Origin of the sequence: Rhodococcus sp. Ni2 (assembly GCF_021352185.1) — a bacterium.
Classification (GTDB): domain Bacteria; phylum Actinomycetota; class Actinomycetes; order Mycobacteriales; family Mycobacteriaceae; genus Rhodococcus_F; species Rhodococcus_F qingshengii.
On sequence record NZ_WOXZ01000003.1, the window covers coordinates 402,143 to 458,935 of the forward strand.

At 62.9% G+C, this 56,793-nt stretch carries 55 protein-coding genes and 1 pseudogene (1 of these 56 running past the window's edge); 25 read left to right on the forward strand and 31 right to left on the reverse strand.

Annotated elements, in window-relative coordinates:
• Window positions 1-398: 398 nt before the first annotated feature.
• From GN300_RS28390 to GN300_RS28405, 4 genes are read right to left on the reverse strand one after another with little or no spacing between them, the layout of a single operon-like run.
• Window positions 399-731, reverse strand: a complete 333-nt coding sequence (locus tag GN300_RS28390) for a DUF202 domain-containing protein (protein WP_218694883.1) — start codon at window positions 729-731, stop codon at window positions 399-401.
• Window positions 728-1,090: a YidH family protein gene (locus GN300_RS28395; protein WP_054781930.1), complete on the reverse strand. Its 363-nt coding sequence runs from the start codon at window positions 1,088-1,090 to the stop codon at window positions 728-730. The genes GN300_RS28390 and GN300_RS28395 overlap by 4 nt, the downstream gene beginning before the upstream one ends.
• Window positions 1,087-1,920: an SDR family NAD(P)-dependent oxidoreductase gene (locus tag GN300_RS28400; RefSeq protein WP_063316146.1), complete on the reverse strand. Its 834-nt coding sequence runs from the start codon at window positions 1,918-1,920 to the stop codon at window positions 1,087-1,089. Before GN300_RS28400 ends, GN300_RS28395 begins: the two co-directional genes overlap by 4 nt.
• On the reverse strand, window positions 1,904-3,382 hold the full coding sequence (locus GN300_RS28405; protein WP_063316145.1) for an MFS transporter: 1,479 nt from the start codon (window positions 3,380-3,382) through the stop codon (window positions 1,904-1,906). Before GN300_RS28405 ends, GN300_RS28400 begins: the two co-directional genes overlap by 17 nt.
• A gap of 275 nt (window positions 3,383-3,657) precedes the next feature.
• Between GN300_RS28405 and GN300_RS28410 the strand changes: the two genes are divergently transcribed.
• From GN300_RS28410 to GN300_RS28420, 3 genes are all read left to right on the forward strand, one after another.
• On the forward strand, window positions 3,658-4,599 hold the full coding sequence (locus tag GN300_RS28410; RefSeq protein WP_063316144.1) for a helix-turn-helix domain-containing protein: 942 nt from the start codon (window positions 3,658-3,660) through the stop codon (window positions 4,597-4,599).
• A 285-nt stretch (window positions 4,600-4,884) separates the two neighbouring features.
• Window positions 4,885-6,300 carry a DUF1254 domain-containing protein gene (locus GN300_RS28415; RefSeq protein WP_063316143.1) on the forward strand — a complete coding sequence of 472 codons (1,416 nt, stop codon included), beginning with the start codon at window positions 4,885-4,887 and terminating at the stop codon, window positions 6,298-6,300.
• Between the two features lie 228 nt (window positions 6,301-6,528).
• Window positions 6,529-7,179 carry an NAD(P)-binding protein gene (locus GN300_RS28420; protein ID WP_087503813.1) on the forward strand — a complete coding sequence of 217 codons (651 nt, stop codon included), beginning with the start codon at window positions 6,529-6,531 and terminating at the stop codon, window positions 7,177-7,179.
• A gap of 364 nt (window positions 7,180-7,543) precedes the next feature.
• Here the strand turns inward: GN300_RS28420 and GN300_RS28425 are convergent, their stop codons facing one another.
• Both GN300_RS28425 and GN300_RS28430 read right to left on the reverse strand, forming a co-directional pair.
• Complete coding sequence (locus GN300_RS28425) at window positions 7,544-8,311, reverse strand: sensor domain-containing protein (RefSeq protein WP_223304503.1); 768 nt, start codon at window positions 8,309-8,311, stop codon at window positions 7,544-7,546.
• Window positions 8,308-9,234, reverse strand: a complete 927-nt coding sequence (locus GN300_RS28430; RefSeq protein ID WP_063316140.1) for a hypothetical protein — start codon at window positions 9,232-9,234, stop codon at window positions 8,308-8,310. The genes GN300_RS28425 and GN300_RS28430 overlap by 4 nt, the downstream gene beginning before the upstream one ends.
• Window positions 9,235-9,302: 68 nt before the next feature.
• Between GN300_RS28430 and lspA the strand changes: the two genes are divergently transcribed.
• The 5 genes from lspA (at window position 9,303) to dnaE (ending at window position 16,178) form a co-directional block, all read left to right on the forward strand.
• Entirely contained in the window at window positions 9,303-9,989 is a 687-nt protein-coding gene (gene lspA, locus GN300_RS28435; RefSeq protein ID WP_003941684.1) for a signal peptidase II, read from the forward strand.
• Entirely contained in the window at window positions 9,986-10,912 is a 927-nt protein-coding gene (locus tag GN300_RS28440; protein WP_007733161.1) for an RluA family pseudouridine synthase, read from the forward strand. Before lspA ends, GN300_RS28440 begins: the two co-directional genes overlap by 4 nt.
• Window positions 10,909-11,592, forward strand: a complete 684-nt coding sequence (locus GN300_RS28445; protein ID WP_007733159.1) for a hypothetical protein — start codon at window positions 10,909-10,911, stop codon at window positions 11,590-11,592. Before GN300_RS28440 ends, GN300_RS28445 begins: the two co-directional genes overlap by 4 nt.
• The gene (gene rarD, locus GN300_RS28450; protein WP_063316139.1) at window positions 11,589-12,542 is read left to right on the forward strand and encodes an EamA family transporter RarD; all 954 of its coding nucleotides are present in this window, start codon (window positions 11,589-11,591) and stop codon (window positions 12,540-12,542) included. Before GN300_RS28445 ends, rarD begins: the two co-directional genes overlap by 4 nt.
• 99 nt (window positions 12,543-12,641) lie before the next feature.
• Complete coding sequence (gene dnaE / locus GN300_RS28455) at window positions 12,642-16,178, forward strand: DNA polymerase III subunit alpha (protein WP_003941755.1); 3,537 nt, start codon at window positions 12,642-12,644, stop codon at window positions 16,176-16,178.
• A 94-nt stretch (window positions 16,179-16,272) separates the two neighbouring features.
• Here dnaE and GN300_RS28460 read toward each other — a convergent pair whose 3' ends face one another.
• Entirely contained in the window at window positions 16,273-16,506 is a 234-nt protein-coding gene (locus GN300_RS28460) for a hypothetical protein (protein ID WP_003941759.1), read from the reverse strand.
• A 186-nt stretch (window positions 16,507-16,692) separates the two neighbouring features.
• Here GN300_RS28460 and GN300_RS28465 point away from each other — a divergent pair, with 186 nt between their 5' ends.
• From GN300_RS28465 to ilvA, 3 genes are all read left to right on the forward strand, one after another.
• Window positions 16,693-17,127 carry a nitroreductase family deazaflavin-dependent oxidoreductase gene (locus GN300_RS28465; RefSeq protein WP_003941666.1) on the forward strand — a complete coding sequence of 145 codons (435 nt, stop codon included), beginning with the start codon at window positions 16,693-16,695 and terminating at the stop codon, window positions 17,125-17,127.
• Window positions 17,128-17,224: 97 nt separating this feature from the next.
• A complete protein-coding gene (locus GN300_RS28470) occupies window positions 17,225-19,000 on the forward strand; it encodes a pyruvate dehydrogenase (RefSeq protein WP_063316138.1) in 1,776 nt (591 codons plus the stop codon).
• Window positions 19,001-19,078: 78 nt separating this feature from the next.
• Window positions 19,079-20,434, forward strand: a complete 1,356-nt coding sequence (gene ilvA, locus GN300_RS28475) for a threonine ammonia-lyase IlvA (RefSeq protein WP_063316137.1) — start codon at window positions 19,079-19,081, stop codon at window positions 20,432-20,434.
• Window positions 20,435-20,447: 13 nt separating this feature from the next.
• Here the strand turns inward: ilvA and GN300_RS28480 are convergent, their stop codons facing one another.
• The gene (locus GN300_RS28480; RefSeq protein ID WP_007733148.1) at window positions 20,448-20,969 is read right to left on the reverse strand and encodes a TetR/AcrR family transcriptional regulator; all 522 of its coding nucleotides are present in this window, start codon (window positions 20,967-20,969) and stop codon (window positions 20,448-20,450) included.
• A gap of 128 nt (window positions 20,970-21,097) precedes the next feature.
• On the opposite strand from GN300_RS28480, the gene GN300_RS28485 reads away from it, so the two are divergent.
• Window positions 21,098-22,639, forward strand: a complete 1,542-nt coding sequence (locus GN300_RS28485; RefSeq protein ID WP_042452853.1) for an MFS transporter — start codon at window positions 21,098-21,100, stop codon at window positions 22,637-22,639.
• A 21-nt stretch (window positions 22,640-22,660) separates the two neighbouring features.
• On the opposite strand, the gene treZ is transcribed toward GN300_RS28485, so the two are convergent.
• Together treZ and GN300_RS28495 are read right to left on the reverse strand one after the other, a co-directional pair.
• Window positions 22,661-24,382, reverse strand: coding sequence for a malto-oligosyltrehalose trehalohydrolase (treZ, locus tag GN300_RS28490; RefSeq protein WP_063316136.1), 1,722 nt, complete (start codon window positions 24,380-24,382; stop codon window positions 22,661-22,663).
• A 69-nt stretch (window positions 24,383-24,451) separates the two neighbouring features.
• The gene (locus GN300_RS28495) at window positions 24,452-25,813 is read right to left on the reverse strand and encodes an NAD(P)-binding domain-containing protein (protein WP_050655316.1); all 1,362 of its coding nucleotides are present in this window, start codon (window positions 25,811-25,813) and stop codon (window positions 24,452-24,454) included.
• Between the two features lie 96 nt (window positions 25,814-25,909).
• Here GN300_RS28495 and GN300_RS28500 point away from each other — a divergent pair, with 96 nt between their 5' ends.
• The 4 genes and pseudogenes from GN300_RS28500 to GN300_RS28515 form a co-directional block, all read left to right on the forward strand.
• Window positions 25,910-26,794 (forward strand): metalloregulator ArsR/SmtB family transcription factor, encoded by an 885-nt coding sequence (locus GN300_RS28500; RefSeq protein WP_063316135.1) that lies wholly within the window; start codon window positions 25,910-25,912, stop codon window positions 26,792-26,794.
• Window positions 26,795-26,858: 64 nt separating this feature from the next.
• A complete protein-coding gene (locus GN300_RS28505; protein WP_003941739.1) occupies window positions 26,859-27,245 on the forward strand; it encodes a helix-turn-helix transcriptional regulator in 387 nt (128 codons plus the stop codon).
• Entirely contained in the window at window positions 27,242-28,345 is a 1,104-nt protein-coding gene (arsB, locus tag GN300_RS28510) for an ACR3 family arsenite efflux transporter (protein ID WP_063316134.1), read from the forward strand. The genes GN300_RS28505 and arsB overlap by 4 nt, the downstream gene beginning before the upstream one ends.
• Window positions 28,342-28,731: pseudogene (locus tag GN300_RS28515) on the forward strand (arsenate reductase ArsC); the annotation flags it as partial. The gene arsB and the pseudogene GN300_RS28515, both read left to right, overlap by 4 nt.
• On the opposite strand, the gene GN300_RS28520 reads toward GN300_RS28515, so the two are convergent.
• From GN300_RS28520 to GN300_RS28530, 4 genes are read right to left on the reverse strand one after another with little or no spacing between them, the layout of a single operon-like run.
• The gene (locus GN300_RS28520) at window positions 28,730-29,131 is read right to left on the reverse strand and encodes a VOC family protein (RefSeq protein ID WP_080961141.1); all 402 of its coding nucleotides are present in this window, start codon (window positions 29,129-29,131) and stop codon (window positions 28,730-28,732) included. The pseudogene GN300_RS28515 and the gene GN300_RS28520 overlap by 2 nt on opposite strands.
• Window positions 29,132-29,179: 48 nt before the next feature.
• A complete protein-coding gene (locus GN300_RS29840; RefSeq protein WP_007733137.1) occupies window positions 29,180-29,311 on the reverse strand; it encodes a hypothetical protein in 132 nt (43 codons plus the stop codon).
• On the reverse strand, window positions 29,308-29,898 hold the full coding sequence (locus GN300_RS28525) for a TetR/AcrR family transcriptional regulator (protein ID WP_003941800.1): 591 nt from the start codon (window positions 29,896-29,898) through the stop codon (window positions 29,308-29,310). Before GN300_RS28525 ends, GN300_RS29840 begins: the two co-directional genes overlap by 4 nt.
• 52 nt (window positions 29,899-29,950) lie before the next feature.
• Window positions 29,951-31,963, reverse strand: a complete 2,013-nt coding sequence (locus GN300_RS28530; RefSeq protein WP_030537115.1) for an MFS transporter — start codon at window positions 31,961-31,963, stop codon at window positions 29,951-29,953.
• A 179-nt stretch (window positions 31,964-32,142) separates the two neighbouring features.
• Here GN300_RS28530 and GN300_RS28535 point away from each other — a divergent pair, with 179 nt between their 5' ends.
• The 3 genes from GN300_RS28535 to GN300_RS28545 are packed head-to-tail and all read left to right on the forward strand — an operon-like array spanning window position 32,143 to window position 33,432.
• Entirely contained in the window at window positions 32,143-32,337 is a 195-nt protein-coding gene (locus GN300_RS28535) for a DUF1918 domain-containing protein (RefSeq protein ID WP_003941743.1), read from the forward strand.
• A gap of 57 nt (window positions 32,338-32,394) precedes the next feature.
• Window positions 32,395-33,018: a TetR/AcrR family transcriptional regulator gene (locus GN300_RS28540; protein WP_037129760.1), complete on the forward strand. Its 624-nt coding sequence runs from the start codon at window positions 32,395-32,397 to the stop codon at window positions 33,016-33,018.
• 57 nt (window positions 33,019-33,075) lie between these two features.
• Window positions 33,076-33,432 carry a PLD nuclease N-terminal domain-containing protein gene (locus tag GN300_RS28545; protein WP_003941757.1) on the forward strand — a complete coding sequence of 119 codons (357 nt, stop codon included), beginning with the start codon at window positions 33,076-33,078 and terminating at the stop codon, window positions 33,430-33,432.
• A gap of 1 nt (window position 33,433) precedes the next feature.
• On the opposite strand, the gene GN300_RS28550 is transcribed toward GN300_RS28545, so the two are convergent.
• A complete protein-coding gene (locus GN300_RS28550; protein ID WP_063316133.1) occupies window positions 33,434-34,324 on the reverse strand; it encodes a LysR family transcriptional regulator in 891 nt (296 codons plus the stop codon).
• 83 nt (window positions 34,325-34,407) lie between these two features.
• On the opposite strand from GN300_RS28550, the gene GN300_RS28555 reads away from it, so the two are divergent.
• The gene (locus tag GN300_RS28555; RefSeq protein ID WP_042921816.1) at window positions 34,408-35,304 is read left to right on the forward strand and encodes a DMT family transporter; all 897 of its coding nucleotides are present in this window, start codon (window positions 34,408-34,410) and stop codon (window positions 35,302-35,304) included.
• A 34-nt stretch (window positions 35,305-35,338) separates the two neighbouring features.
• On the opposite strand, the gene GN300_RS28560 is transcribed toward GN300_RS28555, so the two are convergent.
• Complete coding sequence (locus GN300_RS28560; protein WP_063316132.1) at window positions 35,339-35,932, reverse strand: TetR/AcrR family transcriptional regulator; 594 nt, start codon at window positions 35,930-35,932, stop codon at window positions 35,339-35,341.
• A gap of 55 nt (window positions 35,933-35,987) precedes the next feature.
• Here GN300_RS28560 and GN300_RS28565 point away from each other — a divergent pair, with 55 nt between their 5' ends.
• Window positions 35,988-36,434, forward strand: a complete 447-nt coding sequence (locus tag GN300_RS28565) for a PaaI family thioesterase (protein WP_223304504.1) — start codon at window positions 35,988-35,990, stop codon at window positions 36,432-36,434.
• Here GN300_RS28565 and GN300_RS28570 read toward each other — a convergent pair.
• The 5 genes from GN300_RS28570 to GN300_RS28590 form a co-directional block, all read right to left on the reverse strand.
• Window positions 36,424-37,353 carry an NADP-dependent oxidoreductase gene (locus GN300_RS28570; protein WP_054781568.1) on the reverse strand — a complete coding sequence of 310 codons (930 nt, stop codon included), beginning with the start codon at window positions 37,351-37,353 and terminating at the stop codon, window positions 36,424-36,426. The genes GN300_RS28565 and GN300_RS28570 overlap by 11 nt on opposite strands.
• A gap of 66 nt (window positions 37,354-37,419) precedes the next feature.
• The gene (locus GN300_RS28575) at window positions 37,420-38,232 is read right to left on the reverse strand and encodes a mycofactocin-coupled SDR family oxidoreductase (protein WP_063316131.1); all 813 of its coding nucleotides are present in this window, start codon (window positions 38,230-38,232) and stop codon (window positions 37,420-37,422) included.
• Window positions 38,233-38,326: 94 nt separating this feature from the next.
• Window positions 38,327-40,693, reverse strand: coding sequence for a malto-oligosyltrehalose synthase (gene treY / locus GN300_RS28580; RefSeq protein ID WP_063316130.1), 2,367 nt, complete (start codon window positions 40,691-40,693; stop codon window positions 38,327-38,329).
• A gap of 13 nt (window positions 40,694-40,706) precedes the next feature.
• A complete protein-coding gene (gene glgX, locus GN300_RS28585) occupies window positions 40,707-43,046 on the reverse strand; it encodes a glycogen debranching protein GlgX (protein ID WP_003941662.1) in 2,340 nt (779 codons plus the stop codon).
• A 57-nt stretch (window positions 43,047-43,103) separates the two neighbouring features.
• On the reverse strand, window positions 43,104-44,396 hold the full coding sequence (locus tag GN300_RS28590; RefSeq protein WP_063316129.1) for an adenosylmethionine--8-amino-7-oxononanoate transaminase: 1,293 nt from the start codon (window positions 44,394-44,396) through the stop codon (window positions 43,104-43,106).
• Between the two features lie 38 nt (window positions 44,397-44,434).
• Here GN300_RS28590 and GN300_RS28595 point away from each other — a divergent pair, with 38 nt between their 5' ends.
• The 3 genes from GN300_RS28595 to GN300_RS28605 all read left to right on the forward strand — a co-directional run bounded on the left by GN300_RS28595 (window position 44,435) and on the right by GN300_RS28605 (window position 47,860).
• Window positions 44,435-45,580 (forward strand): 8-amino-7-oxononanoate synthase, encoded by a 1,146-nt coding sequence (locus tag GN300_RS28595; RefSeq protein ID WP_047270122.1) that lies wholly within the window; start codon window positions 44,435-44,437, stop codon window positions 45,578-45,580.
• Complete coding sequence (gene bioD, locus GN300_RS28600) at window positions 45,577-46,260, forward strand: dethiobiotin synthase (protein ID WP_007733117.1); 684 nt, start codon at window positions 45,577-45,579, stop codon at window positions 46,258-46,260. Before GN300_RS28595 ends, bioD begins: the two co-directional genes overlap by 4 nt.
• 187 nt (window positions 46,261-46,447) lie before the next feature.
• The gene (locus GN300_RS28605) at window positions 46,448-47,860 is read left to right on the forward strand and encodes a sensor domain-containing diguanylate cyclase (RefSeq protein WP_233405716.1); all 1,413 of its coding nucleotides are present in this window, start codon (window positions 46,448-46,450) and stop codon (window positions 47,858-47,860) included.
• A gap of 61 nt (window positions 47,861-47,921) precedes the next feature.
• Here the strand turns inward: GN300_RS28605 and GN300_RS28610 are convergent, their stop codons facing one another.
• The 7 genes from GN300_RS28610 to GN300_RS29845 all read right to left on the reverse strand — a co-directional run bounded on the left by GN300_RS28610 (window position 47,922) and on the right by GN300_RS29845 (window position 54,850).
• Window positions 47,922-49,304: a tripartite tricarboxylate transporter permease gene (locus GN300_RS28610; RefSeq protein ID WP_047270124.1), complete on the reverse strand. Its 1,383-nt coding sequence runs from the start codon at window positions 49,302-49,304 to the stop codon at window positions 47,922-47,924.
• The gene (locus GN300_RS28615) at window positions 49,301-49,792 is read right to left on the reverse strand and encodes a hypothetical protein (protein ID WP_063316127.1); all 492 of its coding nucleotides are present in this window, start codon (window positions 49,790-49,792) and stop codon (window positions 49,301-49,303) included. The genes GN300_RS28610 and GN300_RS28615 overlap by 4 nt, the downstream gene beginning before the upstream one ends.
• A 76-nt stretch (window positions 49,793-49,868) precedes the next feature.
• Window positions 49,869-50,837 (reverse strand): hydroxymethylglutaryl-CoA lyase, encoded by a 969-nt coding sequence (locus tag GN300_RS28620; protein WP_082845755.1) that lies wholly within the window; start codon window positions 50,835-50,837, stop codon window positions 49,869-49,871.
• Window positions 50,838-50,842: 5 nt separating this feature from the next.
• Window positions 50,843-52,126: a hydroxymethylglutaryl-CoA reductase, degradative gene (locus tag GN300_RS28625; RefSeq protein WP_063316126.1), complete on the reverse strand. Its 1,284-nt coding sequence runs from the start codon at window positions 52,124-52,126 to the stop codon at window positions 50,843-50,845.
• 112 nt (window positions 52,127-52,238) lie between these two features.
• The gene (locus GN300_RS28630; RefSeq protein WP_233405717.1) at window positions 52,239-54,212 is read right to left on the reverse strand and encodes a GAF domain-containing protein; all 1,974 of its coding nucleotides are present in this window, start codon (window positions 54,210-54,212) and stop codon (window positions 52,239-52,241) included.
• 10 nt (window positions 54,213-54,222) lie between these two features.
• Window positions 54,223-54,738 (reverse strand): tail fiber domain-containing protein, encoded by a 516-nt coding sequence (locus GN300_RS28635; RefSeq protein ID WP_233405718.1) that lies wholly within the window; start codon window positions 54,736-54,738, stop codon window positions 54,223-54,225.
• Window positions 54,722-54,850: a hypothetical protein gene (locus GN300_RS29845; protein ID WP_003941742.1), complete on the reverse strand. Its 129-nt coding sequence runs from the start codon at window positions 54,848-54,850 to the stop codon at window positions 54,722-54,724. Before GN300_RS29845 ends, GN300_RS28635 begins: the two co-directional genes overlap by 17 nt.
• A 288-nt stretch (window positions 54,851-55,138) precedes the next feature.
• Between GN300_RS29845 and GN300_RS28640 the strand changes: the two genes are divergently transcribed.
• On the forward strand, window positions 55,139-55,303 hold the full coding sequence (locus GN300_RS28640; RefSeq protein WP_003941708.1) for a hypothetical protein: 165 nt from the start codon (window positions 55,139-55,141) through the stop codon (window positions 55,301-55,303).
• Between the two features lie 5 nt (window positions 55,304-55,308).
• On the opposite strand, the gene GN300_RS28645 is transcribed toward GN300_RS28640, so the two are convergent.
• The 3 genes from GN300_RS28645 to GN300_RS28655 form a co-directional block, all read right to left on the reverse strand.
• Window positions 55,309-55,683, reverse strand: coding sequence for a VOC family protein (locus GN300_RS28645; RefSeq protein WP_030537100.1), 375 nt, complete (start codon window positions 55,681-55,683; stop codon window positions 55,309-55,311).
• A gap of 29 nt (window positions 55,684-55,712) precedes the next feature.
• Window positions 55,713-56,126, reverse strand: a complete 414-nt coding sequence (locus GN300_RS28650; RefSeq protein ID WP_030537099.1) for a VOC family protein — start codon at window positions 56,124-56,126, stop codon at window positions 55,713-55,715.
• Window positions 56,127-56,227: 101 nt separating this feature from the next.
• A protein-coding gene (locus GN300_RS28655) for a helix-turn-helix domain-containing protein (protein ID WP_047270126.1) crosses the window boundary here: on the reverse strand, window positions 56,228-56,793 show its 3' portion. It continues 7 nt past the right edge of the window; 566 of the gene's 573 nt are visible here — the last part of the coding sequence; its start codon lies beyond the right edge, outside the window — the gene reads right to left on this strand; the stop codon is at window positions 56,228-56,230.

The window sequence follows — 56,793 nt, forward strand, 5'->3', positions numbered from 1 at the left end:
GAGCGATCCGCCGGTTGACATGAATTCGCAGAGTCACCGCGACTCCGACGGTCTTAGTAGCGTCACCCGGGAGATTTCGTGGCTGGAGGTACGCAGGCACGATCGAACGCGAGTTGCGACAGCGCGAGTGAAGCTTCGGGCCGGATCCTGTCGGCAAACACCCTTCGGCCGACAGGATCCTGCCCATCGCTCGTCAGTGCAGCGAGCGAGTTCGCATGTCTGTCCCGCGGCGACCTGATCGCCGGTGAGCCTGTCCGCCAGCGGATTCCACATCTTCGAAAACCGTCGAACTTTGGAGGTTTGGTGATTCGGGTGTCGGGGGCGCCTGGCCTCGGCGCTCGGCTCCTTTGGTGAAATTGCGTTCAGGGCGCCGTGCTTGGTCGTGGAGCATCATCGATTCACAGGCTGGCGAGCACCAAGATCCCGGCGCTGATGGCCAAGGTGGCGACCAGCAACACCAGCGCTGAATTTCGTGTTGGCCCCGGGAAGCTGCGGCCGATCCCGAAATCGTCGGATCTGCGGCGGTGCCCTCGGTGACTGATTGCAATAATGCCGACTGCACCGATCAGCGTGCTTCCCCCGAGAATACCGATTGCGACTGTTGGGCCGGGGACATAGCGCAGGTAGATCAGCGCCGCCGTAGCCAAGGAGGTACCAGTCCGAACCCATGCCATCGTGGTCCGTTCTGGCTGTAGCCCTCGGTCGGCATGTGTGGGTTGAAGGGGTGTCACCGCGTCACCTCGACCATCAACAACGTCAGCGCGGATCCCAGTACAAGCCCCGCGGCGATGCCTGCGAACGTAGGGACTGGGAGGCTTCGCCCCAACCGCAAAGCGCGTTCGACCGCGATCCATCGATGAAATGCACTGACAGACAGCATGGTTGACCCAGTCAACACGCCAACTACCAGGGTGGCGTGAACGGTGGGGCCAACCATCTCGGAGCCGAATGCCTCGAAGCCGACGGCGGCGGCAACCAAAGCCAGGGCGGTCCGGATCCAGGCGAGGAATGTGCGTTCGTTGGCCAGGGTGAATCGAGGGTCCGGGTCTTCGCCGACCCGGAACGCACCGGGGCACCAGAACGGTCTCATTTGGCGACGGCGACGAAGGGGGCCGGCGGGGTGAGCTTCGTGAGATGATCCGCGTGATATGCGGCGAAGGCCTCGAGGACCTCCGGCTGTGTGCCGATCCAGAATGCGCCTTTCGCGAGCTGAGCGAAGATGCTCTCTGCAGCCTGCTCGGGTGTCAGGCCCTGGCCGAGGTACCGGTCGAGTTGCTCGCGAAGCGCTTCACCGGCCAGGCCGCTGGCTGAAGCACCTGAATAGATCTGGGTCCGTACCGCGCCCGGGAGCACTGCCGATACCTGAATGGGAGCGCCGACGGTCTTCACGTCCAGGTAGAGCGTCTCGGTCAGGGCTAGCACCGCGTGCTTACTCGTGAGATATGGCGATTGCAGTGCGCCCGCGCTGAGGCCACCGATAGAGCTGAGATTGAGCACGTATGCCTCCTCGCCAGACGCGATCATTCGTGGGAGGAATGCGTGGACCCCGTTGAGCACACCGCCCACATTTATCGAAAGCAACCGCTGCCAGCGGTCTATCGGAACCTCCCAAAATAGGCCAGGGGCCTCGATCCCGGCGTTGTTGACGAGCAATCGGACAGAGCCGAACCGCTCGTACGCGGCCCGGGCCAGCCCCTCCACCGACGACGGGTCACTGACGTCCGTCTGGACCGCAGTGGCCTCGGTGGCTGCCGTTGACAGTTCGGCCGCGAGTTGTTCGGCCCGGGGCATGTCGATGTCCGCTAACACCACGTTCATTCCGATGGAGGCCGCGTGTCGTGCGAGCCCCTCGCCGATTCCGGATGCCGCGCCGGTGATGACGGCGGTGCCGCCGGAGAACTTGTCATGCGTGATAGTCACTTGTGGCCTCCGTGGGGGACTGTTGCTTGACCGGTATTGTCGCGGCGGCAGGACGTGCAGTATTCGCGCCAATCGTTGCTCCGCCGGAGGCGGGGGCGCGTCCGTGACTCATCGTGAACGCCACTATGAGACCGATGGCGCCGAGTGCACCGAGTAGTAGGAAGACGTAGGTGAATCCCGCATCCGTGTAAATGATCTGGCGTGTGCCTTGGTCGACGGACCAAATGTGCGCGGAGAGGATCGCGCTGAGGATGGTGACGCCGAATGCAGCGCCGAGGCTGTTGCTGGAGCCGAGTACGCCGGCGTTCGCCCCCGTCTGAGATGGCGGTACCGCTTCGACGACAAGGTTGGCGCTGGCTGCGTAGAAGAATCCCTGGCCGACGCCGAAGATGGCGACCAGTGTGATGATCTGCCACTGTTGGTCGTGCACAAAGGCCAGCAGGCTCAGGCTGATCATGATCGCGGTCATGGCGACGATGAGGCTCGCCCGGGGGCCACTGCTGCGCGCGAGCAGTCCGGCCAGGGGGCCGCTCGCCATGGCGGCGATGCCATGTGGGAGAGTCCACAGCGCGAAGGCGAAGGCAGTGAGCCCGAACCCGTAAGAGATGCCGTCAACCCGTGGCGTCATGAGCATCAGTGGCAACGCGAACGCGTATCCACCGATAGCGAATGAGCCGAGTAAGCTTGCGAGCATCGTGCTGCGCATGGCACGCGCCCACAGCACCCGCATGTCGATCAGAGGTTGCGTGGTGTGCAATTCGTAGAGGACGAACACCGCGATCAGGACCGCAGAGACCGCGAACGCAATCAGCGTCTTTGGTGAGTCCCATCCCCAAGAGCGACCCTGGTTGATGGAGAGCATCAGCAGCAATGATCCGCCGCCCAGCAGGCCCGCGCCTACCCAGTCGAGCTGGTGGGACAGGCGCAGCGGCGATTCCGGCGCGGTGAAATAGACCGCCGGGGCGATGACGGCGACATAGGCGAGGAGGAACCAGAAGATTGCGCGGTAACCGAACTCGGTCGAGAGGTAGCCGCCGATGAGCGGGCCGGCGATACCGTTGAATCCGATGCCGGTGGACACTGCCGACAGGGCCACGGGGATCATGCGTCGTGGGAAGACATCGCGGATGAGGCCGTAAGCGAGCGGGGTCATGCCGACGCTCGCGGCCTCGAGGGCGCGCCCGAGCAGCAGAATCGGAAAGGTCGGGGCGAGGGCGCAGGTCAGCGTTCCGATGGCGAATATGCCGGCGACGATCATCAGCATGCGCTTCTTGCCGTAGATGTCTCCGAGCTTGCCGATGATCGGCAAGCTGACGACCCCGACAAGACCGAGGATGGTCACCACCCAGCCGATGTCAGGAGTGTTGAATTCGGCCGCCATGTATCGCAGTGATGGGTACACCATGCTGTATTCGAGGGGAGCGACTTCGAACAGTAGAACGATCGAGATCAACAGGCCCACATAGTATTTGGTTGATCGTTCAGGCGCTCGGCGTTGTTGCGGCGGTGGGGGGGTAGGTCGAGTCACGACAGTCTCGTTTCCTTGAGTTGTGGTTTCGTGGCGATTCGAACGTCGATCCATGAGTCCGCGGACCCGGAACATTCGGCGATGTCGGCCGTGAGGGACTTTGGTAGCACGGAGTGCGCGTATCAAGGTTGTGTCGCAATTGGTCGAAATATCGACCGATGCGGTAAGGTGATGCGCGTTACTGTAAGTGCCTTGGGAAGGATTGGTCAATGGTTGATTCCGAAGTGGCGGACCGCTCGGCAGGCAGGGAGGTCGTGTCGCCGCCCACTGCGCGCGTAGTGCAGGTTATCGACTTTTTGGTGCGTAACCAGGGGAAGCGCTTCGGTCTTTCAGAGCTTGCGCGCCGATGCGAAATCACCAAACCGACCTGTCTCGGCATCGTGACCGAACTGACCGCGTGCGGATATCTCATTCGTGACACACAGACCAAGTCTTACGGGCTTGGGCCAGCATTGGTCTCGGCCGGGCGGGCGGCCCAGCGCGATTTTGCGCTGGGCTCGATGGTGCGCGACCGTCTCGAGGGCCTGAGTGAGCAGTTCAGCGCTATCTGTATGGCATCGGCCGTGGTTGGCGACAATGTCATGGTTCTCGAGATGGTCGCGCCCCCGGGCGTCGAGCCGCCGGCCAGTGTCGGCGACGTGTATCCGTTCGCGCCGCCGCTGGGGCTCATGTTCATGCTGTGGGAACCGGACGAGGAGCTGGAACGTTGGCTGCGGAGCGAGTCCGCGCTGGCTGTCGGGACAGACTTCGAACACATCCGGCTGATGGCCGCCGAGTGCCGGGCGGAAGGATATCTGGTTGAGAACCTCTCGCCGACCGTTCAGCGGTTGCACCGGCTGATGGCCGGGGTTGCTGCGCACGACGTGCCGCCTGCCGTACTCGAGCTTGTCGGTGACCTGGTGTCGAGTCTGGGCGAGCGGAGATTCCTCGGGGAAGCGGTTCGCGCTTCCGCTGGAAAACACCCAGTCAGCCTGGTAGCGGCCCCGACCTTCGACGCGGACGGTCACCAGTCTCTCGTTTTGACCGTCTACGTCGGCGGCGAGATCAGCAACCTTGAAATCGCCAACCGAGCGTTGGCACTGAAACAGGTGGCCGACGCGGTGACATCCGACGTCGGTGGCCGCAATCCCTTTGCCGGCCGCGGACATTGACCGTTGACTGATCAGGAATTGGCTTGTAACCTCAATCCGTTCCCATATCCGACCGTGCTGGTCGATATTTAGACCGTCAATGGAAGTTGCGGCGCCCGAGTCCGATTGCTCCCGGTCGCCGCACTGCCCGGGTCGTTCAGTTCTGGGACGCAATTTGTGTGAGGCGTATCGACGCTAAGGCTGCGGCCGTGCGAGGAGGCTGTCGCCGACGTCTCTTCGGCGATGTGTGGGGCTTTGCGTCGAGCGAATCTCACTGACACGTAACGACTCCCGAGGAGTTCCTTGATGACCACCATGATCGACCAGTCTTTGAGTGTCGACGATGTCAGCGATCTGATCGCCGATGCCTTCGACTGGGGCATACATCTTGCCGGGTTTTACGAATTGCGGCACGTCTACACGGGTTTGGAGGGGCAGCCGGCATATCGCGGGCTCAATCGTCTCCAGCCGATCCTCGATTTGTTCGACGCCAAGGTTCGCATCGCCACGACAGTAAATGCCTCGACGCTCTATTCCGGTGGGATGTTCGACTTGTCGAACGATCCGGTCGTCATCGAAGCTCCGGGCGTAGCTGACGGTCGGTACTGGAGTATTCAGGCACTTGGCCCGAACATTGACTGGTTCTTCATGGCCGGATCGCAATTCACTGGAAATGGGCCGCAGCGATACGTGATCGTTGGTCCGAGGTGGAGAGGCCTCCTACCGGCCGGGTTCGCTGGCACTGAGGTCGTGCGATCACCGTCCGATGCATTCGTGCTCACTGTTCGCGTGGCAGTGACGAGTCGAACTGAGCAGGACCTGGCCGGTGCACGGGCCGCGGTGACGGGCGTCCGCGCGGCTCCACTTTCGCTGTGGCACGCCGGCGGTGGCCGCGTTCCGGACCTCGTGGATCAGCCAATTGTCAAGTCCGACTACGCCACGTTTCCGCGGATGGACCTGATTGCCGACATCGGAAAGTCGATGACCGCGATCGACTATCTACAGCTCCTGAGTTTGGTAATCAACGATCCTTCCATGACTCGCCGGTCGGATTCGGTAAAGGAGCGGGAAGCCCTCGCGAATCTCGCTCGGCTCGGGTTGCGTCCGGGGACTTGCTTCGACCCCTCGCAGATCACCGATGAACAGCGCGAGGTGATCGATCGCGGATTCGCGCGGGCGCGGACCGATGCCAGGCAGGCATTCGAGAAGACGCAGGTGGATATGAGCGGGTGGAAGTTGCAATCCAGCCTTTTCTACGACGATCTCGACTACCGTGCCAAAGCTGGTGCTAACGACGTGGCGTGGGGCACCCCAGTGCCCTTTCAGTCCCACACAATTGGTTACCTGTTCGACGACGCCGAGGGATTCCCTCTCGATGGTGCGAACTGCTACACCATTACATTCGACGTGGAGGATTTGCCGCCGGTCACCGAGTTCTGGGAGCTCCCGGTATACGACTCTCAGGGGTACTTTATCGAAAACTCTGAGAACCGTTACAGCGCAACGAGTTACCTCGCGCGAGCCGGAGAATACGCCGTTCGGGACGGGAAGTTGACGTTCTACCTCCAGGCTGAGCGACCCTCTGATTCTGATCTTGCCAGGAATTGGCTTCCTGTCTCCGCGACGGATGGCTTCCAGATTGCGGCTCGCTTCTACGGCCCCCTGGCGCAGCTGATCGACGGCACCTATCCGATGCCCCCGGTGGTGCGCGCGGGGGCATGACCCTCGGGTTCCGGTCCCCGCCTTCGTAGGCGCGAATGGCCACTCTTTCATCGACTGTCTGTGTATGAATTGAGTTGGTGTACAAGTTGAGTCGGATCCATGATGCGAGCCGGACCCAGTGCCGAGGCGGTCCGGCAGTAGTAGAAATCTGCCGGACCGTATCGGTTCCGCGACTGTCGAAGGCAACCTGTGCGAGAAGATCCGCACCTCTGGGTATCACAACGGAAGGTGGAAGATCTCGAATCGTTTCGGGAGAAGTACGCGGCCGAGCGCGACAAACGTCTGCCGAATACCGGGGCCGACACCGTTCAGGCGATTGATTTCGAAGGTACTTTCGCATCGTTCGACAGCGATCCGAATGCGAGCGATTCTCGCACCGCACCGCCGTTGACCGCCGATCTCGACGTGCTCATCGTCGGCGCCGGCTTCGTGGGCATCAGTGCTGGCGTCGAACTGAAGAAAGTCGGTGTCACCAACTTCAAGATTCTTGATGCCGCAACGGACTTCGGCGGCACCTGGTATTGGAATCGGTACCCGGGTGTGCGCTGTGACGTCGAGTCGTACGTCTACCTGCCTTACCTGGAAGAGACCGGTTACATCCCGACTGAGCATATCTACTCGGGCTGCATGATCGGTCCAGGCTGGTTCGCAGGTCGCCGTTGGGTGGCGCCGATGCGACTCAAGGACCTGCGCTTCCCGGCGAGCGGACCGGTCGCGGCCGAGATCGCGGACGGTTCGTACCTTGCGATCTACTGGGTACACGAGCCGGAGACGGAACAGGCCGAGGCATGGGCCCGTACCCAGGTTGGCGAGCTGTACGCCGCCGGCCGCGGATTCGCCGAGCGTGAGCACGTGTGCATAATGACGCCTGCCGAATGAGGCACCCTGATCTCGATACGCCGGCGCGTGCGGACATCGAGCCGATATTTTGCGGGCCTTAACGGCCAGTCGGTCGACGCGGGCGCGGTGGCCGTCACCAATTGACATTCCCTGCTCGGCGTAGATGTTCGAGACGGTGCTGTTCACTGCGGTCGTAGATGCATTCGCACGCTCGCCAGGGTGCCGGTGAACGGAACGGAATCGAGGGCTGTCGGCGCTCTGCGAACGCCGCCGTCCTTTTGGTGTTCCAAGGCCGAAGACAGCGATCTTCCGAGCGCTGACAGACCACAGAAGCGTCAGCGAGGCAATTCCATTCACAAGAACATAGTCCGGAGGTTCGCGAGAGTGTTTCCGGCCGAACTGTTTAAGGTGACTGGGCGCGCAGGCGATCTGCGGCGGCCGATGCCATCGAGTGGAGAACATCGGGGGCGATCGGACTCGGCGCCGTCGCGGACACCTGAGTCAACGTCGTCCCGACTGCGGCCACGATCGCGTCGGCAACCAAGGTGAAACCGCCACTCTCCGTGATGATTCGGAAAGCGAAAGACGCGTCGCCGACGTTCGGGTCCGACGCTCCGCCGACGCGATAGGTGATTGTCGTTCCGTCGGCATCGGTTCCCGAATACTCCGCACACCCAGCCAGCGTGGTCTGAAGTTTCTCGAAAGCTGCTGCTGCTGCAGTGCCGTCGGCGTACGAAGCAGAGTCTTGATCGATGCTCGTGAAATCGGGGCCGGTGAACATGTCGGAGAGGTCGGCGACCGATCCGGGAGCCTGGGTGGCTATCGGCGCCAGAACCTGGGCGCAGACGGCGGGGTCGGTGCTCGACTTGTCCGCCTCCGAATTTTCCGGCGCCGGTGCGAGGCCGAGGTCGTCGACCGGGTCGGGAACTACGTCGAAGTCGGCAGGTAGCTCGGACAGGGTGAGCGCGGCTCGTTGCAGGCCGTCACGGTCGAGAGGCGCCCCGCTCAGCGGTGCGGCCGGAGCAGCCGTGAACGGCGCCAAGCCGACCTGTGGGGCGGAAACCTGCGTAGTCGTGTCGGCACCAGGCGAGTCGTCCGAGCCGCAACCGGTCACGACGAACAGTGCCGCCGTTGCTGTCAGACCAAGTGCGAGAAGCGACCGGCGTGTCACGATTCCCACCGAATGCTGTTGGAGATGGTCTGCCGGATCACCGAGGAGCTGTCCGGGTCGCCGTATGCCTGGTCGCCGCCGACGGTCATCTGTCCGTCGATCGGCAAGGGGAGTGAGAGGTCGACGGTGAGGTTTCCGGAGCCGGCCATGACGTACTGATCGATGTTCAGCGTTCCGGCGTCACCAGCCAGGTTCCAGACCGGGCTCTGCGGGGTCTGCGATACGTCCACCGCGAGCGAAAGCCGATTGCCCTCGCGCGCGGTGAGCGTGACGGTGGTTGTCTGATCGAGCAGGATTTCGCTGCTGACTTGCTGCCGAACCACCCAACGTGCGCCGACACCGACCGGAGCGTCGGGGAGTGCGACGGTCCGGTAGACCGCTTGGCCCAGCGCTTGTTCGATTGCAGCGCGGGCAGCATTGGCCGAGTTGGCGGAGGGCTTCAACCGTAGGGCGGTGATGGCGCCCGAATCCGTGACCGACAATCCGGCCGCAGACCCGTCGGCCCCGCTCAGCGCAGCCTGCAGCGTTGCATCGGGCGAGGTCATCGACGACAGCGTGAGGTCAACGACTGCGGTGGGATCGTCAGCGGTCACGTTTGCCGAGAGCGGGATCGTGATCTCCGGCGAAGAGAAATCCTGCGCCGGTTGTTGATCGATCTGCTGACTCACGACGGCCTGGGTGACGAGCGTCGCCGTCTGCGTGGTGCCGACAGGCAAGTTCGTACGCAAAACCTCGCGCGGCTCGCTTCCCGCCTCGAGAACTTCGACCGTCGCGGCGGTCACCGGAACAGTCACCTCACTCGGCGAGGAGGTCGGGGTGTTCGGAGGTTGATCCGAACCGCCGCAAGCGGTGAGAACGGTGGTGAGAGCGAGGGCAGCGAGGGCGAACGGAACGCGTCGGCCGGTCGTGGACAGCAGTGGCACGCGCTCCAGGCTAGCCGCAGTTGCAGAGTGCGTGACCCGGTGCGGTGAACATGAGGGATGATGGTTGCGTGAGTACAGACCACCCAGACCGAGATGTCAACGCGGAGGATCAGCCGATTACCGAAATCTCGAAGGCCGACGAGCCCGAAACCGTGAAACCGGAAGCCGTGAAATCGGAAGACGGTGACCTGGCGGTTGCGCCGGTCGAAAAGCCCCGCCGGCTGACCATGCTCATTGCCATCGCCGCTGTCATCCTGCTCTCGGACATTCTCACGAAGGTGTGGGCAGTCGCCGCGGTCAAACCGGGGCAGCCGATCGAAATCATCGGTGACGTGGTCACATTCACGATGGTGCGCAATCCGGGGGCAGCGTTCTCGATGGCGACGTCGATGACGTGGATCCTCACTCTCGTCGCAATCGGTGTGGTCATCGGTGTGATCAAGATCGGTCGCACGCTCCGATCACCGTGGTGGGCGCTCGGTCTCGGCCTCGTTCTCGGCGGCGCGCTGGGTAACCTCGTCGACCGATTCTTCCGCTCTCCCGGAATCATGCGCGGACATGTGGTGGATTTCGTCTCCGTCGGCTGGTGGCCGGTGTTCAACATCGCGGATTCCGCGATCGTCTGTGGCGCGATTCTGCTCGTCGTCCTGACACTGTTCGGCTTCGAACCCAACGGTGAACGCCTGCGTGATCACAAGGCGGACGACAAGAAGCTCACCGAATCGAAGGCTGCAGCCGAGGGAGAAACCAAGTGAGGGAATCCCGTTCGATGCCCGTGCCCGACGGTCTCGATGCCATGCGCGTCGATGCCGGCCTCGCGCGCCTTCTCGGACTCTCGCGCACCGTGGTCGCGACACTCGCGGAAGAAGGCTCGGTACTCGTCGACGGTGTGGCCGTCGGCAAGTCCGATCGTCTGACCGCAGGGTCGTGGCTCGAGGTAGTCCTGCCCGAACCGCCGCGGCCCCTGACCATCGAAGCGACACCGGTCGAGGGAATGGAGATCCTCTACGCCGACGACGACGTCGTGGCAGTCGACAAGCCCGTCGGAGTTGCCGCGCACGCCAGCGTCGGGTGGACGGGACCGACCGTCATCGGCGGACTTGCCGCGGCCGGTTTCCGCATCTCGACGTCCGGTGCCCACGAGCGTCAGGGCATCGTCCACCGCCTGGACGTCGGAACGTCGGGTGTCATGGTGGTTGCCACATCCGAGCGCGCGTACACGTTGCTCAAGCGCGCTTTCAAGCAGCGGACCATCGACAAGCGCTACCACGCTCTCGTGCAGGGACATCCCGACCCGAGCAGCGGAACGATCGACGCGCCCATCGGACGCCATCACGGGAACGACTGGCGATTCACGGTCACGGCCGACGGCAAGCCCAGCGTCACGCACTACGACACCATCGAGGCGTTCCAGGCAGCGAGTCTGCTGGACGTGCACCTCGAAACCGGTCGCACACACCAGATCCGTGTCCACTTTTCGGCGTTGCGCCATCCGTGCTGCGGTGACCTGACTTACGGCGCGGACCCTCGACTTGCCGAAAGGCTCGGCCTCGAGCGCCAGTGGTTGCACGCCGTGTCTCTTGGATTCGCACATCCGGCGGACGGTCGCTGGGTCGAGATCAAGAGCAAGTACCCGAAGGATCTCGAACACGCACTCGAAGTTCTCCGGTCCTCATGACACCGCGCGGGCTTACCCCCGCGCCGGCCGTCGTCGCGGTGGTGGTCGGTGTGGCGGCGGTGGTGGGCGTGGGGTTCGCGAATCCCGTGCCGACCCCGCCGATCCGGACGGACACCCTGGGTCCGGACAGTGGGGAAGCTGTCCCGGACTACCTCGACCGAGCGCGAGATTCCGTCGCGTCGGTCGATGGGCCGGTATGGGCGTTGGTCTCGTTCACGAAGGCACTCACCGTCGACGAGGTCATCACGTCGACCAGCAGTGTTCAGGTGCCGGGCGCTGAGGTCTCGGGCGTTCGCGTGTCCAGGGTCATGTTCCGAGTTCCGATCGAGCGCGTCCAGACGCCGCTCATGTCGGTGCCCGTTCCCGACAACGACGAAGCAGTACGCAGATCGCCCGGTGTTGCAGCCACGCGACTGGTCTCGCTCGGCGGCGACACCGATCGTCAGCAACAGGTGGCGCTCGCGTCGGCGAAGCAATTGTCCGCCGGGTGCGCCTGCGCGGTGGGCGTGCTGGTGCGAGCGACTCCCGAAGGACTCGAAGCGATCGAACATGACTCGAACGTCCGTGCAGTGGAAGCGTTGCCGTCCGACGCCTCGCCGTGGTTGGCAGCCGTCCGTCCCTTGCTGCCGGAGTACGTGGACGTCGTTGCTCCCGGCCCCGACGACGGTCCGGTCCCGTGAACTCCGGTTCTGCGAACAAGGACGAACGCGCTAGGTCCGGTTCGTCGTCGGGGATCTTCTACGGTGTGGCGGCGTTCCTGTTGTGGGGAACGTTCCCGGCATTCTTCGGGCTACTCGACTTCGCCGATCCGGTCGAGATCCTTGCGCACCGGGTGGTGTGGACCCTCCTGTTGATGCTGATCGTGTTGGCCTTTGCCGGCCGCCTCGGATCGCTTCGCGGAATCAGCGCACGCACCTGGCTGCTGGTGACCGCGGCATCAGCGGCGATCGCGGTGAACTGGGGGACGTACATCTATGCCGTGGTGTCAGGCCGCGTCGTGGAGGCGGCTCTCGGGTACTTCATCAACCCGCTGGTCACCGTTCTGCTCGGCGTCGTGATCTTCCGCGAACGATTGCGTCCCGCCCAGATCGCCGCGCTCGTTCTCGCTGCCACGGCAGTTGTGGTGATCACGGTCGACTTCGGGAAACCTCCGATCGTCGCTTTGCTGCTCGCCGGCTCGTTTGCCACCTATGGGTTGGTCAAGAAGGTGGTTCCGCTCGATCCTCGAACCAGTTTGACTGCCGAGGGAGTCGTTGCCGCACCGTTCGCGGTCGGCTATCTCGTGTTTCTCGGCCTGACCGGGGCCGGTGCATTCATCAGCAGCGGTACCGGGCACAGCCTGTTGCTGCTTGCCGCCGGCCCGGTCACCGCGCTGCCGCTGCTCCTGTTCGGCGTCGCCGCTCAGAGAGTTCCGTTGGCGACGATGGGCATGCTGCAGTACCTCACCCCGGCGCTCCAGATGGCGTGGGGTGTGGCCGTCATGCACGAGGACATGCCGGCCTCACGCTGGATCGGCTTCGTTCTGATCTGGGCTGCACTGGTGATCTTCACGACAGACACCTTCGTCGCCGGTCGACGTTCGCGGCGTTCGGTGAGGTCGAGCGCCGAACCCGAGGTTCCGGTCACGTGACCGGAGGCGGCGCACGGCGATTCCGCTACGTCGGTCGCCGGTCGTGTCGGCAGCGCGGCATACACTCGATCTCGCTCCCAGACCTTCAGAGAGGCGCACGTGGCTGACTCGTTCGTACATCTTCACAATCACACCGAGTACTCGATGCTCGACGGTGCGGCCAAGGTCGGCGCCATGTTCGAGGAGGCCGCTCGTCTCGAAATGACCGCAGTCGGCATGACCGACCACGGAAACATGTACGGCGCCAGCCAGTTCTACAACGAGGCAAAGAGCGCCGGCATCAAGCCGATCATCGGCATCGAGGCCTACATCGCACCCGAGTCTCGCTTCAACACCAAGCGAGTTCTGTGGGGCGATCGCAGCCAGAAGTCCGACGACGTCTCCGGTAGCGGTGCGTACACCCACATGACGATGGTGGCCGAGAACGCGACCGGACTCCGCAACCTCTTCAAGCTGTCGTCGCTCGCGTCCATCGAGGGCCAGCTCGGTAAATGGCCACGGATGGACGAGGAGCTCATCGCCGCGCACGCCGAGGGCATCATCGCGACCACGGGTTGCCCGTCCGGTGAGATCCAGACCCGCCTTCGTCTCGGTCACGATCGCGAGGCTCTCGAAGCTGCCGCGAAGTGGCAGGAGATCTGGGGCCCGGACAACTTCTTCCTCGAACTGATGGATCACGGTCTCTCGATCGAGCGCCGTGTGCGAGAGGGTCTGCTCGACATCGGCAAGCAACTCGGTATTCCGCCACTTGCCACCAACGACTGCCATTACGTCACCAAGGACGCCGCCGAGAATCACGAGGCGCTGCTCTGCATTCAGACCGGCAAGACGCTCTCCGACCCCACTCGCTTCAAGTTCGACGGCGACGGCTACTACCTCAAGTCCGCTGCCGAGATGCGCGCCATCTGGGACAACGAGGTACCGGGGGCATGCGACAACACCGTTGCCATCGGCGAGCGTGTGCAGTCGTACGAGGACGTCTGGGCATTCCACGACCGGATGCCGATCTTCCCGGTCCCGGAGGGACACACGCAGCAGACCTTCCTGCGCGCCGAGGTGATGCGCGGACTCGATCGCCGCTTCCCGAGCGGACCGCCGCAGGAGTACCTCGCCCGCGCCGACTACGAGATCGGCGTCATCAACGAAATGGGCTTCCCGGCCTACTTCCTCGTGGTCGGCGACCTGATCAACCACGCCAAGGACGTCGGGATCCGTGTCGGGCCCGGCCGTGGATCGGCTGCCGGTTCGTTGGTGGCCTACGCGATGGGTATCACCAACATCGACCCCATCCCGTACGGGTTGCTGTTCGAGCGATTCCTCAACCCCGAGCGTGTGTCCATGCCCGATATCGATATCGACTTCGATGATCGCCGTCGCGGCGAGATGGTTCGCTACGCGACGGACAAGTGGGGCAACGACAAGGTCGCCCAGGTCATCACCTTCGGCACCATCAAGACCAAGGCTGCCATCAAGGACTCGGCTCGCGTCCAGTTCGGCAAGCCGGGCTTCGCCATCGCCGATCAGATCACCAAGGCACTCCCGCCGCCCATCATGGCCAAGGACATCTCTGTCTCCGGTATCACCGATCCGAAGCACGAGCGGTACAAGGAGGCCGTCGAGGTTCGAGCACTCATCGACTCCAGCCCGGACGTCGCGAAGATCTACAAGACCGCGGTGGGTCTGGAAGGGCTGATCCGTAACGCCGGTGTGCACGCCTGCGCGGTCATCATGTCGTCCGAACCGCTCACCGACGCAATCCCGGTCTGGAAGCGCGCCCAGGACGGCGCCATCATCACCGGGTGGGACTACCCCTCGTGTGAAGCCATCGGCCTGCTCAAGATGGACTTCCTCGGTCTGCGAAACCTCACGGTCATCGGCGACACGCTCGAGAACATCAAAGCCAACCGCGGCATCGACCTCGACCTCGACACTTTGCCGATGGACGATGCGGCAACATACGAACTGCTCGCCCGCGGTGACACTCTCGGTGTGTTCCAGCTCGACGGCGGCGGTATGCGCGAGTTGCTGAAATTGATGCAGCCCACCGGATTCGGCGACATCGTCGCCGCCTTGGCGCTGTATCGACCGGGACCGATGGGTGTGGACGCCCACATCTCGTACGCCAAGCGCAAGAACGCCTTGGAAGACGTCAAGCCGATTCACCCCGAACTGGAGGAGCCGCTCGCGGAGATCCTCTCCGAGACCTACGGCCTGATCATCTACCAGGAGCAGATCATGCAACTGGCGCAGAAGGTGGCCGGGTACACCCTGGGTCAGGCCGACTTGCTGCGTCGCGCCATGGGTAAGAAGAAGCTGTCCGAGCTGGAAAAGGCCTACGCCGGCTTCCGGCAGGGCATGTTGGACAACAACTTCAGCGAAGCCGCCATCAAGGCGCTGTGGGACACGGTCCTTCCCTTCGCCGGCTACGCGTTCAACAAGTCGCACTCCGCCGGCTACGGACTCGTGTCGTACTGGACTGCGTACCTCAAGGCGAACTACCCGGCCGAGTACATGGCGGGTCTGCTGACCTCCGTCGGTGACGACAAGGACAAGTCCGCGATCTACCTCGCCGACTGCCGCAAGTTGGGCATCACCGTTCTCCCGCCGGACGTCAACGAGTCACGCGTCGACTTCGCGACCGTCGGCGACGACATCCGTTTCGGTATGGGGTCGGTGCGCAACGTCGGCGCCAACGTCGTCGCCTCGATCATCAAGGCGCGCACCGAGAAGTCGAAGTTCACAGATTTCTCCGACTATCTCGGCAAGATCGACGCGATGGCTTGCAACAAGAAGGTCACCGAATCGCTCATCAAGGCCGGTGCTTTCGACTCGTTGGGTCATCCGCGCAAGGGCCTGATGTTGGTCCATGCCGACGCCATCGATTCCGTGATGAGCACCAAGAAGGCGGAGGCGATCGGACAGTTCGACCTCTTCGGCGGTGCCGAGGCGGACGAGTCGATCACCTCGGTGTTCGACGTCAAGATTCCTGACGAAGAGTGGGATTCCAAGCATCGCCTGGCGCTCGAACGAGAGATGCTGGGGCTGTATGTCTCCGGTCACCCGCTCAACGGCGTCGAGCACATTCTTCGCCAGCAGTCCGACACGTCCATCGCCGCGATTTTGGAAGGCGGCGTCCAGGACGGTGCCCAGGTAACTCTCGGCGGCATCATCGCCTCGGTGGACCGCCGGGTCAACAAGAACGGTCTGACCTGGTGCATCGTGCAGCTCGAAGATCTCGTGGGTGGAATCGAGGTGCTGTTCTTCCCGCAGGCGTACGCCGTGTACGGAATGGACATCGCCGAGGATGCCATCGTGTTGGTCAAGGCTCGCGTTTCGATCCGAGACGATCGGATGTCACTGATCGGCAACGACCTTGCGGTACCTGATATTTCGGCGATCGGGGTTGCGCGTCCGCTGTCGGTCTCGCTGCCGCTTCGGCAATGCACCAAGGACAAGCTCAGTGCTCTCAAGCAGGTGTTGACCAGGCATCCGGGGACGTCCGATGTCCATGTCCGACTGATCGGCGGAACCGAAATCAGCTTGTGGAAGGTCGACGACGTCCTTCGGGTCGAACCGTCCTCGGCACTGATGGGCGACCTGAAGGCATTGCTCGGACCGAGTTGCCTGACGGTCTGACCGCCGAGCGGACCTGAACCGAACGAAGGGACCTTGCTGCTGATGCAGCAAGGTCCCTTCGTTCGGTTCGCGGGAGTTCGGGGGAGTGCGGTGATCAGGTGGTGCGTGAGTAGTGCACGCGCCGTACCCACCACGTGACTACAGCGGCCGTTGCGGCAGTCAGTACGGCCACCTGCATCGACTGCGTGACGGCACCGGCGACGACGAACAGCACGAACCCGACCACGAGAGCTTCGATCTTGTACAGCGGCCACCGAGTTCCGGCCAGATCGACGCAATAGTCGGGGGAGGGGCGTGATTCGCGAGTGGAGATATCTGCGGTGGTCATCTCGTCCCTTTCCGATACGGCAGTTCGAAGCTGTGGTTTCAGAGTAGCCAGAGATGAGAGTTCGGGCAAGCGAACTTTATTGATCGGCAGCTCACTTAATCGATCAACCAGGGGAGTGCGCGGGCGACAGGCCTGGTCGGCGTGGTTCGGTGGCCAAGGTGCTCGAGTGGGTGTTCACTGGTACACATGCCAATCACAGGTGAGTACGAACCCAGTCCAGCGTCGTGGGCCGCCGATCAGGTCGCACGCATCGAGAACTCCGGTGGCACCGAGGGAAACGACATGAACGGCATGCCCGTCGTCGTTCTCACGACCATCGGCGCAAAGTCCGGCAAGGTCAGGAAGACGCCGCTGATGCGGGTCGAGCACGACGGTTCGTATGCCGTTGTGGCTTCGCTCGGTGGCGCCCCGAAGAATCCGGTCTGGTACTACAACGTCAAAGCCGACCCGCACGTCACGCTGCGTGACGCGACGCAGGTCTTCGACCTGGTTGCTCGGGAAGTCACCGGCGACGAGAAGGCGGTCTGGTGGGAGCGCGCTGTCGCTGCGTACCCCGACTACGCCGATTATCAGACGAAGACCGATCGTGAGATTCCGGTGTTCGTGCTCGAACCCAAGTAACCCCGCATTCCACAAGAAGCGCTGCATCAATCACAAGTAAATCGTCACTTCCGGGGGTCGGCGATCCCGACTCCCGTGAGTGTGTCATGGAGGTCTGATGAGTCCGAAAACCGTTGCAGATCAATTGGTTCAGCAGCTCGTTGACGCGGGTGTCAGTCGGATCTACGGCATTGTCGGTGACAGTCTCAATCCCATCGTCGATGCGGTTCGTCGCACCGGTGGTTCCGAGAAGGGCGGAATCGATTGGATACACGTCCGGCATGAGGAAGCAGCCGCCTTTGCGGCCGCAGCGGATGCCCAGATCACCGGAAAACTCGCAGTGTGTGCCGGATCCTGCGGTCCCGGAAACCTTCACCTGATCAACGGCCTGTACGACGCTCATCGTTCGGGCGCGCCGGTCCTCGCGATCGCCTCGCACATCCCCAGCGCCCAGATCGGAATGGGCTACTTTCAGGAAACGCATCCCGAGCGGATCTTCATCGAATGTTCGAGTTACACCGAACTCGTCAGCACGGCAGTCCAATCACCTCGCGTGGTGCAGTCGGCGATTCAGCATTCGGTGGCTCGAAACGGCGTCTCGGTGATCGTGCTTCCCGGGGACATCGCCGATTGTCCGGCAGAAGGCACCCCGCCGACGCTCGTCGAAACCCGAAGGCCGACAGTCGTTCCGGATGCCGGTGACGTCAAGGCGTTGGCAGATGTGATCGACGGCTCGCGTAAGGTTGCGATCTTCGCCGGCGCGGGCGTGCGAGATGCGCGCGCGGAGGTTCTGGCGTTGGCCGAAACCGTCGGCGCTCCCATCGGGCATTCACTGCGTGGCAAGGAATGGATCCAGTACGACAATCCATACGACGTCGGGATGACCGGATTGCTCGGTTACGGTGCGGCGCACGACGGTATCCACGGCGCCGATCTCCTGCTCCTGATCGGTACGGACTTTCCCTACGATCAGTTCTTGCCCGACGACGTTCGTACCGCTCAGATCGACATCGCGGCCGAGCGGTTGGGGCGTCGAACCAGCCTGGACCTGGCTGTGCACGGCGACGTCGCGAGCACCTTGAGCGCACTGATTCCGCAGCTCGATCGAAAGACCGACCGCGGGTTCCTGGAGGACACGCTCGCCAAGCACAACACTCTGATGACCAAAGTGGTTGGTGCATACACGGATCCGGTCAAGCAGCGCACGCCGATTCACCCCGAGTATGCGGCATCGATCTTGGACGATCTGGCAGCCGACGACGCAATCTTCACCGCCGACACCGGGATGTGCAACGTGTGGACGGCGCGCTATCTCAATCCGAACGGATCGAGACGCTTCATCTCCTCGGCGCTGCACGGATCGATGTCCAATGCGCTCCCACACGCGATGGGTGCTGCATGGTCGAGTCCGGGGCGTCAGGTCATCTCGGTGTCGGGCGACGGTGGATTGTCGATGCTGCTCGGTGAGTTGGTCACCGTCGCGATGTACAAGTTGCCGGTCAAGATCGTGGTGTTCAACAACTCGACGCTCGGAATGGTCAAGCTCGAGATGCTGGTCGACGGCCTTCCGGATTTCGGGGTCGACGTGCCCGCGGTCGACTACGCGGCGGTTGCTGCTGCGCTCGGTATCTTTTCGCGCCGAATCGAGAATCCCGCGGATATCGAAGCGGGCCTACGCGCCGCGCTCGATCACGACGGTCCGGCCTTGGTTGATCTGGTGACCGATCCGCTGGCATTGTCGTTGCCGCCCACCATCACCGGTGGTCAGATGAAGGGCTTCGCTTTGGCGATGTCGAAGATGGTGATGAACGGCGGCGTCGGCGAGGCAGTGCAGATGGCCAAGTCGAATCTGCGGAACGTGCCACGTCCCTCACAGTTGGATCCTCGCGGCTGACCTACCGCCACCCTGCCTCGCAGACCATGCGGGGCGGGGTGGTGGGAAGGTTGATCTCCGACGTGCGAAAATGGCGGGGTGTCTAACTCGCCCGATGTCGTAGTAACGAAGTCCACCGTCCCCGCGCTCGACGCGCAGGAGATCGACGCGGCCATCGAGCGAATTCAGCACGTCATTGCGGCGACACCTCTGCAGTACAGCGACCGTCTTTCGGCGTTGACCGGGGCACACGTGTACCTCAAGCGCGAGGACCTCCAGGGCGTTCGTTCGTACAAGATTCGTGGAGCGTACAACCTGATCGCTCAGCTCAACGAGGCCGAACGCGGTGCCGGCGTAGTGACTGCCAGTGCCGGTAACCATGCGCAGGGTGTTGCTTTCGCGTGCCGAACGATGCAGATCAAGGGTCGGATCTACGTTCCGGCCAATACCCCCAAGCAGAAGCGTGATCGCATTCGCGCCCACGGCGGAGCGTTTGTCGAACTGTTCATGATCGGTGAGACCTATGACGCCGCCGCTACTGCGGCCGCCGAGGACGTAGCCGAAACCGGCGCAACCATGGTTCCCCCGTTCGACGACGTGCGCACCGCTGCGGGGCAAGGAACCATCGCAGCGGAGATTCTCACGCAATTGGACGCCCCTCTCGACACGATCGTCGTGCCGGTCGGCGGCGGCGGTTGCATTGCGGGCATCGCCACCTACCTGCACGAACGGTCGCCCAAGACGTCGATCGTCGGGATCGAGCCGTCCGGTGCGGCGTCAATGACGGCCGCTCTTGTTGCCGGGGGCCCGGTGACTCTTCCCGACGTCGATCCATTTGTCGACGGCGCAGCGGTCAAGAGGATCGGCGATGTTCCCTACGAGGTCGTCTCACGTCTGGGTGCCGCCGTGGTGTCGCACGCGTCGTTGCCGCTCGTGGCTCGTCAACTTCAGACACGGTCCGGTTCGGGATCGTTTGTCGTCAATCAGATCGACGAGGGCGCTATCTGCACGGCGATGCTCGAGCTGTATCAGAGCGAGGGCATCATCGCCGAACCCGCGGGAGCGCTTTCCGTTGCGGCACTTCAGAATTTGACGTTCGAGCCGGGTTCGACCGTCGTGTGCCTGATCTCCGGTGGCAACAACGACGTCTCTCGTTACGGCGAAATCCTCGAGCGTTCGCTCGTTCACCTCGGGCTCAAGCACTACTTCCTGGTCGACTTTCCGCAGGAACCGGGAGCGCTCCGTCGCTTTCTCTCGGACGTGCTCGGGCCGGACGACGACATCGCGCTGTTCGAGTACGTCAAGCGAAACAATCGCGAGACGGGTGCCGCGTTGGTGGGTATCGAACTCGGTTCCGCCGACGGGTTGGCGGCGTTACTCGAGCGGATGGAGCGCGCGCCGATGCAGTCCGAGAGGCTCGAGCCGGGAAGCCCGGCGTACCGCTATCTGACGTAAGAGACGCCCCCGGTCAGGGCCGCAGTCGCTCGACCACCTGTCGATGCAGTTCGGGATCCGGCTGGGGGAGCCCGAGCATCGCCGCCAAATACAGGCCGTCGCCGACGAGTCGGATGATCTCGGCCTGCACAGGGTCGGCGATCTCGGTCTGAAGGCCCTTGTCCCAGCTCCGCATCACATGTGTGACGGCTTTCTGGATTTCGTCGTGTTGTCCGTCGACTGTTCTCAGTGCCGCGATGATCGACCGGAAGAGTGAGAGTTCTTCGCTTTCGTTCGCATCGGGGATCTGCAGATAGAACTCGGTGACCGTCGTACCGCCTGCTACGGCGTCTTCGAGTTGCTGATCCGAGCGTTCTCCGAGTCTGCGGACCATCGCCGCGAGCAGTGCTTCCTTGCTGGGGAAGTGATAGAGAAGTCCGCCCTTGGAAACCCCGGCTTCGGCGGCAACGCCTTCGAGCGTGACTTGGGCGACGCCGCTGACCAGCAGCAGCTTCTCCAGTGCGTCGAGAATTCGATCGCGAGTGTCGGCAGCCATGTGATGTGACCCTACCCGGAAATAACTTTACCGCTCGGACGGTTCACTGTTACCGTAGACCTACTGTACCGGCTGGACGGTGCAGTGAAGTCTTTTCGAAAGAACTCAGAGAAAGTCGCAGGGGAGCAATGTCAGTGTCGGCAGATACGTCTGCAATCAATCCCGACGAGGTTCGGGCGACAAAGCGTGACTGGGCGGGCTTGATAGTCCTTGCCTTTGCTGTGTTGCTCATCGCAGTCGACGGCACGGTGCTCGATCTTGCGCTTCCGTTCATCAGCGCCGACCTCGAACCGAGCAGCACGCAGTTGCTGTGGATCATCGACGTCTATTCGTTCGTGCTCGCCGGTCTGCTCATCACCATGGGTACGCTCGGCGACCGGATCGGTAGGCGAAAACTGCTCCTGATCGGCGCAGTCGGCTTCGGTCTCGCCTCGATCATCGCCGCTCTCGCTGTCAGTCCCGAGATGCTCATTGCCGCCCGCGTGCTGCAGGGTATTTCCGGTGCAACGCTGATGCCTGCCACCCTCGGTCTGATCCGCACGATCTTCGTCAACCCGCGTCAGCGCACCGAGGCGATCGGTGTCTGGGGCGCGATGGCCGGTGGCGGTACCGCGGCCGGCCCGTTGGTCGGTGGTTGGTTGCTCGAGCACTTCTGGTGGGGTTCGGTCTTCTTGATCAACATTCCGGTCATGATCGCGCTGGTTGTACTCGGCCCGATCCTGATCCCGGAGTCGAAGGACCCCAATCCGGGTCGATTCGACCTCATCAGCGCTGGTCTGTCGATGGCGACCATGTTGCCGCTGGTGTACGCGGTCAAGGAATCCGTGGTGCACGGCGTCAGCATCACGTTGCTGGTGATCGGCCTCGTTGGTCTCGCGGCGGGTTACGTGTTCGTGCGTCGTCAGCGGATGCTGAAGGATCCGATGTTGGATCTGAAGCTGTTTGCCAACGCGTCGTTCTCCACCGCCGTCATCACCAACCTGCTCTCGATCTTCGCGCTGGCAGGTGTCCTGTTCTTCGGCTCGCAGTACCTGCAGTTGGTGCTGGGTAACTCGGCGCTCGACGCCGGCCTGCTGATGCTCCCGGGTATGTTGCTCAGCGCATTCACCGCGGTTGCGGCAGCCTGGTTGATTCGCCGGTGGTCGGTGTCTCACGTGCTCAGCGCGGGCCTCGCGGTTGCCGGTATCGGTGCTGCGATGCTGCTCGCGCTCGGCGTCGACAGCGGCCCGTTGATGTTCGTGATCGGCTTCGGTCTGGCCGGTGCTGGTGTCGGTGTCGCGTTGACGTTGACATCGGATCTCGTGGTCAGTTCGGTGGAACCCGAACGCGCCGGCGCTGCTTCCGCTGTGTCGGAGACCGCGTACGAACTCGGCATCGCGCTCGGCGTGGCGATCCTGGGCAGCGTGGTGATGGCGATCTTCCGCAAGGGAATCGACACCTCGATGCTCGAAGCAGATCAGGCGCACGCTGCACAGGGCACACTCGGCGGTGCCCTGCAGGAAGCAACGTACCTACCTGGTGAACTCGGTTCGGTGCTTGCCGATTCCGCGAAGTCGGCGTTTGTCGACGGTATGCACGTTGCTGCCGGTGCAACAGCTTTGGTTCTGTTCGTCAGTGCCGCATTGGTGTTGAGGATGCTGCGGAGTACACCAGAGAACGCGAAGCGTTAATACCGGAATCTCGAGAGTTAGTCAGCTTTCGAGTACGACGAACGAGTGCCCCGGCACGGCGGTTGCGGACGCGGTCTCGTCCTGTGTCGGCGGATCCCACCAGAGGATGGGGGTTCCGCCGGCCGGGACCGAGGCCGCGTCCGTTCCCAGATTGCACACGATCTGTAATGCGCCGCGGCGCAGGGTGATCCACTGGTCGTCCTCGTCGTAGTCGACGTGCAGGTGCCCCAGCCAAGGGTCGGTGATCTCGATTCGCTTCCTGCGCAGGGCAAGTAGATCGCGATAGCAGGCCAGGACGCGAGCGCGTGTCTCGTCGTCTCGCTCGTCCCAGTCCAGTTTCGATCGCAGAAATGTCTGTGGGTCTTGCGGATCCGGAATGTCGTCACTGTTCCAGCCGTGCGCCGCGAACTCCGCTTTGCGGCCTTTGGCAGTGGCCTCGCCGAGTTCCGGTTCCGGATGCGAGGTGAAGAACTGGAACGGAGTGGTCGCTCCCCATTCCTCGCCCATGAACAGCATCGGCGTGTACGGCGATAGCAGGACCAGCGCCGCCTTGATCGCCAATTGTCCTGGCGTCAGATAGGCGCTCGGGCGGTCCCCGATCGCGCGGTTGCCGATCTGATCGTGGGTGCACGTGTATGCGAGCAGGGCGCTGGCGGGCTGATGCGTGATGTCGATCGGCCGGCCGTGAACCCGTCCACGGAACGAGGAATACGTTCCGGCGTGGAAGAAACCGCGCCGCAATGTATTTGCAAGGGATTCCAAGGATCCGAAGTCGGCGTAATAACCCTGGCGTTCGCCGGACACGGCCGTGTGAATGGTGTGGTGGATGTCGTCGTCCCACTGCGCGTCCAAGCCGAACCCGCCGGCCGCTCGTGGCGTGATCAGAGTGGCGTCGTTGAGATCGCTTTCGGCGATCAACGTGAGCGGTCGACCCAGATGAGCCGACAGTGTTTCCGTTCGGACGGCGAGTTCCTCGAGGATGTGCGTTCCGGTGTGATCGACCAACGCGTGGACGGCGTCGAGGCGTAGACCGTCGATGTGGAAATCGCGCATCCATCGCAGGGCATTCCCGATGATGTACTCGCGAACCTCGCCCGACTGCGGACCGCCGATGTTGATCGTTCGGCCCCAGGTGTTCGCTCCATCGGCAATGTAGGGGCCGAACTTTTCGAGGTAGTTGCCCGACGGGCCCAGGTGGTTGTAGACCACGTCAAGAATCACGCCGAGTCCGCGTTCGTGGGCCGCATTCACCAAGCGTTGCAATCCGTCCGGGCCACCGTAGATCTCGTGGACCGTGTACCAGAGCACACCGTCGTAGCCCCAGTTGTGAGTTCCGTTGAAGCCGTTGACCGGCATGATTTCCACGAAGCCGACGCCGAGGTCTACCAGGTGATCGAGACGTTCGATCGCGGCGTCGAATGTTCCTTCGGGGGTGAACGTTCCGATGTGCAGTTCGTAGACCGATGATCCTGGGAGTTGTCGTCCGGTCCACTGAGAGTCGGTCCAGGACGCCTCGTCGAGCTGATGCAACTGGGAGCGGAGATGCACGCCTTCGGGCTGGCGTGGTGAACGCGGATCCGGGAGTGTTTCACCGTCGACGACAAAGCCGTAGCGAGCGCGGTTGTCGCAGTCGACCTCGGCGCGCCACCACCCGTCGTCGGTCCGGTCCATCTCGTGCGTGATGCCGTCGACTTCGACCCGGACCGATTCCGGTGTGGGCGCCCAGACCTCGAATGTATGCACACGATCAGCATGCCTTGTTCGGCCGGATGTGGCAGCCCGGCGGGCTGGTTCCGTCGTCAAGGACTGTTTCTATCCGCAGGTGTTGCCGGACGGTGCAGACAGCGTGATCAGTTTCGGAGCGGGGGCGCTGCAGCATCCGCCCTCGGCTTTCCCTGTGTCGGTTTCTGCTGTGTCAGGTTCGTCGAAAATGCCTGCGCCGCCGCAGACTCCGGTCTCCGGAAGGACCAACTCGACGCGGGCCGCTGCTTCGTGATCGCCGGCGAGCTCGGCTGCGATGCTGCGAACCTGCTCGTAGCCGGTCATCGCCAGGAAGGTGGGTGCTCGGCCGTAGCTTTTCATTCCAGCCAAGTACACCCCCGGCTCCGGATGGCGAAGCTCCTTCGCGCCATGCGGGTAAACGGTGCCGCACGAGTGGACGTTCGGGTCGATCAGCGGAGCAAGCTCGACCGGTGCTTGTAAGACCGGGTCGAGGCCGAGTCGAATTTCCGAGAGCCAGGACAGATCGGGGCGGAAGCCGGTCAGCGTTATGACGTTGTCCACGTTCTCGATGCGATCACCCGCATCGGAGGCGAGTATGAGTTGTCCCGAAGGGGTAGTTGTCACCTCTGCGGTGCGGAAGCCGGTGACGACTCTCAACAGGCCATCCTCGACGGCCTTCTTTGCACGCAAGCCCAGGGCGCCGCGCGCGGGCAGTTCGTCAGCGTCGCCGCCTCCGAATGCAGAGCCGATGTTTCCTCGGCGGACCGCCCAGGTGATGCGGGTGCTCGGAGCCTGCTCCGCCAACCCTGACAGCGCAACGATCGCCGTCAGCGCGGAGTGGCCACTACCTGCGATGACTGTGTGCGTTCCGGCGAACTGTGCCCGCACTGCCGGATCGTCGAGATCAGGAACCCGGTACCGGATCGCAGTACCCACAGCGCCTTCGCCGAGTGCAGGAAGACCTTCACCACCGAGCGGGTTGGGGGTGCCCCAGGTGCCGGACGCATCCACAACGGCCTGGGCGAACATCCGATCCTCGGTTCCGTCCCGGCGCCGCAGGTGAATCGAGAGGGGTTCGCTGTCGCGTCCGGCGTCGACGACCAGGTCACGTCCGCGTCGAGCTACGCCGATCACCTCGGTGTCGAACTGGACCAGGTCGGCGAGGGCCGAGGCGAGTGGTTCGAGGTAGAGCTCGCGCCATTGCCGGCCGGTCGGATAGGTCTGCCCGTCGGGTGAGCTCCATCCATTCTGGTCGAGGAGTCGCCGCGCGGCGGGGGAGACGAGTTCGGACCACCGGGAGAACAGTCGAACGTGATTCCACTCGGAGATCGCAGCACCGGCTGTGGTTCCGCGCTCGAATACAAGGGGTGTGAGTCCGCGCTCGCGCAGTTCTGCTGCGGCTGCCAGGCCGATCGGGCCGGCCCCGATCACGACAACGGGTAGGGGGTTCATTTTCGTGCCTTTCATCGACGATTATCGATCTACGGGGAACAGTATCGACGATCATCAATGTAGGCAACCATCGACAGCTGTCGATATAGTGGAGAGATGACTTCGCTGCAGACTCCGACGGTGCGAGTCGGAGATTCGGACTCGGATCAGATCCGTTCTTCCGTCCTCGCGCAGGGCGATGCCGATACCTACGCGCAGTGGTTCGCCTGCCTTGCCGAGCCGATGCGCGTCCGATTGCTTCACCGGGTAGCGAGCGCGGTCGGTGGTATTACCGTCGGAGCGCTCGCCGAGGCGTTGGGGATCGGGCAACCGACGGTGTCGCACCACCTGCGCAAGCTTGCCGATGTGGGTTTTGTGACCATGCGTAAGGAAGGGACGAGCACGGTCGTCGCGATGAGTCCGACGTGTTGCGTTGCCTTGCCGCAGGCGGCGGATGTGGTGATGGGAGTCCTTGCTCCGCGTCCGTGCTGCCCGAGTGATCTGCCCGACGATGTCTCTGTCCGGGCCATGATCGACGACGACTGGGATGCGGTTCGCCGTATTTACGGCGAGGGTATCGACACCCGAAATGCCACCTTTGCCGCTGAGGTCCCCTCGCGTGAGCATCTCCACGAACGGTGGCTGCCGCAGCATCGATGGGTGGCGACTGTCGGGGGTGTTGTTGTCGGATGGGCTGCGTTGAGTCCGGTTTCCGAGCGTGACTGCTACCGCGGGGTTGCCGAGAACTCCGTGTACGTTGCGGACGGCATGCGTGGTCGTGGCGTCGGAAAGGCGTTGTTGCGCAAGCAAGTCATGTCCGCCGACGCCGACGGACTCTGGACTCTGCAGACGTCGATGTTCCCGGAGAACCGTGCCTCCATCTCGCTCCATCATTCGGCCGGGTTTCGAACGGTCGGCCTTCGCGAGAAGATCGCCGAACTCGACGGCGTGTGGCGCGACACTGTTCTGCTCGAGCGTCGAACGGCGATCGCCGAGGGATGAGTCCGGGATCCGGCTGACCGGATGCCCGATTGCGCGTTGATTCGATATCTGTCAATATCGAAGAATGTCGAATCAAGAGCTGCCGGACTCCGAGGCTTGCTGCACCCCGCTCGTTCGTGAACCCTTGACCGAGGATTGGGCCGGCGACTTGTCTCGGATGTTCAAGGCCCTCGGCGATCCGGTTCGTCTCCGCTTGCTCAGCTTGGTGGCAAGTCACGAGGGTGGTGAAGCCTGCGTCTGCGACATCTCCGACTCGTTCGATCTGTCTCAGCCGACTATCTCGCATCACCTCAAGGTGTTGCGCCAGGCCGGGCTGCTCGATTGTGAACGACGCGGGACCTGGGTGTACTACTGGGTTATTCCGGCTGCGCTGCAACAGCTTTCCGCCGTTCTACTGGTAGAAGGTGCGAGCGTGAGTGCCGCGGACGCTTGCGCTGAGGTCACCGCATGAGCAACACCGCTGCCACCACCGAACACCCCGAAGTCGTCGGAAAACTCTCCACCCTCGACCGCTATCTGGCGGTCTGGATCGGCGTGGCCATGGTCGTCGGCCTGCTGGTTGGACGCTGGATCCCCGGTGTGAACACTGCCCTGGACAAGGTGCAGATCGACGGCATCTCGCTACCGATCGCCCTCGGTCTGCTGATCATGATGTACCCGGTCCTGGCGAAGGTCCGCTACGACCGCCTCGACACAGTCACCGGGGACAAGAAACTCCTCGCCGGCTCCCTGTTCCTGAACTGGGTTCTCGGCCCGGCGCTGATGTTCACCCTCGCCTGGCTGTTTCTGCCTGACCTGCCGGAATACCGAACCGGTTTGATCATCGTCGGCCTCGCTCGCTGCATCGCGATGGTGATCATCTGGAACGACCTGGCCTGCGGAGACCGCGAAGCCGCCGCGGTGCTGGTCGCCATCAATTCGGTGTTCCAGGTGATCATGTTCGCCGTGCTCGGTTGGTTCTACCTCTCGGTCCTGCCCGGGTGGCTCGGCCTCGAACAGACCACCATCGACACCTCGCCCTGGCAGATTGCGAAATCGGTCCTGATCTTCCTCGGTATCCCGCTGCTGGCAGGTTTTCTGTCCCGCTTCTTCGGCGAACGCGCCAAAGGCCGCGACTGGTACGACAACAAGTTCATCCCCAAGATCAGCCCCTGGGCGCTCTACGGTCTGCTGTTCACCATCGTCGTGCTCTTCTCGATGCAGGGCGAACAGATCACCTCCCAGCCTTGGGATGTCGTCCGGATCGCGCTGCCCTTGCTCGCGTACTTCGCGCTCATGTGGGGCGGAGGCTACATCCTCGGCGCCGCAATCGGATTGGGCTATGAACGCACCACGACCCTGGCGTTCACCGCCGCGGGCAACAACTTCGAACTCGCGATCGCGGTAGCCATCGCCACCTACGGCGCCACCTCGGGGCAAGCTCTTGCCGGTGTCGTCGGCCCGCTGATCGAGGTACCGGTGCTCGTCGGGCTGGTCTATGTCTCCCTTGCTCTACGCAAACGCTTTGCAGTCGAAGAGGTTTCATCCAGTCGAGAAAGAGCGAGGTCATGAGCAAACCATCGGTGTTGTTCGTCTGCGTCCACAATGCCGGTCGATCTCAGATGGCCGCGGGATTCCTGAGCCATCTCGCAGGCGACGCCATCGAGGTCCGTTCCGCCGGATCCGCACCCGCCGAGACCGTCAATTCGGCAGCGGTCGAGGCGATGGCAGAGCGCGGTATCGACATCTCAGCGCAGTCTCCGAAGATCCTCACTGTCGACGCCGTCCAGGATTCGGATGTCGTCATCACCATGGGCTGCGGCGACACGTGCCCGATCTTCCCCGGCAAGAGTTACCGAGACTGGGTTCTCGACGACCCGGCCGGACAGGGCCTTGAAGCAGTTCGCCCGATCTGTGACGAAATCGAGCGTCGCGTTCAAGCCTTGATCGACGAACTCACGCAGATTCGCCAGGCATTGACCACGGCGACAGATTCGGACCCGCCAGACACAAACAGAACGGATGACCAGCGGGATCGAGTAGAACGCGGCAACGCTCCGGCGCGTTCTGCCGGCTACCGATTTGAGCACCGAGGCTGACAGCTTGCTCCTGTGCGATGTCCAGATCATCGACCACTAAATCCAGATGAATCTGCTTCGGTATTGCAGCCATCGGCCACGTGCTCGGGCGGTGTTCGTCGATGCGGATTGCGGTGATCTGGCCACCGCCTGTGCTGACGGTCGCAAACTTCTCAGTGTTGTACGTGATTTCGCCGCCCAGCATATTTCGCCAGAATTCCGCAAGGCGTTGTGGATCACTGCAATCGAGGGTGATCGATCCCAAGCGAGCTACAGGCATGGTCTCGACGCTACAGAATGCCTTGCTTCGGCTTCCTTTGCGGAGGCGTCATTCGCCCGCGGGCTCGATGTGTTCGGCACCGAGGACGGAGAGTCGGTATTCCTGTGCGTCCTGCTCGGTTTCGAAATCTTTCTCTTCGAGGAGATTCCGGTCGGCGTCGAGGTATCGGTAAGTAGTCATTCCTCCACCGTGTCACTGATGAACGATTCGTGCTCGGATACCGGTTCGATTTCGTCGACGGCTATTTGAATCAGCCTTCCGTAGCGCCGGATCAGATCCTCCGACGACAGTGAATCCTCACCGAGGAGTTCGAGCGTCCGCATGCCGGTGGCCAGTCCGAGCAGCAGTGAGACGACGATCTGGCTGCGTACCAAACCGGGCTCCGTGTCGCCGATGCGGCGCGCGATCCCGTGAACGTATCGTTGCTTGATCTCGGCCCGAGCGGCGGCCGGATCTGGCGCCTCGTGAACGTGTACTGCGAGCATTGCCCACGGATCGGTTTCGTCGGATTCTCTACGAGCGACAAGTTTCTCGACCAGTTGACAGCCGATGTCTCCGGTGGCGTCGGCATTCGGATCCTCGTCCATCGGAGGTGCGGACGGGATCGCAGCCGAGTACAGCCGAGCTTTGCTGCCGTAGATCTTCATGACCAGGGCAGGGGAGTAGCCGGCTGCGACCGCGATGTCCTTGATGGTCGTCGATGCGTAACCTCGTTCCGCGAACAAGGCTTTCGCTGCTGTGAGGATGCTGGCTTCGCCGCTGCTCATGTCGCTCGCCTCGATACCCGATCGCCATGCGTTCGGTTGCTCGTACTGGCGTTCATACTGTCGTCAACGGCTCGGCATCGACGGGTACGTCGAAATCGACGACGGTGGACTGCGCGATGACCGCTATCTGACGAGCCAATGTGCCGTGTCCGCTCTCGGTCAGCGCGGTCAGGATGTACCGGCCGGATGTCGGGAGCGCGATTCCGTAGTGCCCGGTTCCGTCGGTGACGGTGGATGCGACGAATTCGCCGGTCGGTTTCGTGAGCGTGACGACGGTTCCCGAGGTTGTTCGGCCGCCGACTCCGACCTTGCCGGAGATGGTGAGGCGGTCACCGAGTTCGACGGTGTGCGTCGATTGCGCGCTGTCGAAAGCGATCACCTGCGACCGAGGGGACCAGCCGTCGGCACTCGTCACTACCAAATACCGTCCGGGCCGGGGTAGGGCGAGGGAAAAGTTGCCCTCGTTGTCGGCGCGACTCCAATCGATCGGTCGACCCTCCATGTCCATCACGGTGACAACGGCCTGCCGGATCGGTCGGCTGTCGGCCCGGATCACACGACCGGCAACCACAATTTCCGTTTCGGACACGGCGGCGTCGGGAAGCTCGAACCCTTCCGGGGTCACCGGGCGAAGTGCCGCTTCCGGTTTTGCGCCGCGGCGAGGAATGAACGCAGCGGCAGCGGCAGCAGCCACGGCGGCGAGGGCGGCCAGCCAGAAGATGTTCTTGAAGGCGTCGATCGACGGAAGGCCCTCGCCCGGCCCGGACGGGATGACCATCGACGTGAGCATGGCGGCAACCACCGCGCTGGACGTGGAAGTACCGACTGAGCGGAGCAGCGAATTGAGGCCGTTTGCCGACGCGGTTTCGGTAATCGGAACCGATCGCATGATCAGCATCGGCATCGCGGAGTAGGCAATTGCGGTTCCGATGCTGACCACCGCCGCGCTGATGATGATCAGTGCTATCGAACCGGTCAGGAACACTCGCGCGATGTAGGCGAGCGCGAGCACCGTGCCGCCGACGATCAGGGTGATCTTGGCTCCGAATCGCTTCGTGATGTTCGCGGAGACGGGCGCGAAGAAGACCATCGCGAGGCCTGCCGGAATCATGCACAGTCCGGCCGCCATCACGCCCAGTTCGAAGCCGTAGCCGGAGATCTTCGGCATCTGAAGTTGTTGGGTGGTGGAGAGGTTGTTCGCGTACATCGAGAAGCCGACGAGGATCGAGGCGACGTTGGTCAGCAGAACAGGCCGCTTGGCCGACGTTCGTAGATCGACCATCGGCTGGGTGACGCGGAGTTCGTAAGGGAACCACAATGCGAGAGTCACGATTCCGATGACGAACATCAGCAATGTCAGTTCGCTCGTCCATCCCCAACGGGCGCCCTTGGAGATGGCGAGGAGGATCGCCGTGAGTGCTGTCGAGAGCATGACCGCGCCCAGGAAGTCGAATTTGCCGCGGGTACGAACACTCGATTCCGGGACGACGACGGCTACCGCGATGATCAGCAGGACGCCCACGATCGCCGAGAGCCAGAAGATGGCGGGCCAGCCCAGATGCTCGAAGATCAACCCGGACAGCGGGAGCCCGAGTGCGCTGCCGATTCCGAGAGTGGCACTCATCAACGCTGTTGCCGACGCCACCTTCTCCTTGGGCAGTTCGTCGCGCATGATGCTGATTCCGACGGGGATCATCGAGATCGCGAAGCCCTGGAGACCACGTCCGATCAGCAGGGCGACAAAGTTGCCGCCGATCGCCGCCACCAGTGATCCGACCACGATCATCGTCATCGAGATCAGCATCATGCGTCGTTTTCCGAACATGTCTGCCAGGCGGGAGACGATCGGAGTGGCGACGGCACTCGTGAGGAGCGTGACGGTGACGAGCCAGGAGGCGTCGTCAGCGCTGACGCCGAGGATCTTCGGGAAATCGGGCAACAACGGAATGACCATCGTTTGTTGCAGCGCGACCACGGTGCCGGAAAGACAGAGAATTGCGGTAATGAGCCGACTTGAACGGCGAGTGGTCGGAGACGAGTGCAATGCCAAGAGACGGTCCTTCACGCGGCGATGGTGAACGGGAATTCACCCATGAGTGAACCACTGTTCACCCGTCACTGTCATCTTCGGTGAATATGCGATTTCTCACGACGGCAACTCGCCCCAGGGTTTCCGAGTCGGCATGGCGGGAACAACGTCAGTGGTTGGTCTGCGCCTGCGCGAGCGGGCAGCGAGGAGGAGTGATGCATGCCGAAGTGGGTGACCGTCTCCACGTCCAGGGGCGCGTGGTGGGGCAGGCGGAGGTAACTGCCGAGGTTCTCGAGGTGCACGGCGAGGACGGCGGTCCTCCCTATCTGGTCAGGTACGACAACGGCCACGAGGCGTTGGTGTTTCCCGGTAGCGACGGCTGGATAGATCACCCCGGAAAAGGCTCCTGAGCTGCACGATTCTTTCCATGCATGGTCGTTGCATCGAATGCGGCTAAAGTGTGCGCAATGGAGGGCAGACGCCAGTACCACTCCCGCGTGCGTGAAGCTTCCGCGCAGCGAACGCGTGAACTCATTCGTGATGCGGCGACGGCCTTGTTTGTTCGAGACGGGTATGTCAGTGCCACCGTCAAGCAGATTGCCGCCTCGGCCGGCGTCGCCGATCGGACGGTGTTCACAGCCTTCCCTGGCGGGAAACTCGAGATCTTCGAAGCGGCCCTCGCTGCGGCGCTCGATGCCGAAGAGGTTCCACTCGGCGCGCCGAACCTGGCCGCGGACCCCGATGACGTTCGCCGGATCGTCTCCCAGATCGTGGCTCAGGGCATCGGACTGCTCGAACGTGCCGGCGCTCTGATGATGGTCGCGGTCGAATCCTCGGGTGCGGATGCCGACATGCGTCGACTATCCGAGGAGTCGTCGGATCAGTCGGCCGTCAATGCGATGTCGATAGCCGAGGGTCTCTCCGAGCATGGCTTGTTGAGGCCTGAGATTTCGCTCGAGAAAGCTGCGGGCATACTTGCCGCTTTCGTCTCGCCTCAGCTTCATCAGCAATTGCGTCGGGTCAGTGGATGGGACGTCGATGCATACCGAGGATGGCTCGAGTTCAACATTCGCCAGAATCTAATGTACTAATTGGTCTGTTTTCGTTAGCATGGCGAGGGTTTTTTATTCTCGGGAGGAATCGCCAGCGTGCCCTATGCCTTGTTCGGCCTCATCACGATGTTGCTGTGGATTTTCTGCATCGTCGACGCCATCACGAGAGATGACGCCTACATCCAGTACCTACCCAAGGTCGTCTGGATTCTGATCATCATCTTCCTTCCTACTTTGGGATCGGTTCTGTGGCTGGTGGTCGGGCGCGGACAGAACGCGCCCCGCGGATACGTCGGCCCAACCGGGTACGGCGAATACGAGCGCCCGGGACGTGCCGTTGCGCAGGATCCGGCGGCGGACGAAGCCTTCTTGCGTCAGTGCCGCGAACGGGCGGAAGAGCAGCGTCGAATTGCCAAGCAGCAGCGCCGCGACGGCGACGCTGATCGGATGTGAGTTATCGGTAGGCCGTGAGTCGGTCCAACACGAGCCGAAGCGGCGGCCACGACGATCGGCCGCGACGCGTCACCGCATAGGCAGTGAGGATGACGGGCGGATCGACGAGTGGTTCGACGCGCACGCCTTCGCGAGTCTTGCGTTCGAGCGGCATCAGCCCCACGCCGTAACCACTGAGGATCAAGAGTTCGACCAAGTCGAGACTGTCGATCTGGTGAGTGATCCGAGGGGTGAACCCGGCCAGCGACGCGAGGGTTCGCACAGCGCGCTCGTCTGCCGTGTTGCGTGAGTTCACTATCCATGACGTGTCGGCGAAGGCGCGGAGATCGATTCCGGATTCTGTGGACTTGTCGGGAGCTTTGGCGTCGCCGGGAACACACAGTCCCCATGGCGTCGACCAGAGCGGAATTGCTTCGAGTAGTGGGCTCGGCGACGCGGGGGCAAGGTTGTAGTCGTACGTCAGTGCGAGGTCTAGATCGTCGCGTTCGAGGAGTGCAAAAGCCTCGACGGGTTCGTATTCGTAGATCATCACGTCCACCTGCGGGTGACTGCGTTGCAGGCTTCGAGCGACGGGGAGCATCGCGGTTCTGATCGCAGTTGCGAATCCGCCGACTCGCAGGGTCCCCACCGGTTCCGCGTCCGGATCGAGGTCCAGGCGAGCTGCATCGACGGCTGCCAGGATGGTGACGGCATGATCGGCCAGTCGTTGACCGGCCGGCGTCAGCCGCACCCGGCGACCGTCGGGCTCGATCAGTGCGGTACCGGTCTCCGCGGTCAAGGCCGCGAGTTGTTGGGACACGGTCGACGTCGTGAGGTTGTGCGCTTCGGCGACCGCACGCATCGAACCCAAGCGGGAGAGTTCGAGGAGGAGATGGAGTCGACGGGTTTCCATCCTTCGATCATTCACTAATCGTGAACATAATGTAGGTCAAAATCGCGTGGACACGAACGGTTGGCCTCCCGTTCAATTCAGCTATGGATACGAAAGCGCGGGCCGGAGTGGGCCTGGCTGTTTTGGCGATGTTGTGCGTGCAGCTCGGGCTCGCCGTGTCGGTGGGCCTGATCGATCAGCTCGGCGCAGACGGAGCGGCGTGGCTACGACTCGCCTGGGCAGGCATCATTCTTCTGATCATCGTCAGGCCCCGCCCTTCGGCGTTCACTCGCAAGGCGTTTCTGGCTTGCGTGGTTCTGGGTGTGGTCACCGCAGGCATGACGCTCCTGTTCATGGCAGCGGTGGAGCGCCTTCCGCTGGGAACAGCAAGCGCATTGGAATTCTTGGGTCCGCTGACGGTTGCATTGCTCCGGGGGCGTGGCCGTGTTCTGTGGCCGGTTCTGGCAGGCGTGGGCGTCGTGCTTCTCACCGAACCATGGGCCGGGACAGTCGATCTGGTCGGTGTGGCGTACGCACTCGGTGCGGCGCTCTGCTGGGCGATGTACATTTTGCTCACCCAGCGCGTCGGCGACGAGGTTGCCGGTATCAACGGGCTGGCGGTGTCGATGGCGGTAGCCGGGTTGGCCGCGACAATTGCCGTAGGCCACTCGGCTATCGGGCGGCTGACTCCGCATCTGATTCTCGTGGGCCTCGGACTCGCGATCTTGCTGCCCGTCGTGCCGTTCGTTCTGGAGATGGTCTCGTTGCGAAGGCTGTCCACGGCGGCGTTCGGCACGCTGATGAGTCTCGAGCCTGCTTTCGCGCAGCTTATCGGTCTGGTTGTGCTGCAACAGGTTCCGAGTGTTCTGGCCGTGGCAGGTATCGCGTGCGTCGTCGTCGCAGGGATCGGCGCGGCCCGCGGTGGTGCTCGAGGTGGCGCCCGGAAGCCGACTGAGCCACCCTCCGATTCCGAGCGAACGTACCTTTCGGCGCCTTCATGAGACCGAGAGTGCCGTTCGCTCAGGTCGCGTTCGCTCAGTGCGAGTGCGCCGCGGCGATTGCTCCGTCGAACACGTCGGCGACCTCGCCGAGGGAATCGAGAATCGGCTGACCGGATCGTTCGACGCGAGCCCGCACCAGCGAGCCCTCGAGCGCGGACACTGCCAGGATGGCAAGCCGTTCCGCTCGCGCACGTCCGACCCCGGACGCGATCAGTGTGTCGCGCAGTAGCGAAGTCCACTGTCGATACACCGCCTGTCCGGCGGCTGTCACGCTCTCCGAATCGGGGGCAAGTTCCAACAACACCGTCGTGATCGGCGAGCCTTCGTGGAAATCCGAATCGCTCACCCATCCGGCGAGCAACCGCGCGTACTCGCGCAGTAGCGACCCGGCGTCCGATTGGCTGTCGGCGAGTTCGGTCAGGGTGTCGGTGACCAATTGCCCGCCGACGCGGACGACCTCTTCGCCGATCTGCTCTTTGCCGCCGGGAAAGTAGTGGTAGAGCGAACCTTTCGGCGCCCCGCTCGACTTGAGGATCTCGTTGAGGCCCGTTGCCGCATACCCCTGGCGGCGAAACAGATCGGCCGCAGCTCGTACGAGTGCTTCGCGGTGTTTCGGGGGAGTCGCCACGAGTTGGAGCTTAAACACCCCTGCGATCCACCACAATCTATGTAGACTGGTCTACATGGGAAATTCTGAAATGCTCGAACAGTTGCGCGCGGTCAACGCCTCGGCGGCCTTCAACCGGTGGGCCGGATTCGAAGTCACGGAGGCCGAACCGGGTCGCGTTTGTCTGCGGCTCGAATGGCGTGAGGATCTGGGCCAGTACTCGGGACACCTGCACGCTGCGCTCGTGGCGGGACTCGTCGACACCGCGTGCGGATTTGCTGCTTTCACCCAGGTAGGTGTCGTGGCGGCGTCCAACTGCGCGGTCAATTTCGTGAGTCCGGGCGTCGGAACCGCATTTGTCGCTACGGCGCGCTCGGTCAAGGCCGGGCGCAAGCAGGTGTTCGTCACTGCCGAGGTACATGCCGAACGCGAAGGCGAATCCGTGCTCGTCGCGTTCGGCACCACCCTGTTGGTTCCACTGGCCCCTCAGACACAGGGAACCGCAAGCAACGTCAGGGAATGAGGATGAACTTTCCCGCGGGGTGCGAACTCTGCAACTCGGTGTGAGCGAGTGCCACGTCCGCTAGCGGGAAGGTCTTGGCGACCTTCACGATGAGGTGTCCGGAACCGGCTTGTTCGACAAGTTCGGATCGTGCCTTCAAACGCGCTTCCGCACTTGCCGGATTGCCTCCGCCGACGGAAGCGAAGCCGTCGGTCTGGGCGCGTCCGAACGCGACGATGGTGACGATGCGACTCTTGTCGGTGACCAAAGCCAGAGATGCATCGACGGCTTCGTCCGTTCCGGCGGTGTCGAACGCCGCATCGACGCCGTTCGGCGCGAGTTCACGGACACGCGCTTCGAGGCCGTGGCCGTAGAGCACAGGCGTGGCGCCGAGCGAGCGCACGTAATCCTGATTCGAGGCTCCCGCAGTGCCGATCACCGTAGCTCCGCGACCAACTGCCAGCTGAACAGCGATCGCGCCGACGCCGCCGGACGCGCCGTGGATGAGAACGGTGTCGCCGGAACCGACCCGAATGGTGTCGAGGGCGTCGACTGCAGTTCCGCCGACCAGAAGGAGGCCGGCTGCCTGTTCCCAGCTGATGCCTGCGGGCTTCGCGGTGACAGAGGAGACCGGCACGACTACTTGTTCGGAGTAGAGGCCGTTGCCGGGGCTGACGATCACTTCGTCGCCGACGTTCACATTTGTGACGCCGTCGCCGACAGCCGAGACGACGCCCGCTGCCTCGCCGCCGAGGCGGATGGGAAGTTTCTCGGGGTCGGTGCCGAAAGCGCCGCTGTAGAGCTTGAAGTCGAAGGGATTGACGCCGATCGCCTTCACGTCGACCAGGACTTCACCTGATTTCGGCGCCGGTAAATCGACGTCCACCAGCTTCAGGACCTCGGGCGTGCCGTACGTCTGCGCTACAACAGTTTTGGTCATGTCTCGCGCAACCGTCCTCGGGGAAGCGATATTCCCCGAGGACGGGAAAAACTCGAGAAGATTCGATCAGCGGATCAGGGTGCCCAGATCGAGCGGCATCGCGATGCCGGTGATGTGATGGGCCTCGTCGGAACCGAGGAACGCGACGGCGACGGCGATGTCCTCCGGCTGGCTGACCGGGTCGGGCAAGGTCTGCATGAAGATCGGACCGAGTGTGTGGGCGTTGGCGTCGATGAGCGGCCGCATGTCCGTCATCTGCATTCCGGTTTCCACGCCGTGTGGGTGGATGGTGTTGACCCGAATGTTGTACTGCCCCAACTCCGAGGCCATCGTCTTGGCCAGACCGGTGATGCCGTGTTTGCTCGCGACGTAATGGCCGAGGAAGGGGAGGCCGCGCAGGCCGGCGACGGAGCTGGTGAAGATGATCGAGCCACCGGTGCCTTGCTTGATAAGGTGCGGGATCGCTGCCTTGGCGGTGTGGAAGACGCCGGTCAGGTTGACGTCGAGCGTTTCCTGCCACTGCTCGGGCGTGATTTCCCAGGACATGTTGGCAGAACAGATTCCGGCGTTCGCGACGACGACGTCAAGTCGCCCCAATTCGTCGATGCCGGCCGCGAGCGCCGCGGACAGCGCAGAGAAGTCGCGAACGTCGGTCTTGGTAGCGACAATTCGACGGTCCAGGGCCTTGACCATTTCGACTGTCTCGGCCAGGTCGTCGTCGGTGGCGCCGGCATACGAGGTGGATTCGAATTGAACACACGCGTCGACGGCGATGATGTCTGCGCCCTCTTCTGCCAGCCGGACAGCTTCGGCGCGCCCCTGACCACGGGCGGCTCCGGTGATGAAGGCAACTTTTCCGGTGAATCGACTGGCGGCCATGCTCAAACCTCCGACTAGTGGTGATGATCTGCTCTTCGGAAGTTAGCGCGACTAAGTTCTTTTCGGGGGTGAATGCCCAGTCAGCGGAAACCGCTCAGCGCACCCTGGTCAACAGGGCACATGGCCCGGCAGCGAAGATGTCCCGCGCATCCGAAGACAAGACGGGTTGTCCGCTCAGTGCGTCGACCCATTCGCCATCTGGCAGGTCCACTCGCGTATCTCTCCAACCGTGCGACGAGAGTCTGAGCGAATGTCGCGTCGCCAGAGCAACGACCATAGGCGGATCACCTGCCGGGCCGCGCGAGAAGCCGACCAGATGACCGGATCCGGAACCTGAAGCGAAGACCGGCCGGTACTCACCGTGATCGAACCACGAGGGGTTCTCCCGCCGAAGTGTCAGTGCCGTGCGAACGAGGTGCAACTTTGCGGTTCCTGTTGCGTCGATCGGCGCGGCGCCGGAATCGAGCAGTGATCGCCTCGTTCCGTAGTCGACAAGCCGCCGGTTGTCCGGATCGACCAACGAGTCCTCCCACAGCTCAGTGCCCTGGTAGACGTCGGGAACGCCGGGCCCGAGAAGTTGGAGCAGCTTTTGGCCCAGAGAGTCCGACCAGCCGTGACGTGCGATCCGGCCGACGAATTCGCTGACCGAATCACCGACCGGGCCGTCGATCACCTCGTCGATCCAGCGGTGCACTGCCGACTCGAAGTCGACGTCCGGATCGTTCCAGGAAGTTCTGGCGCCGGACTCGCGGACGGCTTTCTCCGCATAGGCGTGCAAACGCTCGCGCAGCTCTGGAACCGAGGCTGCCGAGCGGCCGTCCGCCGGCCACACACCGATGATGTTCTGCCACAAGAACAATCCGGTAAGCGGATCAGGGCTGGGGCACACGTCTTCCCACTCGCGAATCAGCCGGGCCCACAGCGTCGGCACCTGAGACACAACACCGATCCGTGCCCGCACGTCCTCGCCGCGTTTGGTGTCGTGAGTGGACAGACTCGTCATCGCGCGCGGCCACCGCTTCGCTCGGTCCGCGTTGTGGAGATGGAATTCGGCGACGGAGACGGCAAGCGATGCCGGGTTGCCGCCGACTTCCTGACGTGAGACCAGGCGCGCCGTCCGATAGAAGAGTCGATCTTCGACGGACTTGGCCATGACAGCGCCACACACCTGCTGGAAGCGAACTGAGGCTTCACCGCTGTTCACCAGGGATTGCGCCAACACGTTGAACGATGGTTCATGTCCGGGAGCCAATTCGTGCATGTCGCCGACGATCCGAGCGGCCAAACCGGCGAGGGGACTGTAGTCGGATCGGTACACCGGCATCCGAGCGATCGCGACGACAACTGCGTCGTTCAGTTCGGTCTCACTGCAACGACTTCCGGTTTCGCGTCGGATTGCACGCACGAGCCTGCGAACCTCCGGTGCAAGGTCACCGCGCCCGGTGTCGCGTTTGAACTGACGTTCGGTGTGATGCAACCATGCACTGTCCCCGTCGTCGCCGGTCAGATCTGCCGAGAGTTCGGTCAATTCGAGTTCGGCGGCGGGATCGACGAAAACGCCGCCCAGCTGATTGAGGGCGTCGTATCCGGTGGTGCCGTCGATCGGGAGCATCGGATCGAGTGGTTCCGTATGGCCGAGGATCTTTTCGATCACGAGCCACTGATCTGGTCCGATCAGTTCTCGCAGGCGCCCGAGATATTCCGCCGGATTCGCGAGTCCGTCCGGATGATCGATGCGAACGCCGTCGATCAGTCCTTCGTCGACCCACGACTTCACTTGCCGATGGCAGAGTTCGAAGACTTGGGGGTCCTCCTGGCGCAGCGCAGCGAGTTCGTTGACGGCGAAGAACCGTCGGTAATTGACGATCCCGGCGTTCCACGGTACGAGTCGGTACGACTGCCTGGAGTGCACCTCCTGTGGAGATCCGAATTCAGTACCGGCAGCGATGGGGAAGCGGTGCTCGTAGAACGCGAGAAGTGTTTCCTCGCCATCTTTCTCGACAGTCAGTGCGTCGAGATCGTCCGGGCTACCCAGTACCGGGAGTGAGAGTTTGCCGTCGGCGCCGTTGGCTCCGTTGTCCTCGGCCCAATCGACGTCGAAGAAATCCGCGTACTCCGACGACTGCCCGTGCGTGAGAACGTCCCACCACCAAGCATTTTCGCGAGGTTTGGCGACACCGACATGGTTGGGGACCAGATCGACGATCAGGCCCATCCCACGTGATCGAACGGCGCGCGAGAGCTCCACCAGGGCCTCGCGGCCACCAAGTCCTTCGGACACGGTTGTCGGATCGGTGACGTCGTAGCCGTGCGTCGATCCGGACGTTGCCGTGAGGATGGGGGAGAGATAGAGATGTGAGACCCCCAATGCCTCGAAGTAGTCCACCTGTGCGGCCGCATCACGAAGAGTGAATGCATCCGGTCGCAACTGCAGTCGGTAGGTGCTGGTTATCGGGGCCATGTGCACGTCTCCCTCAAGCGGTTCTGCGAAGTACCGTCAATGCTCGCGCTTTTACATCCAATGTTGTTCCGGCTTTGATCACGGTATCGCTCTCACCGGTGGGGACCGAGGTGTCGAGTACGACGGTCCACTCCGACGCGTAGTCCGCGTTGGGGGTGGAGAATTCGAGATCTTCGTAGTGGGCGTTGAAGCAGAGAAGGAACGAATCTCCGGTGACGCGCTCGCCACGGTAGTTCGGTTCCGGGATCGCGTCACCGTTGAGAAAGACAGCCAACGACTTGCCGAAACCGCTGTCCCAGTCGGCCGGAGTCATCTCTTCGCCAGACGGCGTGAGCCAGGCGATGTCGCGACTCTGATCGCCGCTCCGAATAGGTCGCCCCTCGAAGAATCGACGACGCCGGAAGACCGGGTTCTTGGCGCGCAAGGCAATTGCGCGCTTGGTGAACTCGACGAGGTCGGCGTTGGTTTCCGCGAGAGTCCAATCCATCCATGACAGTTCCGAATCCTGGCAGTAAACGTTGTTGTTACCCTGCTGAGTTCGGCCCATCTCGTCGCCGTGAGCAAGCATCGGGGTGCCCTGGCTGAGCATCAGCGTAGCCAGTATGTTCCGGCTCTGACGGCCACGCAGTTCGAGGATTTCCGGGTCGTCGGTGGGGCCTTCGACCCCGCAGTTCCAAGATCGGTTGTGCGATTCGCCGTCGTTGTTGTTCTCGCCGTTGGCTTCGTTGTGCTTCTCGTTGTACGAGACGAGGTCGTGCAGGGTGAAACCGTCGTGGGCGATGACGAAGTTGATGCTCGCGCCAGGGCGACGGCCGGTGGCCTCGTAGAGATCAGAGGATCCGGTGAGACGGGAGGCGAACTCCCCCAGCGTTGCCGGCTCACCACGCCAGTAGTCGCGGACGGTGTCGCGGTATTTGCCGTTCCATTCGGTCCACAGGCCGGGGAAGTTGCCGACCTGGTAACCGCCTTCGCCGACGTCCCACGGTTCGGCGATCAGCTTCACCTGACTGACGATCGGATCCTGTTGCACGAGATCGAAGAAGGCCGAAAGGCGGTCCACGTCGTGCAGTTCACGGGCGAGTGTCGAGGCGAGGTCGAAGCGGAAACCGTCGACGTGCATCTCCGTGACCCAGTACCGCAGAGAGTCCATGATCAATTGCAGCGTATGCGGATGACGGGCGTTGAGGCTGTTGCCCGTTCCGGTGTAGTCCATGTAGTGCTCTTCGTCGCCGTCGACCAGGCGGTAGTAGGCGGCATTGTCGATTCCGCGGAAGCTGATGGTCGGCCCCATGTGATTGCCCTCGGCGGTGTGGTTGTAGACCACGTCGAGGATCACTTCGATACCCGCCTGGTGGAAGCTGCGCACCATGGCTTTGAATTCCGCTACGGCCGCATCGGGTTTCGTGGCCGAGGAGTAGTCGGTGTGTGGAGCGAGAAAGCCGAAGGTGTTGTAACCCCAGTAGTTTCGCAGACCTTGGTCGAGAAGCACCTGATCGTGCATGAACTGGTGGACCGGCATCAGTTCGATCGCCGTGACACCCAGATCGGTGAGGTGCTCGATGATCACCGGATGAGCGAGCCCCGCGTACGTGCCGCGCAATTCCTCCGGAACTCCGGGATGCGTCGCGGTCATACCCTTGACGTGCGCTTCGTAGATGACCGTCTCGTGATATGGACGCTTCGGCGAGTGGTCGGACGCCCAATCGAAGAACGGGTTGATGACGACGGTCGACATCGTATGGCCGAGCGAATCATGTTGGGGGAAAGGGATGGTGGCGGGTTCGTCGACGAGTGGTTCCGGCTCGAAGGGTTCGGGCTCGAGGATCTCGTCCGATTCCTGATCGCCCGTGGGCGAGTCGTCTTCGAGGCCCACCTCGTCCGATTCGGCTTCCGAACTAGTTTCGTCGGTAGCCTCTTGCGGCTCCACGGCGGGAGATTCGTCGTCTCCTGAAGGTTCGGGGTCCGCCGCCGATTCGACGTCGTACGAGAACAGAGAACGGTCTCCGTCGAAGTCTCCGTCGAACGCTTTTCCGTACGGGTCAAGCAGGAGTTTGCTCGGATCGCATCGCAGACCTGCAGCCGGATCGTACGGCCCGTGTACGCGGTAGCCGTATCGCTGGCCGGGGGATACCGACGGAAGGTACGCATGCCAGACGTAACCGTCGACCTCGTCCATCCGAATGCGGGTTTCGGTTCCGTCCTTGGCGATCAGGCACAGTTCGACGGCCTCGGCGACCTCGGAGAAGAGCGAGAAATTGGTCCCCGCGCCGTCGTAGGTGGCACCGAGTGGGTACGCACTGCCAGGCCATACCGGGATGGGAGTGGCTGAGGTCTCGCTCGGCGGTTGATCCATGAATCAGACCCTATCGGGTGCAGCCGATCGAATCTCGTCGACTGTCTACGGTGCCGATCACCGTTTCGCCTGGCTGCGGGCGGTTGCAAGCATTCCGGCTGTGATCTGTTCCACCTCTGCCTCCGAACACAGGTACGGAGGCATCGCGTATACGAGGTTGCGGAACGGCCGGAGCCAGACGCCGGCGTCGACGGCTGCATCGGTCGCGCTCTGCATGTCGACCGGCTGTTCGAGTTCGATCACTCCGATTCCGCCTTTGACGCGGACGTCGACGACCCCGGGAATTGTGACGGCTTCGGCGAGGCCTCGAGCGAGGCCACGTTCGAGGGTTGCGACGTCACGCCGCCAGTCCATCGCAAGCAGAAGTTCGGTCGACGCCACCGCGACGGCGCACGCGAGTGGATTGCCCATGAAGGTGGGGCCGTGCATCAGCCCGCCGCCCTCACCGGCAGTGATGGTCTCCGCGATCTCCGTGGTGCACAGCGTTGCCGCCAGACTCATGTACCCGCCGGTCAGTGCCTTGCCGACGCACATGACGTCGGGACTGACGCCGGCGTGATCGGCGGCGAACAATTCTCCGGTGCGTCCGAATCCGGTCGCGATTTCGTCGAAGACCAGGAGGACTTGGTACTTGTCGCAGAGGTTACGCAGGTCGATCAGGTACGCGGGATCATGGAAACGCATTCCGCCGGCACCTTGGACCACTGGTTCCACGATCACCGCTGCGAGGTGCTCGTGATGCTCGGCCAAGAGCGATTCCAACTCCTGCACGTATTCGGGGAGATAGCCCGCCGGGGGAGCCTGCGCGAAGACCTGAGGGCGCAGGACATCGGTCCAGAGAGAATGCATGCCGCCGTCGGGATCGCAGACGCTCATGGGGGTGAAGGTGTCACCGTGGTATCCGCCGCGCCAGGTCATCAAACGATTCTTCGACGGCTTTCCGAGGCTCCGCCAGTACTGCAGGCACATCTTCACTGCGACTTCGACGGCCACCGAACCGGAGTCGGAGAGGAACACCTTGTCGAGGTGAGGTGGTGTGTTGTCGACGAGCAGTCGCCCGAGGCGAGCGGCGGGTTCGTGTGTCAGTCCGCCGAACATGACATGGCTCATCTTGCCGAGCTGCCGTGCGGCGGCGGTGTCGAGCACGGGATTGCGGTAGCCGTGAATGGCGGCCCACCACGAGCTCATCCCGTCGACCAATCGGCGACCGTCGGAGAGCGTCAGGGTAGCCCCCTGCGCAGAGTCGACGATCAGCGGACGAGTCGACGCGGGAAACGATCCGTACGGATGCCAGAGGACATCGGCATCGATGGCGGAGACGTCATGGGGATCAAGTCCGGTTGTGAGCACGGATGCACCCTAACCATTGAGTTGAACGGTGTTCAAGTATGGTCGGAAAAGTGAACACCTCGCTGAATTGGCTGACGGCCGTCGAAGCGGACCGCAGGGCCGCTGGACTGCGTCGCGAACTCCGTCCTCGCACGGTCGACTCCCCGTTGATCGACCTGGCGTCGAACGATTACCTCGGACTCGTGCGGCACCCCGATGTGATCGAGGGTGCCGCGGCGGCTCTGCGCCGTTGGGGCGCGGGCGCCACGGGCTCGCGTCTGGTCACCGGCACCACCACCGAACACGAACTGCTCGAAGTCGAACTGGCCGAGTTCGTCGGGGCGGACTCCGGACTTGTCTTCTCCTCCGGTTACACAGCCAATCTCGGCGCGGTGACGGCGCTCTCGGGTCCAGGGTCGTTGATCGTCTCCGATGCGGGATCGCATGCCTCGCTGGTGGATGCCTGCCGCCTGTCACGTGCTCGGGTCGCCGTTGCTCCGCATTCGGACGTGGGCTTTCTCGCCGACACGTTGCGCAGCAGAGTGGAAGAGCGAGCGCTGGTCGTCACAGATTCGGTCTTCAGTGCCGACGGAGACCTCGCGCCACTGCGGCAGATGCATCAGGTGTGCCGCGAGTACGGGGCGATCCTGTTGGTCGACGAGGCGCATGGCATCGGTGTGCGCGGTGCCGGTGGACGTGGACTCGTCCACGAGTCGGGCCTGGCCGGTGAACCCGACGTCGTCGTGACGGCAACACTGTCCAAGTCGCTCGCCAGCCAGGGCGGAGTTGTGCTCGGTGACAACAAGATCCGCGCGCATCTCATCGACGCGGCAAGAACGTTCATCTTCGACACCGGTCTCGCACCGGCCGCCGTAGGCGCGGCCAGGGCTGCACTCGCCGTACTCCAGCGTGAGCCGACGCGAGCGCTCGACGTCCTGGCCCGGGCATCCGAGTTGGCGGACGTCACCGGTGCTCCGTCGCCTGAATCTGCTGTCGTCTCAGTCGTTCTCGGTGATCCGCAGCGGGCGTTCGATGCCGCGTCGGCGTGCCGGGATCAGGGGTTGCATGTCGGTTGCTTCCGCCCGCCGTCGGTTCCGGAAGGAACGTCACGGCTGCGTCTGACCGCACGAGCGACGCTGTCCGCATCCGAGATGGAGCAGATCGCTCGCGTACTGCGCGAAGTATTGGCCGGAGCCCGAGCATGAGCATTTTCCTGGTGACCGGAACGTCGACCGACGTCGGAAAAACAGTGGTGACAGCCGCATTGGCATCGGTGGCCTTGCAGTCGGGAAAGTCGGTTGCAGTGCTCAAACCGGCCCAGACCGGCGTCGACGTGGACGGTGCGGGTGATCTGGCCGAGATCGAGCGTCTGACCGGCGGCGGCGTGACGCTGGTCGAGTTGGCGCGGTATCCCGAACCTTTGGCGCCGGATACTGCTGCCCGTCGAAGTGGTCTGCCGTTGTTGGCGCTCGACGAAGTAGTCCGAGTTGCTCGCGACCTGGACACCACCCACGACTTGACCCTGATCGAAGGCGCCGGCGGCTTGCTGGTCCGCTTGGGCGTCGACGGGTTCACCGCTCGCGATCTTGCCGCGGCTCTGGCGGTGCCAGTGGTGCTGGTGGTTGCGTCCGGCCTGGGCACGCTCAATCACACCGCACTGACCGTGGAAGCCCTACGTGCATCCGGCGTGGACTGCGCCGGGTTGGTGATCGGTTCGTGGCCGCAGGAACCGGACCTCGCCGAGAGATGCAATCGCGAGGATCTGGTTTCGGTCAGCGGTGTTCCCCTTCTCGGGGTAATGCCTGCCGGAAGTGGAGGCGCGAGTGTCCGAGAGTTTGCTCGCACCGCTTCGATCACGCTCGGTGAACTTCATTTGACCAACTGACGACGTAACATCCGATTTGTCCGCATCGATAGCCAAGGCACAGTGGGGCGCCTCGGGTTTCGACGTCCCTCGCGTACGATTCCGGTCGGTATATTTCGACGGGTGTCTTGCGGCGACCCTGCATCCGGGGCGCCTTGGTCACCGATAGTAGTTGTCGAATTGTGAGTAGGTCAGTCGAATGTAGGTGGTGAGCACGGTCGAAAAGTCGTTGTCGTCATCGGCCGTACGTCGCGCACTGCTTATCGGCGTAGTCGTCTTCGTCTCGTGCCTGGTCGGAATTCTGAGCCGTCTGCCGGGCACGCTTGCAGTCTTCTGGCCGGCCAACGCGCTGCTACTCGGGATCCTCTTTCGGTCGCCGCGTTCCGCCACACTGCTCACCTGGATCTGCGTCGTAGTCGGTTATGTCGGAGCCGACCTGATCACCGGTGGGGCATGGGAGTCCACGGTGTGGCTCAACGCGGCCAACATCGTCGGGGTTGGGAGCGGCTTCTACGCCTTTCGCTGGGTCGACAGTGAGGACCGTCGACTGACCAGTATTCAGTCCGTCGGCTATCTCGTGTCGATGACTGTCGCCGCCGCGTCGATGGCGGCGCTCGTGGGCGGTATCGCGAACCGCGTGCTGTTCGGCGGGCAGTGGTGGGACGGCTGGTTGCTCTGGTTCTCGAGTGAGTTCGTCAACTACATGACCATCGTCCCCTTGGTGCTGACATTCCCTTCGCTTCGACGAGTGGATCGAGAACCGAAAGCTGTTGCCACGCTTGTGCGTCGATCATTCGTTCCGACGGCGCTGCTGGCCGTCTGCATCATCTTGGAGTGGGTGATAGGCGGTGCCGGAGCGATCGCGTTTGCCATGCCGGCGCTGGTGACTGCAGCCTTGCTCACCAATGTATTTGTCACGTCGGTGCTCACCGCTGTGTCAACTGCCTGGACGTTGGTACTGACGGCCGACGGCCATCTCGGATTGTCCAGCGAGGGCGTCTCGCCGGTCAGCGCGTCGGTCCAGATCGGATTGTCGCTGCTGGCGGTAGCGCCGATCGCGGTGGCCTGCGTGATCCTCGAGCGTCGCCGCGCGCTCGAGGCACTCACCCAGGCCGTCACCCACGACGATCTCACCGGTGCGTTGCGCCGGGACGAATTCTTGCGGCGAGGCGGCAGCGTGACGGGTGCGACCGATCCGCGTCGCCACTCTGGACGTCCGGTCAGCGTCCTGATGATGGATCTGGATCACTTCAAGGTGGTGAACGACAACCTCGGTCATCGTGCCGGCGATACGGCGTTGGTGAGTTTTGCCGATCAGGTGCGGCGGCACCTCGATGACAAGCATCTCTTCGCCCGATTGGGCGGCGAGGAGTTCGTCGTACTGATGGCCGGCGTCGATCTCGAGGGTGCGACCGAAACAGCCGAGATGATTCGACGCGCGCAAGCGGAGAATTCGTCGGCAGTATTGGGCGACTTCGGGCCGACGGTCAGCATCGGTGTCGCGTGTTCACCCCACGGCGACGCAGACCTGACGCAATTGGTCGATTGCGCTGACGAGGCGTTGTATCGAGCGAAGAAGTTGGACCGCAATCGAACCGTGGCGCTCACGGTCGGTAGCTGAAGAAATACGTGCGGACCCGCAGTTTGTTGCGGGTCCGCACGTGGTGGTGGAGTCGACCGATTCAGAACAGATTGATCAGGGCAGGAACACTGAACAGCGCTACGTAGTAACCCATGAACAGAACTCCGCCGTGAATCTTGAACAGGCGCCCGAGAAGGCCACCGACCAGGCCGACCGTCACGGTGATCAGAAGCCCGAGGACGCCGCCCTCCCAGATGCTGATGACGACGACGAGTCCCGTGAACACCGCGATCACAGCTTCGTGACTGATGTGCTTGACCACCGCTGACGCAGCGCGGTACGCGTAGTTCATGGCAAACGGGTATGCGATGACCGTTGCCGTGACCACTGCGAGCAGTCCGTAGAGCAGGAACTCCCACTGCGTCAGGTACGTGGAGAGATTGTTGATCACTCCGGTTTCCTGATTGGTCTCGAACACCGGTGGAGCGTTGAACAGAGGGGCTGCGGGGCCTGCCGCGAGCGGGCTGAGCGGAAGGCCGAAAGCGACGAGTGGGATGAGGGTTTCCGCGATGTAGGTGGATTCCGTCGTACCGTTCTTCGCCGAGACCATTGTGGTCAGTCGGTGATAGCCGTTCTTGATCCGCGCACCTACCAGCTCACCCATCAGAACAGTCATGGCGACCGGGCTGAAGACGAAGGTTGCGCTCGACACCGTGGAAGCGGCGGCGGTGTAACCGATCTGCTTGCGATCGAGGACCTTCAGAGGATTGGGGAAGTATCCCTTCCATCCTTTGATGTCCGGGGCCAATGCAACGGTTTTGGGTTCACTGCGTTCCATGTCCTTACGGCTCGACGGGCCCAAGGTCAATGCGAGGTCCGCGATCAGCGGCCCGACTGCGATCGCAAGGAAGTAGCTGATGTTCAGCGACACATCGTAATTCGACGTCAACGCGCGGGCGCCGAGGATCAAGATGACGAAGGGAACGAGGGCGACAACCCCGGCCCAGCGGCCTGGTGAGGCGTAGGCGATGCCGATGGCGGCGACCAGGAACAGCCACGGTGCTATCGACTGAACGGTGTCCGCGAACGGCGCGAGGATGGTCGCGAACAAAACGGCAACCGGCACAGCGACGAACGCCGAGATCACTGCTCCCGAGATCGCCTTGCGGAGTGCGATGTGCGGGATGCCGAGTGAGCGCATCATCTGCGCTTCCGGCAAGAGTGGAATCGCCATCGTGTCGCCGGGAATGCCCAGCAGCATCGTCGGCACCGCGTGCGTCATGTGTTTGGCGATCGCACCGGAGAGGAAGAACGTGAAGACCGCCGCCGGGGGAGCGCCGAGCAGAATCACGAGCAGAGTCAGCGGTGCGATCGTGGCGGTCTCGTCCGTGCCGGAGATCAATCCGATGAACGTGAACGCGACCGCACCGATGATGCCGAAGAGAACGGCAATCAGAATTTCGTTGGTCAGAACCGAACTCATACGCGCCCACCGTCCTTCGGTGTGTTCGAGACCCGTGCGTGCTCGGCCTCGGCAGCGGCGAAGTGGTCGTACAGACCCAGCTCGCGAAGTTCCTGTCGGCTCTGCTCCGGAATGTCGGCGAGAGTGCCCAGACCCTGGCGCTGTTCACTCATCGTCGTGATGACACCGTCGATCGACTCCGCGTCGGCGGCGGCCAAGGCGACTATCCGCTTCGGCTTGATGAAGATTCCGCAGACCACGCCGGCGAGCAGGCAGGCCGCGATGCCGACCAGAAGGCTGTACGCCTGGGCCAACGACGGTTCGCTGACGACCCGTTCGAACAGTGCCTGGGCCGCGAGAAGGGCCGAGGCGCCGACGACACTGCCGACTGCAACGGAGATCGCGAGGTGTCGACCGTTGACGGTGTCACCCCAGACTTCGAGGTATGTCTGCTGCTCGGTCGGCTCGGTTGTGGTGGTCGGCGTCGTTGCCGGCTGCGGTGGTGACATCAGTCTTCTCCAGTGTCATGCATGGCGGGGTCGTACAGGGAGGGGCTTGCGAGACGAGGGGCTTGCGTTGCGGGTGTCAGGTGCGTGCTGCGCGGAGGGCGGTGACAACTCGGGACGGGCTCGAGTGGCCGATCTGTTCGGCCATCCAGCTGCTTGTATCGGTGAGCGAATCCAGGTCGATGCCGGTGTCGATCCCGAGGCCGTGGAGCATCCACACCAGATCCTCGGTGGCGAGATTTCCGGTCGCGCCCTTGGCATATGGGCACCGTCCGAGACCACCTGCGGAACTGTCGAATTCGGATACCCCAGCGGTCAACGACGCATAGACGTTCGACAGCGCCTGGCCGTAGGTGTCGTGAAAGTGCATGGCGATCTGCGATATGGGGATGCCACGTTCTCGGAGGGCGCCGAGCAAAGCGAGCACATGGCCAGGTGTGCCGACGCCGATGGTGTCGCCGAGTGAGAGTGACGTGACACCGCTGTCGATCAGGGTCTTTGCGATGTCGGCGACACGCTCGACGGGCACGGAGCCTTCCCAGGGGTCGCCGAAGCACATGGAGATGTAGCCGCGGACGGGAAGTCCCAGGGCTCGGGCGGCCGTAGTGACCTCGGCAGCCGCGGCGATCGCGCCGTCCACCGTGGAATTGAGGTTGCGTTTCGCGAATTCCTTTGTGGCGCTGACGAATACTGCAACCTCGCTTGCTCCGGCGGCGACGGCCCGCTCGAGACCCTTGCGGTTCGGGACAAGAACGACCGTACGTACCGAGTCCGGCAGGTGCAGCCGACCCATCAATTCTTCCGCGTCCGCAAGTTGCGGGATCCATCGAGGTGAGACGAAACTCGTCAATTCGACAGTGCGGGAGCCGGCCGCGACCAGGCGTTCGATGAACTGGGCTTTCGTCTCGGTCGGGATCACCGCTGTTTCCGCTTGAAGTCCGTCGCGTGGCCCGACTTCGTAGATCCGGACCGAGGTCGGCAGCCCCGGCGCCGGCACTCGATGAGGCGCCGGCTTCCACACCGGTGATCCTGCAACTGTTTCGGTCATTGTCGTCAGTTTCCGCCGCGGATCTCGGCGAGAACCTTCTCGGCATGCTCGACGCGAATGCTCTTGTCCGCGATCAGGCGTGCCACCACGGCGTCGATCTCGCTCTTCTGCGCTCCGGCGGTGGCAGCGATGTTGCGGGCGTGCAGCCCCATGTGTCCGCGCTGGACACCCTCACTGGCCAGAACGCGGACAGCAGCCAGGTTCTGCGCCAGGCCGACTGCCAGAATGATGCCGGCGAGTTCCTCGGCGCTCTCGACGCCGAGCATCTTGATTGCGGCCTGCGCTACGGGGTGCACTTTGGTGGCCCCGCCGACGAGGCCGACCGGCATGGGTAGCTCGAGGGTGCCGACGATGTTTCCGTCGGCATTCTTCTCGAAATGCGAGAGCGACGAGTAGATCCCGTCGGCGTTGACTGCATGGGAGTGGCACCCGGCTTCGACTGCGCGCGTGTCATTTCCGGTCGCCAGCACCACGGCGCTGATGCCGTTCATGATGCCCTTGTTGTGCGTCGCGGCGCGGTAGGGATCCAGCTCCGCCAAGCGTGCGGCATGGATCAGGTTGTCCACAACCTCTGCGCCGCCGATCAATTCGGCGTCGAACACGGCGCGAACGCGTGTCAGCCGCAGATCGGCCTTGTTGGTGAGGATGCGCAGGACGACGTGTCCGCCGCCGATCTCGGCGACTCGATCCGCGATTGCCTCGGCCATCGTGTTGACGGCGTTGGCGCCCATGGCATCTCGTACGTCGACGTGAAGGTGAAGGACGACGTAGGTGGCCTTGTCCGAAGAAACGATGCGTACCGAAATGTCCTTCACGCCACCGCCGACACTGACCAGCTTCGGGTCCTGTTCGTTGGCGAGTGCAATGATTTCTTCACGTGCCTCGAGGAGTCGGATACGGGCGGCTGCCGGATCCACGACGTCGACGAGTTGTATCTGGGCCTGCATGATCGGCGGGGTACTCGAGACGTGAAAGCCGCCGAGTCCGCGTGCGATGCGAGCAGCGTTGCTTGCGGCTGCGACTACCGACGGCTCCTCGGTGGCGAGCGGGATCAGGTAGTCCGTGCCGTTGATCGTGAAGTTGGTGGCCACGCCGACCGGGATGCCGATGACGCCGAGGACGTTCTCGACCATGCGATCGGCCTGGTCGATGGTGAGGCCGTCGGCGGCGTCGTAGACCGCGATGTCTGCTTCGGTCAGGTCGGTCTGGCGGACGATCTCGGCGCGTCGTGCGGCGACGTCGTAGGACCGGAAATCGGCGATGCGGCTGTTGATGGACCGGTTGTTCATAGACACGTGGGGTCGTCCTCCTGAAGTGGTTCTGTGCTCCGCTTCACAGTAGGGAGGTCGATGCTTGCCAGGCCACGTGCTCACGACACATCGATCGGTCGAAATTGTAGTGTCATGCACCATCGGCGCTGTCGGTGATGCCGCTTCCGGCCTCTTCGGTTCCCACGTCCCGAAGTTCGTCGAGCCTCGTCGCCATGGACACCCGGAAAAAGTTCTCGTCTTCCCGCCACGATTGACCGAGGAGCGTACGGATGCGGTCGAGACGCTGAACGACGGTGTTGGGGTGATAGTTGAGTGCGCGGGCAGCCTTGGTCGGGCTCCCGTCGTTGCGTACCAGGGCGCGAAGGGTCGCGGTGAGATCGGTGTCCTTGTCGCGGTCGTACGCGAGTACCGGGCCGATTACTTCGTCGATGAACTGATGAAGTGATTCCGGATTTTCGCCGAACAGAACGGTGTACGGCAGATATGACGCCGTCGTGACCGCGCCGTCGGTCTTGCCCAATGCCGTGAGTAGGCGGGCCGTGCGCAGCGCCGAGGTGAAGCGCGCCGGGAGCTCTTCGGGGCGTTCCGCCGTCGCCGGCGCAATGACTACTGCGTGCGGTCCTACCGAACCGGTGATCTGACGGTGAATGACCGTCGCCGCGGCTGCCGGGTTTCCCGAGCGCGAGACCACCGCGATCAATCCGGCATGCTGCGCCGCCAACCCCGCTACCGGCAGAGACTGCCCGATTGCGCGGAGCGCGGCGGTGCGGAGTTCCGGAGCGACCGACACCACGAGGACGGTGTCCAGTTCGCCGACGGAGATGCCGAGGTTTCGGGTCCTACGTTCGAGATCGCGCCTGCGCTCGGGCGCAGTGCTCAGCAAGTCGGCGACCAGTTCGTCACGTGCACGCCGGTCCGCTGCTGCCGCCGCCGAGTGTTGCAACACGAGGATGGCAGTGACCTGAGCTGCCCGTTCCACGGTCCGGAGTTCGACGGGGCCGATCGGCGCGTCCGAACGATTCAGCAAGATGGCCCCGAGGAACGATTCTCCGGCGGTTACGGCGCTGACGAGTTGGATCACGGTCTCGCTGTTATCGGCGACAAACGTGCATCGGCCACTGCGGCGACTCTGGTCGATGGCATCGGACACGGCGCGAGGTAGCGACAACGGCACCGTCGTGATCTGCTCACCCGACGATGTGACGAGAGGGCGTAGCTCATTGTCGACGACGACGGTGCTGCGTTCGAGTGCGCTGCTGAGGGTTCGTGCAACCTGGGCGTAGCCACCGCCGCGGAGAACGGCGTGGATCAGATCCTGGTGGACGATGTTCGATTTGTCCCGCGCGGACACGTGCTCGCGCAGCTCGTCGAGTGCTCGCCCGGTCTCGGCGGCGGATTCCTCGGCGCGGTCCAGCGCCCGTGCGGTTTGCAGGACTACCGAGGCGTGATCAGCCAGCGCCGAGAGCAGGGCGATCTGATCTGCGGTAAATCGTCGTTCCCGGCGGTCGGCGGCAAACAGGACTCCGAGGATCTGGCCGTCGGAGAGCATCGGCACGCCGAGAATCGCCACCAGACCCTCGGCGACGATCGCGGCATCGACCACTTCGTCATGGCGCGACTGCGTGTAGTCGCTGTAGTTCTGAACCCATTGGGCTGCTCGAGATTCGGCAATCGCGCTGACCAGTCCCGCGCCGGCAGGAACTTGCAGATGCTGGAGTTCCGGCGAGACCGCGCCGGCCGTCTTTCGAACATTCAGGTCACGAGTGATCACGTCGAACTCGGACAGGTACGTGACGTCGGTGCCCATGATGTCGTGTGCGCGGTTGACCAGCCTCTGCAGCAGTGTGTCCACGTCGCGAACCTGCGCGAGCTCACGTGCACTCGAATAGAGAACCGCCAATTCGTTCTCGCGACGGCGAAGTCGCCGAAATTCCGACCGACTGGCCCGGATGAGGGCCGCGGTCTCCGCGACCTCCGTTGCGCCAAAGCCGAATTCGGCAAGTACCTGTTCGACATGTTCGTCGCCGACTGAATCGGACGTCACGTCGAACAGCGCGGCAATCACGTTGGGCGCTGAGTCGGAGTCTGAATAAGGGGCGGTCACACCGAACAAACTACAGACCGGTGGATCCACCGAATTCGTCGAGCGGTGTGGATATGTGATTGTTGTTTGTTTCCAATGCATTCCGAGTCGTGCTCGTGTCTCCCGTTTCCCGTCTCAGTCTGTTCACGTCCTTCTCGAGCGCGCTGACTTCTGTCTCGAGGGTACTGATTTTGCGGTTCAACGCTTGGATGCTCGCCATGCAGACGCCGTTCGCGTCGACGGCGGAGATCCGGCGGGCGTTGGATCCCAAGCCGAAAATCGCCGCAAAGTCTTGCGCCATCGGACCCAGGTGACGGACCGACTTGTGGTCGAATCCGTAACTCCACGTACTTATTCGGAGTGCCGTCAACCGGTCGAGCACGTCCTGCGCGCTCGTCGGAACATCTACGCCGGTATGCACGCCACGTCGATGCGCGGCCCGTGCGAACACCCACTGCGCGGGATGTCGCATCGCGGCGTTCACCCGAATACCGACCCGAGTGCCCAAAAATTCAGTGCGCTCGCCCTCGTCAGGCGGTGAGTTCACGTCGTGCGGTTTTGACGGTCTTGTCGCTCAGCAGAATTCCCGCCCCTGCGCCGAGCAGTCCGAGGCCGATTCCGACAGCGGCGCTGCCGAGGCCCAAAGCAATTCCCAACATGATTCCTCCAAAAATTGTGCGGTGAATTGAGGGGCCAGGTGTCCGACGAAAGTGCTGCCGACCTGCTCCGCGCTCATCTTTCACATTGCTCCGCCGTGCGGGCGATGACAACCCGTCTGGACCGAATTTCTCGTGGAAAACACAGGCGTGCAACACTGGGTGAAGAACTGCTGAGTCATCGGCGTCTTGTCGGCGCCGTACGGGCGGCAGTAATTGAGTAGCCATCGACCGATCTTTAACGCAGGTTTATCTGCGCGCGGCAACGATGACCAGGCAAAAGGGTGGCATGTGAACGAATCGAGCAGTGGCTTGTTTTCCGACCTCAGCGCGTCGGAGCCCGTTGTCGACGCAAAAAGCGCCGAGCAACTGGCTGCCGAGCGTGAAACTGCGGCAGCAGAACGCTCCAACACCGACACCGCTGAACAGCGGCAGTCGCAGCTGTTCAGCGGTTAAGCGCGTCAGGACTCCTTGATCACCGACAGAACATTGCCGGCGGGATCGGTGAACCAGGCGATGTCGGGGCCGTTGCCACGCATGATGCCTCGCGCATCCTGGGGGAATCCGTCGTATTTGAGAAACTCCACGCCACGTGCGGTCAGTTGGTCGACGGTTGTGTCGATGTCGTCGACGACGAAGTTGAGAATCGTGTAGGTCGCCGCTTCGTGATTCGGCTTCGGATAAACGAGGATCTCGGTTCCGCCGGCAAGATGTAGGCGAATCAGTCCCATGTCTCCGTCGGTTACCTTCAACCCGAGTGTTTCGCCGTAGAACTTCTTTGCAGAGTCGATGTCTGTCACCGAAAATCCGCTGAATGCTTTCGTGTCTGTAAGCATGACTCTCTCCGTTCCCAGCGGTTGCCGGACTAGGTGGTTTGGGAATCCGTCATTCCGGATTCCATCTCGGCCCTGGCTTCCTCGCTGAACTCGATGATCTGAACGTAGTTTCCGTCGGGGTCGATCGCAGTGGCGAACAAACTGCCCCCGCGGTCTTCGAGTGGAGCGTGCCATTTTCCGCCGAGCGCATCGATGCGCTGTGCGATCGACCGGGCGTCGTCGGTTTCGACGTTGAGGAACATGCGACCCGGCTGGGGGTTGGTCTCGCCGACGTCGTCGCGTCTGTCGAGCATCACGTAGAAACCGTTGAAGTCGAGCACGTCGTAGCCGGGTTCGCCGGGAGTCCGGTCGACCTTCGGGGCGAACGCCTCGGCGTACCAGTCGCGCAAGCGTTCGGGGTCGGTGCTCGAGAGCAAAATGCTGCTGATGCTGGATCCGGACATGGGTCCTCCTGCTGTCGGTCGTTACTGTCGTCGGCAATCGAGGCTCTGGCCACATCACCTCCCAGATACAGACTTCCCGCAGCGGCGAAACTCATCGCGGCTCAGGTGTGTTCCGACACCAAGATCGCTGTCGTCCCGGGCTCGAGCGCCCGAAAGATGTGCTCCTCGTCGCCGGGATAAGCAAGATAGTCGCCCGGTCCGAGTTCGATCGGATTTGCAGTGGGCCCGACCTGCGCCCGTCCGGTGCCGATCACGACGTGTTCGGTGGTGCCGCGTGCATGCGGAGTCGAAATACGCGGCTCGCCCGGTTCGGCGACTATCCGATACAGATCGCGTCGTGCGTTCGGTGGGCTCGGCGCCAAGAGCGTCGCGATGTACGACGCGTTTGCCGACGCAATCGCGGGACCTTCTCCGGCTCGAATCAACTGAACGGTCTGTGCCTGAGAGTCGACGAGTTGTGAGAACGGCACGCCCAATGCGTTTCCGAGTGCCCACAGTGTTTCGAGGCTCGGATTTCCGAGTCCGGATTCGAGTTGGGAGAGTGTGGACTTGGCGATATCGGCGCGCCGGGCGACCTCCGAAAGGCTCAAGCCTGCTCGGGCACGTTCGCGTTTGAGTGCGACGGCGACCAGTTTCTGAGGAGTCTCCGCTGTATCCGTTTCATTAC

Excerpts from the sequence above, each read along its gene's own strand:
- GN300_RS28500 (WP_063316135.1), top strand. The coding sequence starts at position 25,910 with ATGACTTCGCTGCAGACTCCGACGGTGCGAGTCGGAGATTCGGACTCG.
- GN300_RS28395 (WP_054781930.1), bottom strand. The coding sequence starts at position 1,090 with ATGAGACCGTTCTGGTGCCCCGGTGCGTTCCGGGTCGGCGAAGACCCG.
- GN300_RS28485 (WP_042452853.1), top strand. The coding sequence starts at position 21,098 with ATGTCAGTGTCGGCAGATACGTCTGCAATCAATCCCGACGAGGTTCGG.
- GN300_RS28495 (WP_050655316.1), bottom strand. The coding sequence starts at position 25,813 with ATGAACCCCCTACCCGTTGTCGTGATCGGGGCCGGCCCGATCGGCCTG.
- GN300_RS29845 (WP_003941742.1), bottom strand. The coding sequence starts at position 54,850 with ATGTTGGGAATTGCTTTGGGCCTCGGCAGCGCCGCTGTCGGAATCGGC.
- treY (WP_063316130.1), bottom strand. The coding sequence starts at position 40,693 with ATGGCCCCGATAACCAGCACCTACCGACTGCAGTTGCGACCGGATGCA.
- GN300_RS28415 (WP_063316143.1), top strand. The coding sequence starts at position 4,885 with ATGACCACCATGATCGACCAGTCTTTGAGTGTCGACGATGTCAGCGAT.
- GN300_RS28555 (WP_042921816.1), top strand. The coding sequence starts at position 34,408 with ATGGATACGAAAGCGCGGGCCGGAGTGGGCCTGGCTGTTTTGGCGATG.
- glgX (WP_003941662.1), bottom strand. The coding sequence starts at position 43,046 with ATGGATCAACCGCCGAGCGAGACCTCAGCCACTCCCATCCCGGTATGG.
- GN300_RS28570 (WP_054781568.1), bottom strand. The coding sequence starts at position 37,353 with ATGACCAAAACTGTTGTAGCGCAGACGTACGGCACGCCCGAGGTCCTG.
- GN300_RS28520 (WP_080961141.1), bottom strand. The coding sequence starts at position 29,131 with ATGCCTGTAGCTCGCTTGGGATCGATCACCCTCGATTGCAGTGATCCA.
- GN300_RS28470 (WP_063316138.1), top strand. The coding sequence starts at position 17,225 with ATGAGTCCGAAAACCGTTGCAGATCAATTGGTTCAGCAGCTCGTTGAC.
- GN300_RS28565 (WP_223304504.1), top strand. The coding sequence starts at position 35,988 with ATGGGAAATTCTGAAATGCTCGAACAGTTGCGCGCGGTCAACGCCTCG.
- GN300_RS28550 (WP_063316133.1), bottom strand. The coding sequence starts at position 34,324 with ATGGAAACCCGTCGACTCCATCTCCTCCTCGAACTCTCCCGCTTGGGT.
- GN300_RS28460 (WP_003941759.1), bottom strand. The coding sequence starts at position 16,506 with ATGACCACCGCAGATATCTCCACTCGCGAATCACGCCCCTCCCCCGAC.
- GN300_RS28525 (WP_003941800.1), bottom strand. The coding sequence starts at position 29,898 with ATGAGCAGCGGCGAAGCCAGCATCCTCACAGCAGCGAAAGCCTTGTTC.
- GN300_RS29840 (WP_007733137.1), bottom strand. The coding sequence starts at position 29,311 with ATGACTACTTACCGATACCTCGACGCCGACCGGAATCTCCTCGAAGAG.
- GN300_RS28595 (WP_047270122.1), top strand. The coding sequence starts at position 44,435 with ATGGTCGGAAAAGTGAACACCTCGCTGAATTGGCTGACGGCCGTCGAA.
- GN300_RS28615 (WP_063316127.1), bottom strand. The coding sequence starts at position 49,792 with ATGTCACCACCGCAGCCGGCAACGACGCCGACCACCACAACCGAGCCG.
- GN300_RS28445 (WP_007733159.1), top strand. The coding sequence starts at position 10,909 with ATGACACCGCGCGGGCTTACCCCCGCGCCGGCCGTCGTCGCGGTGGTG.
- GN300_RS28575 (WP_063316131.1), bottom strand. The coding sequence starts at position 38,232 with ATGGCCGCCAGTCGATTCACCGGAAAAGTTGCCTTCATCACCGGAGCC.
- GN300_RS28505 (WP_003941739.1), top strand. The coding sequence starts at position 26,859 with ATGTCGAATCAAGAGCTGCCGGACTCCGAGGCTTGCTGCACCCCGCTC.
- GN300_RS28535 (WP_003941743.1), top strand. The coding sequence starts at position 32,143 with ATGCATGCCGAAGTGGGTGACCGTCTCCACGTCCAGGGGCGCGTGGTG.
- GN300_RS28540 (WP_037129760.1), top strand. The coding sequence starts at position 32,395 with ATGGAGGGCAGACGCCAGTACCACTCCCGCGTGCGTGAAGCTTCCGCG.
- GN300_RS28620 (WP_082845755.1), bottom strand. The coding sequence starts at position 50,837 with ATGACCGAAACAGTTGCAGGATCACCGGTGTGGAAGCCGGCGCCTCAT.
- GN300_RS28610 (WP_047270124.1), bottom strand. The coding sequence starts at position 49,304 with ATGAGTTCGGTTCTGACCAACGAAATTCTGATTGCCGTTCTCTTCGGC.
- arsB (WP_063316134.1), top strand. The coding sequence starts at position 27,242 with ATGAGCAACACCGCTGCCACCACCGAACACCCCGAAGTCGTCGGAAAA.
- GN300_RS28410 (WP_063316144.1), top strand. The coding sequence starts at position 3,658 with ATGGTTGATTCCGAAGTGGCGGACCGCTCGGCAGGCAGGGAGGTCGTG.
- GN300_RS28645 (WP_030537100.1), bottom strand. The coding sequence starts at position 55,683 with ATGCTTACAGACACGAAAGCATTCAGCGGATTTTCGGTGACAGACATC.
- GN300_RS28465 (WP_003941666.1), top strand. The coding sequence starts at position 16,693 with ATGCCAATCACAGGTGAGTACGAACCCAGTCCAGCGTCGTGGGCCGCC.
- GN300_RS28480 (WP_007733148.1), bottom strand. The coding sequence starts at position 20,969 with ATGGCTGCCGACACTCGCGATCGAATTCTCGACGCACTGGAGAAGCTG.
- GN300_RS28625 (WP_063316126.1), bottom strand. The coding sequence starts at position 52,126 with ATGAACAACCGGTCCATCAACAGCCGCATCGCCGATTTCCGGTCCTAC.
- bioD (WP_007733117.1), top strand. The coding sequence starts at position 45,577 with ATGAGCATTTTCCTGGTGACCGGAACGTCGACCGACGTCGGAAAAACA.
- GN300_RS28650 (WP_030537099.1), bottom strand. The coding sequence starts at position 56,126 with ATGTCCGGATCCAGCATCAGCAGCATTTTGCTCTCGAGCACCGACCCC.